Source organism: Acinetobacter junii CIP 64.5 (assembly GCF_000368765.1).
Lineage (GTDB): Bacteria > Pseudomonadota > Gammaproteobacteria > Pseudomonadales > Moraxellaceae > Acinetobacter > Acinetobacter junii.
Genome location: NZ_KB849655.1, coordinates 1,115,070 through 1,172,740 on the forward strand (window position 1 = coordinate 1,115,070; position 57,671 = coordinate 1,172,740).

Genomic DNA, 57,671 nt, shown 5'->3' on the forward strand with positions numbered 1-57,671 from the left:
TTGCAGATGGCTGAATATTTATATTCACGCCGACCCCTGTACCTACCCCATAGAGGTCAGTCCCCCACAAATAGAAATTTAATTGCCCAACATCAACTCCTTCAGGTGGACTGACAGTAATAGTTAAAGTCAGTGGGTCAAAGATGATCCATTCAGGAATATCTTGATAGTCACCACTGGCATCTTGAGTTTGTAGAGTCAGTTTAAAGCTGAGTTGGTCATCCGCATCTGGATCGGTAATAATATTACTAAAAGTATACTGGAGGACTTCTTCAATTTTTACATTTAGAGTTGAAGGATACTGTTGAATAACAGGTGCTTGGTTATTCTCAGCTCGAAGTAGAAGTGAGTCAATTTCACTTGTTGTCCATATCTCCCCTGAATCAAATACGATTTGATCAAATTTATTGCTAAATGTAGTATTTTCACTATCTTGATAATCAGCTAAGTTATAATTTGACAACCATATTTTATCAGTACTATTTCTAAATCCAATTAGAACACTTTCACCGAATTTTTGAGCATATAAGCTATTAGCCTCATGACCCTCAATTTTCAAAATATTTACAGCAGATAACTCATCCTCAAAACTAAAAGTATCCGTTCCTCCGCCCTTTTTGTAGATATAAGTATCATCTCCAGCAAGACCGTTAATAAAATTATCTTGCTCATTTCCTGTAATGATATTATCTAACTCGTTACCAAAAGCTACTTTGGCATCACCTTTTAAGATTACATTTTCTACATTAGATTGTAGGTTATGGTAATTCCCTGTATCGAACCAGTTTCCATTTGAATCTTGCGAATAAAATCTTTTATCATCCCATTGCTCAATAGTATCTATGCCACCACTATCACCAAAAACATAGCCAGCAGGGTTTAAAATACCTTCTACAACTTGATCACCTCGAATTAAAGTCGTAGTTCCATCAGAATTTGTTATGAGCTTGTCGTACTGGTTCACAACATAATAGTCGTCACCAGCGCCACCACTCATGATATCGGCACCACCTTTGCCATCTAGATAGTTATTTCCAGAATTTCCATAAAGCCCATTTTCTTTAGCATCACCGATAGCATTAAAGTCTCCACTTCCTTTTAAATGAATTTCCTCAAGATTAGTCCCCTCAAGATCAAAATTATTCTCGATGAAAATAGCATCATAACCCTCATCTTCATTTTCAATGATTGTGTCGGTTCCATTAACATCATAAGAGTCATCCCCTAATCCACCGATCAATATATTGGCTCCCTCATCACCTTGAAGCCAGTCTCTACCATTGCCACCAATAATTAGGTCATCACCCGCACCACCAAATAAAGTATCGTCGCCTTCACCACCATGTATTTCATCATTACCTGCTAAACCAAATATAAAATCATCGCCAAACCCGCCTTGTATATGATCTATTTCGTTCCCACCATGAAGTCGATCATCCCCTAAGCCGCCATCAATTAAATTTTGTGCGACTAGATTTCCACGAACTTCATCATTTCCATCGTAAGCATTAATAATATTTAGTCGATTATTTAATGTACCAACAATAACCTCACTGTTATCACTACCTTCAAAGGTAACTCTAGACATCAGATCACTATTGTTCCATATCGCTTGATCAGCAAACTGTATCTTTAAAGCTGAATTTTGAGAGTTCAGAATATAGTTTTTTAATACAATTGTGTCAGTTAAGCCATATTGAATAATGAGATCACTATCTTGGAAAGTAATATTGGAAATATCTGAAGTATATATATTTTGAAAAACTACTTTATTTTCTTCTAAAGAATAGTCAAGTTCATGAATCTCATCAATACCATCACCTAACTCAAAGTGATATGTATCGTTGCCACTGCCTCCATACAGTCGATCACTACCTTTTTTCCCAATTAATGTATCATTCCCATCAAAACCATAAATTTGGTTTCCTAAATCATTACCTGTAAGTAGATCTACACCTCTCCAGCCATTAATATATAACTCATCTGAAGAATCACTAATGTTTTGAAGGGGAGATTCAAGTATTGTAGTTAAAGAAAAAACTTGATCCTTGAACCTAAAAGAAATATTTTTTATTGAAGTAGAATCCAATGCCCCTAGCAGGGTTACTTCATCAGTTCCATATTTAATTACTAAATTATGACCTTGTTGAAAGAATGTAGCTTCAGTAGAAATAACATCAGTAAACGCAATTTTATCAGTACCAGTAGAGAGATTTTCATAATTGACAAAATCTTTACCTGCACCTTTAAATAGAATATAGGTATTGTTACCTTCACCACCATTTAAAAAGTCATTATTTTTTCCCGAAACTATAATATCATTACCACTGTCACCATTAACAGTTATACCAATATCGGTATCAATAATTACAATATCATCTCCACTTCCCGCATCGAAGATCGTATTTGCTGAATTACCAATTACACTAAAATCATTTCCATTCGTTCCATTAGTTGAAGGAGTATCTACATCAGCAAAAACTTGATCGATTAATAACTTTAAAGCTGGATCATTTGAAAAATCATCTCTCCACTGCTGGAGCAAAACAAAACCTTTCTCCCAACCAGCAATATCTAAAAAATTTCCATTAATTTCTAATAAATCTTTCAAATCTTCAATAGCGGCTAAAGGTGATAAGATAATTTTCTGCGAAAAAATTTGTTCTAAGTTAGAAAAATCAAAATAGACTTCATCCTCCTCTAACCCTAAGTACATATCTACAGAATCTAAATAAGGCTTTAGAATAGTTTGATTCAACAAGTCAGAAAATATAGATTCCTTAACAAAATCATAAATTTGCTCGACGCTAGATATTTGATCAGCAAGATATTGATTTAATTGGGTTGTAGGTTCCCTACCTAAAAATGCATCAACGAATCTAACCTTCGCTGTAAGATTAGCATCTGCAATTTCTAGTGGAGGTGGTGGTGTAGTTAAATAGGTTGGAACAGGATCACCTCTCCGTACATAAATTACATTTTCTGAGTTTGATGATTGATACCACTCTACATTTATTAACCGGATAATTTCAATAGGATCATTTGAATAAGCAGGATCAGACTTAGCCCAAGATTTAACTAAGCTGTCGAGTAACTCTTTTTGCTGAGATCTTGTAGTAGCATTAACATATTGTGATAATAAATTTTTAAATTCTGTAGATTGCATAGCAACCTGATGCAGATCTTGCAGTCGACCATAACCTTTTAATTGAGGGAGAACAGAGACATCTTGTGTAACCTCAACTTGGCTAGTAAATTTACTATAGATATCCTGATTTTCGAAATTAACATCAGCCATTTTCCCAAGGGAGCCATCTGCTTTAGTATATGAACCTGTTTCAGCTAAATAACCACCTTCTACTTGCTCATTTTTTATTTCATTAATATTTACGTTTAGACTCTGTATACCCACGTCATTTAAAGAAAAAAGCTCTGAAGCTTGACTGACACCATCTCCATTTATGTCTTTCCAAATTTTTAACTCATTAAAACTTGCGTCATTACTATCAACTTTTCCATCCCCATTACTATCTAAATCAGACAATGCTGCAAAACCATTTTTGGCATTTGTACCATTCGCTAATTTTGTACTGTCGCCAAATAGTTCAGCACCTGAGTTTATGGTTCCATCACTGTTTATATCTCTAACTAGAAGACCATCTTCAGGTGAAACCCACCCCGTAGCTGTTTTAATCCCATCATTATCCCCATCAAAAACAGCTCCTTGAAATTTATTTGCTGCAATTGTTCCTATCTCGCCATCCCCATTCAAATCTAGGATTAAAGGATCATAGTATTCAATACGATAATCCCTAGATGGGGGATTTCCATTGTTTGGATTTGATGAATTAGGATCAGGAAATAGAGGATCAAGCCATTGGGGATTCTCTTGTATTAAATCAATTATTTCATTCCAACCCTCCCCTGCATACCAAACAGCTCCAGCAACAGCTAATCCAGTAAGAATTACAGGCGATCCAGCAGCAATAGCGGTTGCGCCGACAGCACCAGCTGCTATACCCATAGCAGTTTGAAGTGCAGCGACACCAATATCTTGAGCAACATTTTCATATTCACCTGCCATTGCATGTTTTCCTGCTTGCAATGCTGTGGTCATATTCCCTAACTTTGCATATGCTGGTACTTCAGCAGCACCAACAGCTGCCCTTAGCGTATCCCTTGCTGTATCAAAACCATCAGCTATATTTCCTACTGCATCTGGAAAATCATTGTTCTGATCTGTCATTTTTATTTAATCCTATGTAGATAATGTTTGATCTCAAATGCCCAAACTATTAATATTGTAAAACTTAGAAAAACAGCATAAAAAAAAAGCGAATATATAATCGTAGTAAAAGTTCCAGACCCATATATCCAGTAATATTTTGGTGAATCTGATGCTGAAGTAAAAAACATTTTTATAAATAGCAAAAAATATATAAAACAAAGAAACCAAGACATATTTTTGAGATATACTCCTGTTTCTTTTTCTTTCTGCTTGAAACTAACAAAATTTATTGCTTTTAACATCCGATTATGAAGCTCTCTAGAAACCCCTATAAATCTATACTTTATAAAAATATATAGACTCATAAAAATTGTCATAAATAAAAATGTATCTGTTAAAATTTTAGCTTTTTCATCCAAAAATGAAGTTTGAGACTTTATACTGATTCCAGAGTAATCATCGTATGGGATAAAGACTGATATAGATATCATAAAAGGAACAAATATCAGAAAAAAATATTTTTGTTTAAAAGGAGACAACTCTTTTAGCAAATCTAAAGCATACTTATCATTACCCATTAAAAACTCCTAGGCACGAGGTACTAATAAAATCCCTTTTTTTAAAGGTTACTCAATTTTCTACTTTTAAATTCGTTCAATCTTCGACAATGCTACCTATTTATTCTCTGTCTAAAAAAATAGCAAAAATTGAGATATAAAATTTATGTAGGTTTTTCATCTTTTAGTATTACTTTATTTTTTTTATTAATCTATACAGACAAGTATATTTATTTTGACAAATTAAACAAATTCAATATATAATGTGATTCTCATCACTTTAAAATTACAAAAAAAAGAGAGTCGAAACTCTCTTTATCTTTGTACCATTTTAGATTCAATCCATTGATTTATTTCCCTCACTGACCAACAAATGCGATTTTGTGTCATTTTAATTTTCTTTGGAAAAGTAGGATCGTAGTATGGAGATTTTTCATTCATTATTTCATAAACAGTGGAACGATTAAGACCTGTATACTCTACAACTTGTTTAATGCTAATAAGTTTATGCATCTGAAAAGTTTGACCTGTGAACGCATTCATGATGTTTTTCTCCCAATCAATGATGCGAGCGCAATTTCGCTCAAATAATAGAGATCGCTGTAAGAAAAAACGTCCTGCTTCCACCCAATCAATTCAAAGCCTGAACTGACTGCTGCAACCCTTTCTGAATATCCTGAACATGAGTCAAATCAGGATTTTGTTGAGACTGTTCTGCTTTAGATTCATCGTTATAAAACTCCTCAACAATATCCAGCCCCTCTTCACCACCAACCTCAAAACTGGCATTTCCATAACCCTGCCGTGCCACATGATCCAACGCCTCCTGATAAAACCCTGCTGCCTTGCTCTGCTCATCAATCTGTTTGGCTGAAGTAATGGCTTCACTTAAGTTCACACCATCACGTAAGGTCAAGTCCACATAATAGATCGGAGTACGATAACTTTGAGTTGTGCTTTTACCTCTTAAGGTTAATTGCAATGGCAAACACGAAAGCAAATCACCTGATGCTGCATGATAGTAACGAAGTCGAGCGGCCAAAGTACGAATACTATTAAAGCCTGTGGTTCTAAAGATGAAGGTGCCAAACTCATCTGATTCATCTAGGTTGACGTAGAGCCGTCCATAAGGCTTGCACAGCCCACCTTGTGCCAGTGGGCATAGATCAGGTGATGGGCATGGATGTTGCTCAATACCATTCTGTCCGAGTCGCTGGCAGGTTTCGCCATTGCCTGAACAGATTAAACGTCCAGTCTGGCGGTCAAATAGACTGTACTCTGCCCGTAGGTTCAATTCAGGATCATTGAAGATCATACGGACAGGAATGCTTCTTAGCTTTTGGTTTTGATTCGGCGCTTTTGCTCGAAGCTGTTCATCCAGTGGATGTTTGACCCAGCCATCCTTATTTTGGATTTGGCTAGTAATGGTAAATTGGTCATCCTTTTCAGGCAGACGTTTACCGTTCTTTTCGACAATCTTGCCGATACTGATACGACCCAACACTGGTGGAGTGATTGCTAAACCTTTAATCATGGTGATGTCCTCTATATAGATGTTGAAATGGCGTTTAAATTTGGATAAATAAATTTTGGGCATAAAAAAACCCATACTTGTTTGGGGTATGGGATCATGGTAGTTGGATAATGAATTGTGGATGTCAGTAATATCCGTTTTATCCACCATTCGGATAAATCTGAAATCTTCGTGTGCCTGCTTTGGTCTGTGGAAATTGCTGTAGATATTCAGGGTGCTGTTTAAGCAAGGATTTACTGTCTAGACTGATGGAGTCCTGTGATTTCTTCCATGTCACTGAACCACCTGTAAATACCGCTCGCTCTGCTTCTTTCATCATCATTTGTAGTTGATGTTTGAGTTCATCAAAATACTGCTGATGTTGTTCAACCTTATGTCGCTCTTCTAACAATTGGTTAAATAAATAGTTGGCTTGTTCATTTTGAGTCAGGTCTTCTACCAATAATGGAATCTGTTCAGGATAAAGTTGTTGCAAAGCTTTAGCTGTTGAATCAGAGGCATCGACACTGGGCGGAATACCTGTTTCAACACATTGCCAAAAGTGACGTTCTGCATTGATGATGTGCTGGATCACCGTTTCATTACGTGTGACCTTATAGATTTTAGTTTCATGTCCACAGATCAAGGCACAGATATGCGCTGCCTGTTTGCCTGTCACCGCCAATTGATGCTGTACCTGACACAGCACATACAGCGGTACGCCATCTCGCCACAGTTTTGCTCCATATTCCCCTACGGTTTTACATTCAAGAATTTGCACCTCTTCATTACCTACCACGGCATAATCCAAATTGGCGAGCATAAAATGCTTGTCTTCATCAGGATGTTGTAGCACTGCATTGACTCGACGAACTTTATGATTGGTGTGCATGCTGTAGTACTCAGCGACTAAAGGTTCGAGTTGTTTACCCCAATACAAGGGCGCATAGCCTGCACTTTCATCCTCGATGTTTTGTTGCATTCGCCCTGTTTTGATCATCCATAGTTCCAGCATCGACATATACGGATTCAGTCCACAGGCGGTTGCGGCATCACTGCTACCAATACCCTGCTTTCGAACTTCAAGCCATTGCTGGTAATTCATCTGCTTGGTATTGGCGAGACGTTTCGCCACAGCGGTTTTGGTTTTTCGTGGTTGCGTATTCGATCGGTCTCGTTTGGTTCGGGTTCCTACCTCAACCTGTTGAGTCAATGAGTTCTGGATGGGTAGATTCAGGTTTGGTGAATACGGCTGTAATGGTGGATGATTTAAAGTGTTTTGAATTTGAGTATGGCTATTCATTAGAAATATTCCTGTATCGGTAAAAGTGTAAAAGCTGAATTTTGGGCATAAAAAAAGCAGCATCTGAGAGTGCGGCTAAAGATGTTGCTGTGCTTGTACGGTGTTACCGTATGCTTAGGCTAATGTAGAAGGTTTAACTGAAACTGAATTTAGGCAACCATTCGAAGTGCTTGTTCTAAGCCACGTTGCTTAATGGCTGCCCCTGCTCCAAACCATGCAGAATCGAGTCGGTGATCGGTACTCATGGCTCGGCGTTCATGATCGGTGAATTCGGTGATCGAACAGAGTAATCCATAAACGGTATCTTTGGCTGAACTCAGTTCTGCCCCACGCCCATGTCCGTTAAACATGGTCATGACTTTTGACATGGCACGTCCATTCTGTTCAGTTTTATTGTCTGATCGGGATGAGTTGGCTTGATTCGTCGTCGCTGCATTGCGGTAGAACTGAATGATGCTTTCATCCTGTTCGACACTGCTTAAATTAGTATTGTTAAATACTGCGTCAAAGTAGGCAGCAGCTTCCTGCTGAGTCACCTTACGCTGGCTCAGTTGCTTCATTTCATACATGTGTTCATCCCATGCACGGACTGAAATACCAAGTTGATGTTTGACTTTATCGGCATCGAATTTGGTACTGTGAGGGACTTTGACAATACCTGTATTGGTATTCTGTCCTTTGAGGGCAATCGCCAAAGTGTTATTACATACCACTCGGATACTGGTAAATTGGGCTGTCGTGGCAAGCGTGCCATCACAAGCGGTTGCCAATAAAATATAGCCATTACTGACATCCTTACCTTTTAAGGCGGAAGTTTGCCCTGTTCGTGCCAGTGCCCAGAATTTCTTACCGCCCTTGAGCACGCCTGCGGTTTCCAGTTCAAAGCCTGATTGTTCAGTCAGATCCCGATAAAATTCTAAAATCTCTTTGGGCTGAACTTCCTGAAATCTTTGGCTGACCACAGATAAAGGAGCATGGGTATCTGAACGATACAGTACTCGCTGTTCCTCAAAAGGCATGATGATGCTCTGCCCCCGATGATTCTGAGCCATGTAACTGACATCCGAGGATTCAATCCGCCAATCCATGCCTGCCTGCTGTGCCCAGACCTCAATCGGTTGGTTTGGGGTAAGTTGATTACCTAAGCCATGCCAAGGGGTTTGTCCAGTGAATGCCATTGTTTCAACTAAATGTGCCATAAGAATAATTCCTGTATCAATTTTAAATGGGTAAAAGGGTTTGGTTTGTGAATTTTGATAAATGCTTAATTGCGTAAATTTGGGCTAAAGCTGCGGTCACAGTTGTTGCAGTAATACTGCCTGCGAGAAATGGGTTGTTGCTGTTCATCTTCAGTGATCAACATCCAGATACCACCGATCAGCACTCCAACGAGTGCGCCTGCAATCGGAGGAATATTCAGACTTTTGGAAACACTGACACCTAATGTGGCAAGTGCCATTGGTGACATCACACTATTGGAGATAGAGTTATTTGTTGAGGTACTGGGTAAATGTTGGGTTGATTCAAGCATTACCGTCTCTCTAGACTGGCAATAAGGACATGGCAAACTCATCTGAATAATTCCTGTAATAAAAAATGAGCGAAATAAAAAAAACCTGCTGAGGGAAGCAGGCAAAATGATTGCGATGTAACTGAAGCATGTATTGGTGCGGTCTCAAATGGAGACGTACCGTTCTCATTTAGATGCTATGTATTTGTATTTTTTTAGAATGCGTTTTTTATCATCAGTTTTAGGTGATTTTTGAATGATGCTTAAACAGATCAATTGACCTGTTTTTTAGCAACGATTATGATGCAAGGGCTGACCTACATTGTCAGTCGGTTTTGACAGACCGCAGATCCAGCACGATATATGAAAGTAATTTTGTATGTTGTGGGAACCCTCGCGTCCCCCTTTTTTCTATGGTAGGGCGAGAGGGGGACGCCTCGTGCGTGCTGGTTCCTTGGATCCCAGTCTGTCAACCCCCTTTCGTTCTGCCACCATAATCAATTGACAGTGATTCGGCAGAACTTCTTGTAATTCCAAGGAGTCAACCATAATGCAATTTACTGTGCTTTATTCACCTGCACTTTCTCCGCCTCTTCGGCATTTCATTCCAATTCATTTATCACATGCTTTCACTGTGCCCTGATTGATTCAAGGCATTAATTAACTACTGCATCCTTTTTGGTCAGTGGTGTTTTGTGCTGGATAAAAATCATGGAACGTGCTGTACCGCTTATTCGGATTGTCCTTATTGTGCTCTGTAACAGCCTAGCTAGAGCCTATGACAGCCAAGCAGAATGTATTTGAAATTACAGTCAATTTCATAATTCATTTTAAAAAAATTTAAAAATATTGGATGGGGAAATAATAGGATGAAATACGTTTCAATTGCGCTGCTCACCAGCCTTGCGTTGGTCGGCTGCTCAAAACCACAACAAGATGATGTACAGAAAGAAGAGCTTTCTCAAAAGATCGAAAAAATGTCATTGAATGATGCTGCCCCTGGACAGGCTGTTTCTTCTCCTTTGATTATCGCTCGAAATCAAATTACACCTCCGCTAACAAAGACTGGAGAAAACTTTCAGGAACTCATCAAAGACGAGGGTTATTTTTCCTTTTATCCGCCGTATAAAACCATCTCTGGATTACAGATGTTTGCTGAAAATTCGGATGTGGCTGACTATTGTGCAAATTGCGTACATTTCCAGTCTGTTCTCAATGATTTAAGAAATGTGCTGGCTTTAAAAAACAATCAGGTTTTAGTGATCGGTCATCCAGGTCAACAGTTTCCTGCATTCACATTTGCTTTAGGTGACGACTATTCCATACGTGCAGCGCATGATACAGCCATCAATTATATAAGATCGACAATGCAGGTCATTCCACCAAAAAAAGATCAATTTGAAAGTACCGAACAATATCAACAACGTATTCAGACACTTCAAAAAGAATTGGATACAAAAAATACCCATCTAAATTATGACTTGAAGCTTTTAGAACTCAGTTTAAATGCGACTTCTTCACAAAGTCAGTTCATGCCGAGCAGCTATACACCCAATGATCGACCAAATGGTTCGATTGATAACTTTGTTTATTACGATGCTGACTCGAAACAATTACATTTTGAGAATATGAATTTCTCATCTGATCTTATTGTGAATTTCACTGCCCCATCTACGCCTGAGTTAGCACAAAATATCATTATGGCTGGTGGACAAAAGTATGTCGGTTATATTTTCAACTTCAATAACCATAAATTGGAATTAGATAGCTTAGTCATTTATCAAACCAATATTACTCAAGCTGATTCTGCAAATGAGCCGATCGCAATCCTTGAACCGAGTACCATGTCCTTTCAACGCAAACATTTCAACGGCATAGAAAATGCTCGATTAAAGCAATTTGATGTGTCGCTGAAAAAGCCAATTCCTTTTGATTTTAGCTTGGAAAACTACACGCCGATCGAAAAGGTATTTAAAAAGATCGATGAGTAATTCCCACTTTTATAAAAAGTAAAAAATTGATTGACCAAACCATTAAATACACAGAGTTGGGCTTTCGCCCAACCCTGTAGATCACAATATTCGATTAAATATAGGCATGTGTAATGAATTTTATTCCATCTATTGTTTTATCCAGTGTGTTGCTGCTGACTTTAACCGCATGTAATTCAGGCAATGATGCATCAAAACCTAAAGACACTCAAACAAGCGAGCATAGCAATGCTGATGCTACTGAAACGACTCATCAATCCGAAGATGATTTTCCACCCGTTGATAAATCCTTTTTGGAAGATGAGTCATATAATGCTGAGGAAGTGGCTGAACCCACTGTACAGGAACAGTTTGAAGTCCGTGTCCGTCGTGAAGAATCACAATACTCCATGACAGGCTATAGCGATTTGTTAAACATCATGTCCTTGAACGATGCTCCAACCACCATTACAGGTGTGTTAATCAACCGTGGCAATTGTAGAAGTAAAGGTACTTACGATTACCAGAATATGCGCTATGGTTCGGTAGCAAAAGTTTACTTAGGCTGTTCGGCTGAATATGTCCGTGAAGTGACCATCACGACCAGCAGTGGCTTGACCTATACCTATAATTTCTAGGCATTCGTCCATTCATGCTTCAGTGGATTAGTGGTCTAAGCGCATTGTTTTTCTTAGACCATTATTCGATGACAACTCGCTTGATTTTTCTGAACAAAATTAATTCAGCTTTAAAGGGATGCGTTCACAGTCAAAAGTTTTGCGACGAGTTCGCATCACCCTTAAATAATGATTTTTACTATTCGCATTGAAATCACTCTTGAGCAATTGCAAGGTACGTTGAATCTGCCTGTCATCCTGACAATTCACGAACCAGCCTTTCTTGGCTTGCTCCTCAATGTGGGCTTCACCATAACCATTACTGAGTTCTTCCCACTTCGCTGCCAATTTATTGGCATGGTCAGATAAAGTCGTGTCCTGTGCCTGTCCTGCATAAATGAAGTAGATCTGGAGGTAGTAACCCCGATCAGGATGATGTTTCATTTTCCAAATCACTGAATGGATGCAACGGAATAAATTGATCTCCCTTGCCCTAACCTCTCTCAACAAGGCATAGACATAACATTCAAATTCGTGAAATGCTAATGACGATACATCTTCCCTGATACCCAACCGCATTGGAAAGATCATTAAGCAGTCCTTGTTTTGTACTAAATCCAAGAAGAAACGTTCAACCTTTTTCATTTCAGATTTATTCTGCTTCTGATCGTATTGATGACCATGCTGTATCAATTCAGATTTTGACTGAATATCGGCAATCATCAACTGAATGACATGATCAGGTAGGTCTTTAATATTTTCATACAGCTTAAATTTATTGGCTTGAAACAAGGCTCGTTCAATCTGCTTAAAAATAATGATGGAATCAACATAGTCATAACCAGCAATAAAAAAACGTCTAGACTTGATGATTAAAGGAACAATTTGTTGCTTGAATTGTTCACAACTGATTTGGTCATCCACCACATCCTTGATAAATTTTTCAATTTCACAAAAGGTTTGAGCTTCGTTGTAGGTCGTCATGAGAAAACACATCCTAGGTTATTTGTTCATATCACTAGGATTGCCGTAGTTTTTTAATCGTTGTTTGATTTAAATCCACATCGCTGCAAGGTTTGGGCAACACCTCTACGCCAATGCACTTCAAATTGACCTGTCCCGAAACTACGCATATACGGTATCTTTGCTCGTAGATGCTGTGCATACTTTTCAGGATTGACCAGATACATAGCAGCATTCAAGGCATTCGTTACTTCCACGGGGTTATCGCATCGAATAGGTCCTACCCCTAAGCGATCATTCCGCATAAACTGCTGCTTATGTTCCGTAGTATTACAATTAAAGTGTATGCCGATATTACCCGTAATACTGTTCCACATTTGCCAAACCTGATCAGCAAGATACCAGTCATTTTGCCGTTTCGATGGATCATAAATCAGCAATAAGTGGCAATGGTAGCCTTTATCTACGCCTTGCTCTAATGCCCATGCATATCCTTGTAACCCCATGAAACAACCATCTTGATTGGCTATACGATTTCTCAAAATACTCATATGCTGTTGAACATTCTCGATACCAATATAAACCTGTTGCTCTTTGAGATAACCCAAATCGACACGTACAAATAACAGTTCAGAATAATGTGTCATGAGTTTAGTCAGATACTGATACAGTGACCTTCGATTCTGCTCTTCTTGCTGAATAAAACGAGCATGCTCATTCCAATAATCATTTCGATATCGGCCAAGTACAGAGTATAGGGTTTGAACCTGTTGAATATTAAAATTCAAGATATGTGTTGCAGATTGACCATTTAGAAAATGATCAATCCAATACTTACACTGAATAAAATATTGGATGGATTTCGTGTAGTGAATCTGTGCTGAATAGAAGTACTGAAAGGCTTCATATAATGTACTGAGTGTTTGTTTGAATTGTTGTTCACCCATCTGTTCAAAACAGACATCGTAAACAAAGTCTTCAATCGCAGTACAAACACTGGATTCATTCCAAATAACTGTAGTCAAATTCATGTCGTGATACTCATCATGTTAGGATTCATATCACTGACTGATCTGTAATTTATTAATTATGTCGCATATTTATGAGCAAATAATCATTTAAGATATTGATAAGTATATAATAACTTTAATAACCTGCTAAGAGTGATGAACCATTCGACAATAGTTTGAGATGCTGACCTTACCTTTACCCAATGAAAATACTGAATCAGGATAAGCTAAAGTTAGTTTTTAGCACTTTTTTCAATATTTACCTTTGACCCCTTGATTAATACCTTCCTAATAGGGACTACTGGTCTTGGTTGGAAAATCTCATTGTAGGCTAAATATTTGATGACTGTTTGTTTGAACAGGTTTTGCTTTTTTCTGTTCTTAGCATCAAATATTACGAATTTTGAATTAAATTCTGGTTGAGATAAAAATATCTCAATCGACTTCGAACTATTGATAATATCTTGAGGCTCACAATTAATTTTAGTTTGTATGTGTTTATAAAGAAATCTATCCCAATACTCTACTATAGATTCCCCTATTTTATCGGATTGCTTAATTTTTGTTCTGGGAAAGAAAAATAATACATCAGCAAATATCCTATTTTCATAACCGATATTCCAGCTTCCTAAATATCCTACGCCCATCGAAAGCGGCTTGGATCGTTTAGCAAAACGTACAAAACTGGTAAAAAGCTTGGAAAACTCCTCTTGAAGTAAGCCACTCCTGTATTTTTCCAATCTAAATTGCACCCTATACACCACTAGATCTTGCGTAAACAGATGATCGATATAATCAGTTGCTGTTACATAACGTCTCGCACAGACTTTGTGCTGAACAATATTTGCCTCAACTTTATTAAAATTTTGAGAAACTTGATTGGTCCGTATCTGAAGCCTACCATCATGAAAAGTTTGCACTTGATATCTTTTTTTCAATGCTAGACTTTTAATATTTAACTCATCGATTTTTTGTAAATCTAAATTAAACTTACCACCATCTTGTATTTTTGAAAAAAATGATCTGATTTGTATCGCAGTACTTGTAAGGAATAGGCTCGCCATACCATCAGATGAGTAGTCGAATAATCTCTTAATTTTTTCTTGCTCATCAAGTAGACTGAAATATTGTTGGCAGGATCTAGTGATCGAATAAGTCAGCTCATCCGTAGTTAACGGATTAAACTCATTCCATTGACGTGGAAAATCAAAAAGACCTCCATTAGAAACCAATAAGTTTTCAATAAAAATCTCTAGGCGTAACCCAACCTCAGCCAAGTCTGTAAATCTTGTATCCGATTTTGCGTATTCCTTATAAACAATTTCGGTAACTTTTATTCGTTCAATTGCATCCCGACTAAGATTTTGATACTGCCAGATTTTCTGAGGATTCTTACCTTCAATAAGTTTTTGCCAAAATTCAATGTGCTGACGATATGCTTCATGAGGATCAAGATGCTCAGACCGATCTTGCTTCCAAAAGATACCATTGATTGACAAAGATTCATTTTGGCTATCTTTATAGTCCAGCTTTATAATTCTATCGATATAAGCATAGTAACCCAAAATCCAAGTTTTGAACTGCTGGATAAGTTCTTGTTGATGGGATGAAATTTTTGAGAAATCCTGCTTAGTGATTTTCTTGGATTCTGCTAACCAGTCGCTAATCTCTACGCCTGTTTCAAACTTATCTTGTATAATTTTTTCTTTTAGTTGCTCGATTTTAGCCTTTGTGCTTAGCTTTCCTTTCCCATCAAAGAATAAGATGCAATGTAAATTCAAACCATGCTGATGATCATTTTCATATTTAAAAAACCCATGTAAAAAATCAGGGAAGTCATTCAAATAATGATGAATTTTACCCGTATACCCCCAATTAATACGTCTAAAATCTTCATCAAAGTTTTCGTAATTATCTGTATGATTGTTTTTAAGTCGAATATCTAGACATAAAATTCTTATATTTTGATGATATGCAATGATTTCATCAAAGCAACTACATAGCCTATATAACTCACTTACACATATTTTATCATCAGCAACTCCATTCCAAGAAATGCTTCTTTTACTCCCCTTAATCCAATTAATTAGTTTTCTTATTTGTCTAGGAGAGAAATTTTGCTTAGGCGATTTATCCAAAAAATACGAGCTTTCACTACCTTTTATTTTTACTAAAAACTCAAATAGCCCAGAGGGAAGAATATCCTGACCTAACTTATAACCCAATCTTGGAATGAACATTGGCAAGATCTTAAGCTGATCAAAATATTGATAAGCATCCTTACCAAAATCACCATCCTCATTTCTATGATTCAGTTCGAATTCTTTTAATACCGAACTTTTTTCACCTAAAACATCCTCTATGAATTTGGAGTAATTTTCCAAGACCTCAACAGACTCCTTAAAAAAGGTCGTTCTATCCTGCTCTTCTTGTGACAATTCTGCATATGAGTGATGGGTCCGCAGTCTGAATAGCTTAAACACATCCATTTTATTGATATACATATTAAATTCAGAAAAAATAACAATAAACTATTGAATATACAATTATTAAAAATAAAAAACAATGAATTAGAATCCTATTAATCACATCATATCATCTCAAAAAATATATATTTTATTCTTACTAATTACACTTATGTCTAGTTTTTCCTTGAGTTTAAAATTCAGCAAAAAGACAATAGCACTGAACTAAAGAAAGTTTGGATTGACAGATCAAGGAATGCGGGAATTAGGCTTATAATTAGTTTTCAGTTTGACTTTTGAAACAAATCGAAGAAAAGTTCAATTCATCTTTAAGCATTAGTTACTCCAAAGATAACCAGTCCATTTAAAAATTATTTTTTGTTATAATGATTTAAATCAAGCTAATAATTATTTACCAAATTAAGGCTCCGAGAAAAGACTAGTGGATGATCATATTATTTTTACGGTAAATAATGCGGTAACAGACCATTACCGCATAAATAATTATCAAATAATTCAAATAAATAAAATTATAGTTCGAGTCCCGCTGAGCGCACCATTTAGCTGTTGAAGTCAATATTTTTTAATATGGTCTACGCCAGTGAGATAGAAATTCATACCCTGCATAAAAAGATCAACTTGTATATTGAAGTAAAAGTTGATAAATCATTTAAGATTTTTAAAATCCAAAATCAAAATTAGATACGCATTTTTATGCCGTAAATTATTCACCAAGCAAACGCTAAAAAATACATTTCTTTTAAATCTCAATCACTAAATTAGCTAGCTAATAAAGCTCTCGCTTTTATCAATAAATCCTGCTGATCAATCTCAGATGGATGAAAACTTGCTTTATAAAATGCTAAATAGTCAGGTAGTAAACGCCACATCATGTGGACAAGACCCAAAAGTGTTTGTGTGTTCTTGAACAGCTGCTTCGGTGAATATAAAGTATTCTTTCGATCTTGCCAGACTAAATGACCTGTCATTATGATCGTGCTACTGATGAATCCCACCGTAATTGTTCGCATACTTCTACGGCGTTGAGCTAAGTTGGCAAAGACTTGCTGATATACATCAAATGCCACATGCTTATGTTCGATTTCTTCAACAGCATGCCAAAGCCAAAGATTCTTCATATTTTCAGATAAGCCTTTAAACATAATATTTGGATATTCAAGCATATAACCTGCCATCATCGCCGTAAAATGCTCAAGTGCAACTGTAGCAGCCAATTGACGGCGCTGACTTAAAGTTCTTAGGCGGATCATTTCCTGCTCATAAGCCTTTTCAAACTTTTTTAGATGATAATCATTGCTTTGCACCAGTTGATTAAACTGCTCATGTGCTCGCGCATGATGCGCCTCTTGCCCAATAAAACCTGAGATATCTTTTTGTAGCTGTTCATCATGGATTTGATCACGCACATTTCGGACGGTTTCTACAAAAAAGCGTTCACCCTGTGGGAAGCTCATGGACAGAGCTGTGAGAAAATGTGACATCAAAGTAGATTCAGTGTATTGTGTGGTAATTTTTTCGGCTTTGAATTGCGTTTGGCGTACTGTAATTGTATTCACATCATTTGACATCATCGCTCTCCTCACGCATAACTTTTCTGTAAGCAAACACTAAATCACATCAGCAAGTCTTATGACTTACATCTTTTATTGATCTACAACTTCAATCAAAACATTAGCTCATCTATTTGAAATTAAATAGAGGCTATACAAAGTTCCAAATAAGAACTAATGATTAAATTATAGCCTCTTCTGAATGCTGTCAATTTGTTTTTCATATATCAGTGTTATTTGTCCTATAAAGACTTGTTATGTCCTTCGATGCGCTTTGGCTTAAAATTCATAGAGTTTTGCGCCTAAATTTAACTCATTAAAAAGCTATGCCTAAATAAATGCTGTTCCAATTAAAGCATTTAGCAGTTTTTTTGAGTCCGACATCAATTATGTGATGACTTAAATATCCCAATTTTTTTCAATAGCAGTGATCTGACTCAAGACATGCTGATACTCTGCCTGTTTAACAGTACACCACAATGCAACAAAATCTTGATTTAAATATTCACTCATCCAATGATTAGCTTTAAATCTCTTCAATGCATCCATTTGTTCTGTCGGAAGAAAATAATGTTCACCAATCTGCTTAGATTGATTAACCGATTTAGGGATTGCTGATATGTGAGTTAAGCCATGCAGCGTTCCCATTAATATGATGGCGACTGCTAAATACGGATTGCAATCGGCTCCAGCTACTCGATATTCGATTCTTTGATTTTCAGAATCCGCACATGGGATGCGCAGTGCGACATTACGATTATTCCAACCCCAGTTTGCTTCCAAAGGAACATGCTGACCTAACTTAAATCGGCGATATGAATTGAAATTGGGGGCTAAGATCGCCATAGAATCTGGCATGAAATGAATTAATCCACTGATTACATTCAATAATGGCTTTGCAAAGTCACGCTCAGAACAGCTAAAAATATTATGTTTGTTAGCATCAAGTAAACTCATATGAAAATGCATTCCACTCCCTGCTTTATGCAAATCTGGTTTTGCTAAAAAATTAGCTTTAAAGCCATGTTTATTTGCAACTTGTTTAATACTCCGTTTTAACATCAAGATTTGGTCACAGAGCTTCAAAATATCAGTTCCATGCGGCAGATTAATTTCATACTGATCTGACGATGACTCAGAAACGATTCCAGTAATATGTATTCCCTGTATTTGAGCAATCATTTCTATTTCATCCAACACTGCTTGTATATCAGCATGTGGGTTTAAATCAAAACATTGTTTAGGGATGGCTGACTTTAGGCTCTCTTGGGATAAAGGCTGTAAGTAAAACTCAAGCTCAGCAGCGATACATGGAAAATAATCTAACTGATGTAATTGATTCAGCAATTTCTTTAAAATATTGCGCGGTTCATAACGACAAGCTTGTAAATTATTTTCTTTCATTGTTAAAAGTAACTGAGCATTGATATGTGGATCTATAGGATTGGGATGTAATGATCCCAACACAGGTACACATAAATAATCTGGTTCACCGACAAACTTGCCTAGTCCAGTTTCCTCAACAACATTTCCATCCAAACTCATGGCGTAAATAGACAGCGGTAGATAACAACCCTTATCTAAGCTTTTGAGACAACTGATATCTATCCTTTTGCCTCGTAAATGCCCATTGAGATCATAAAGGAAAATATCGATGTGCTTAGTATTAGGATAAGTATCTAAATAGCTATCCACTTCATTGAGGAAGCTGTAATTATGAATGGAGTGATTAACCCTAGTGCGTGCAACTAAGGGTTGAAGATTATTATTAATTTTAGTCGCAGAATTTATCTCAGCTAATGCTGCACTCATGGCTATAGACCTAAGTTATTTCGATCTAATCAGCTTAGTGAATGCAACAAAAGTTGTAACGTAAAGACTTTATAAATTATTTTACCTATCCAGTAAAAAAATCATAAATTCAAAAAGATAAAATGAATATTAAATCGCATTTTCAATTTAATCAAACAACTGCTGTAGCCTCATTCGTCTTATACGCAAGCTCATTTCTTTCAACATATAGTTGCTAAAAACAACCAGTAAAAAGCCGATTAAAAACGAACCAACCACATCAAATGGAAAATGAACACCGACATAAATTCTAGATAAACCAACAACCAGACTGACGAACAAGCCAATAATTCCAATTGTCTTAAATCCAGCAAGTAGATAAGCAAATGCAATAATGACAACGGTTAGCGTATGCTGACTAGGAAAAGATGAACTCAAGCCATGCCCTATCAGCTTATGTCCTAAATCCAACTGAAATGGACGTGGATGATGATAAAAATATTCGATTAAGTCACTTAATATCAAAGAGATAAGCACTATAAATAAGGTTTTAGCAAAGATTAGATGATGTGTTTTCCATTTTAGAACCAGCATCAAAACCAGCAAACTTATAAAAACAGTATTTAGATCATCCGCTAAAAAAACTGCGATCTTGTCTATGATAGGGAATTGGGTCGCAAGTGAATTGATACTATGAAACAAATAAATATTTGTTTCCTCAAAGATCATATTATGTTTATCCACGGTCTTGATATCTATCACAAAGAAACTCGTTTTAATCTAGGCAAGTAAGATGAAAGAATGATGAAATCATTATACTTTACTATTCACATTATTATTGATATCAAAAACTTACTTTTGTAACTGAGAATTATTCTTGCAAATAGAAACATTTAGAACTATTTGCAAGAATGTCTTATCGATTTAAAATTTAAATTCTAAGCCAGTACCCACAACAGGTTGCTTATCCTTAGCATCAGCCTGTTCAAAAGTTGAGTAACCTGTATATCCGTAGACTTTAACTTGTTTGTTGAAAGCATAGTCTAAACCCAACAACATTTGCTGAGCATCAAAATCTGCCTGTTCTGTTTTAAATGAAGTCGAATTCTGACTGTACTGAGCTTTGACTGTCCAATTGGCATAATTTGGTACTTTGTACTCAGCACCAATCAACCAACCATTAGAATTATCAATATTTGCAGCAGCTTCATCATTTCCAAGTTTATTTTCAACCTCAGAAGTTTGATAAAGAGCTTTGATCATCAATCCCTCAACAGGTGTGATTCGACCAATCAATCGTAATGTATTTGCCGCTGCAAAAACCTCATCTACATTGGTTTCTGTATCTTTTGCATTTAATAAACCGTGTCCCAAAAAATCACTTGGAATAGCTTTGTCATAACCAACGCCAAGTAAAAATAATGGATGGCTATAACTCAAAGAAGCAGACCATGCATCCCCTAATCCACGTCCAGCCGTATTTACACCACCGCGTTTATCATCTTCAATACCTCGACTCTCGCCAGTAGCCAACAAAACACTGGCTTCAATATTACCGCCTTGAAAAGCAAGCTCTGGAGAGTCGTACACCAGCACATTATTGACACGATTTTCTCCTGTCATAATGCCTGTGATATCGGCTTTATTACTTATGTAGTTATTAAAACTATCGACAGGACTAGATAACTCTTTGAGCGGAGTATTATGCTTACCGACTTTGATAGTTCCTAAATGCTGATCTTTTAAACCAATATAACGATTTCTTTGAGACCAATCAGTCTTGTCGCCATCAGCATAAAATGCCCACTCTGCTAAATAGACAGCGCTCAAACGATCAGATAATTTTTCTTCGCCTTTAATGCCTAAAAATGAACTATTGCTATTAATTTTCCATACATCGCGATCAGATGAGTTAGCATTATTTTCAGGTAAATAATCTAAACTTGCATCTATCTCACCATAGAGTTTTGGTGCTGCAAATGTTGAACTAGTGACAACACTTAAAATCGCTGCACATACAATTTTCATCTTCATTCTAGTCATCCTAACCATCTAAAAAATACAAAAAGAACCCATATTTCGCTGATATCAGCAAAATTATGATTTAAAAAAGAATTGTGAGTACTTGAGAAAACTCATGTATTTCAATCAACACATGAGTTTTCCGAGAATTTAATTACATATGATAAAAAGGGAAAACACCGAAAATCAAAGCACTACCCATCAATACGCAACAGGTAATAAATGCCCATTTCAAAGTGAATTTTTGATGATCTGCCAATTCCACAGCTGCCAAACCACACAACAAATAAGTTGAAGGAACAAGTGGTGATAATAAGTGTATCGGCTGACCAATAATCGATGCGCGCGCAATCTCAACAGGTGGAATACCATAATGCGAAGCCGCTTCAGCTAAAATCGGTAGCACACCGAAGTAAAAAGCATCATTCGACATAAAGAATGTGAGTGGCATACTCAATACACCTGTAATCGGTGCAAGATAAGGTCCCATACTTGGTGGAATAATCGCGACGAAGCCTTTCGACATCGCTTCAACCATACCTGTGCCCGATAAGATACCCGTAAATACACCCGCTGCAAAAATTACACCTACGACTGCAAGCACACTGTCTGCATGCATCGCGATACGCTTTTTCTGCATATTTACGCATGGATAATTCACAACCAAAGCAATACAGAAACCAAGCATGAATAAGATCGACATCGGTAAAATCCCTTTCACCAAAGATGCCATCAACAACAAGGTTAAAATACCGTTGAACCAGCGTAAATGTGGACGTTGCGCATCAGGGTCTTTTGAGATCGAGATATCATCAGCATGGCTAATATCTACCAGCTCAATAACACCTAAACGTTTACGTTCGTACATACCATACAGATAAGCCAAGAAAAATAGCCAAGCAGCCGCAACGATCATCGAGGGAATCATTGGAATGAATACTTCACTTGCATCCACTTGCAGCGCGCTTGCGGCACGTGCTGTTGGACCACCCCACGGCGTAAGATTCATAACTCCACTACACAACAACATCAAACAAGTCATAATGAGTGGATTCATACCGACACGTTTATATAGTGGCATCATGGCTGCAACACAGATCATGTAGGTCGTGGAACCATCACCATCTAAGGAAACCAATAAGGTTAGAAAAACAGTTCCTAGGGTAATTTTGAGTGGATCACCTTTGACTTTCTTCAGAATCCATCTAACCGATGGGTCAAACAACCCTGTATCAATCATCAATGCAAAATAAAGGATTGCAAAAAGAAGCATTACGCCCGTAGGTGCAAGTTTTTTAATACCATCTAACATGGTATTGCCGAGCTCGGCTAATTGAATATGACTAAGACTTTCAAAATAAAAACCCAATCCCCATGCAATAATTGCAAATAAGAATGGGATTAAAATTAATGCAACTAACGCACTAAGACGTTTTGACATGATCAAATACATAAAGCACATGATCATGCTAATACCTAAAAAAGTAAGCATTTTAAGCAATCCTTAGCATAATTAATATTGTGACTGGTTAACTCCTAACCCAGCCGAGATTCTATGCGATAGAAATCAAAATAATTCATTTAATTTTATTATAACAATCAACAAATACATTCACATGAAAAATAAACAAAAAACATATAATATCAACAATCAAAAACAAGTTATTGATTTTAATAATTTTATATAAAAACAAATACAACCAAATGATAAAAAATTAGTTAAAATAACATTTAAAAATACTATATATTTACCACATCTATGCAATATAATAGTGCAAATATTGGTTATTTTTTAACTATTTTATTAATATAACAATTAAAATAAATAAACCTAATTAGAAAAACACATATAATGAATAAATAACACCCAACCGAGACCAGATTAATATTCAAACAATTATTTTATTTAACACCCGAAAAAAGAATAAAAATCCAAAAAAGATTTATTTATTAAAAATCTATTTTTTATAATAAAAATATTATTTAAAACAATCCTCAAAAAACATTCTAACGAATAACATTACAATCAAAAAAAGAATACTGTCTAAAATCATAATTTTAATTATAATCATAGATAGTTTGATCCTAAACGATATAAAACAAAGACATAACGCATGGAAGGAACAAAAAATGAATCTTTATGAATCTCAGGGACACCGCGATACTGCTCATGAGCAACTTTTTAACATCTTCAACCAACAACGTTCCGCATTTAATGCTCTTCCATATCCCGATTTAGATTCAAGACGTAGCAAACTATTTAAGCTAAAAAAGCAAATTATTCGTTATCAAGATGTCATCGCCGAAGCCATTAATACCGACTTTAGTTCTCGATCAATCGATGAATCAAAACTGCTCGATTTACTTGGTTCTGTTCTAGAGGCTGAACATGCGATCCGCCATCTAAGAAAATGGATGCGTCCAAGCAAACGAAGTACTGAATTACTTTTTTTATCAAATCGACTAAGAGTCCAATACCAACCTAAAGGTGTGGTCGGTGTTGTTGTACCTTGGAATTTCCCTGTTTACTTGGCTTTAGGACCATTGGTGGCAGCCTTGGCTGCTGGCAATCGGGTCATGATTAAATTACCTGAAATCACACCTGCAACCAATGCTGTTATGAAACGCATGCTTGCTGAAGTTTTTAGTGAAGATGAAGTCGCTATTTTTGGCGAGGAAATTACCGATCCTTCGCTATTCACGACCCTGCCTTTCAATCATATCGTTTTCACAGGGTCACCCGCGATCGGTCGTGTGGTGATGCGTGCTGCGGCAGAGAATTTAACCCCAGTCACCTTAGAACTAGGCGGTAAATCACCAGCATTAGTGAGTCGTCATTATCCATTAGCTGATGCTGCCATGCGTATCCTGCATGGGAAAGCGACCAACTGTGGGCAAATTTGTGTAGCACCAGATTATGCACTTGTTCCAAAAGAAAAAGTAATTGCGTTTGCTGAACAATGTAAATCACATTTCACATCTATGTATGGCAACACAATTGATGAAAATAGCAATTACACCTCCATCGTCAATGATCGTCATTTAAAAAGACTGCTGGAGATACTTGAGGATGCAAAGGCTAAAGGTGCTGAGGTTATTGTATGTGGTGAATATCATCCAGAACGTGATGCTCGTCGTATGCCTGTACATCTCGTATTGAATTGCACAGCAGATATGCGCATTCTCAAGGAAGAATTATTTGGTCCCATCTTACCAGTCGTTGCATACGATACGATTGATGATGCGATTACCTACATCAAAGTGGGTGAACGCCCATTAGCACTGTATTGCTTTACCCATGATGCCAATGAACGTGACTATATTTTAAAACAAACTCATTCAGGTGGTGTGACGATCAATGATTGGGGTTGGCATGTAGTCAACCATGATGCTCCTTTTGGTGGTATCGGTAACTCAGGTATGGGAACTTATCATGGTGTTGAAGGTTTCCGAGAGCTTTCGCATGCAAAAACTATTTTTACCCGTCAGCGCTTTTTCCCAACCCAATTATTCTATCCACCCTACGGAACTTGGGTACAAAAACTCGCTTTGCATTTCTTTTTGAAAAAGGGCGATCCAAATCTCAAATAAAATTGAAAAAAAAAAGAGAGTTTTAAACTCTCTTTTTTTAACTGAATGAACAGGTTATTTCCTTAGTTTGGATCTAAAAAACGTAATCCAACGCCTGCAATTGTAAAAATATAAGATGGCGTGAGTGCTGAATCACCTATCTTAGTACGCAATTTTTTAACTAAAATTCGGAGGTAGTGAGTATCCTCTTCGTGGCTGACACCCCATAGCTCAGCCATGATTTGTTTTTGGGTAACAATCTTTCCTTGGTGGCGAATCAGTAATGCCAAAAGCTGTATTTCTTTTTTAGTTAGAATAACTTCTTCATTATCAACTCGAACTATATGTTCAGCAATATCAACAAACAGTTTCCCATCGTTAAACACCGTCTTCTGCTCTGATGTTGGCGCTTTATTACGAAACAAGACACGCATACGCGCGCAGAGTTCCTGAATACTGAAAGGCTTGGTAACGTAATCATTTGCCCCCGCATCCAGTAATTTAATTTTTTGGTTTTCATCAGGTCGAGCAGAAAGCACAATAACTGGAATATCAGACCACTGACGCAATTCTTTAAGTACGTCATGGCCATCCATATCAGGCAACCCCAAATCCAGAATCAAAAGATCAGCACCTCGTGTAGCTAAAATCTCTAAACCCTTCATACCATTTTCAGCAACGTGCACTCGATAACCTTGCGCCCGCAAAGCAATATCCAAAAATTTTCGAATTTGTGGTTCATCATCAATAATGAGAATCGCCATGTCTGAGTTGAGTAATTGCGGCATAAAAACTGTATTTAATCCTGATGTAGTGGTAATCGTATTCGAATAAGTGTGCCATGACCATGTCTGCCATTCTGAGCCTCTATACTTCCCATGTGCGCACCGATGATTGCTTTTACGATCGAAAGCCCAAGCCCTGTTCCTGTCTTACCCCGATCACCTCTTTGCATGGTATAGAACATATCAAAAATTTGTTCTCGTTCATCTTCAGGAATGCCGATACCTTGATCTTCTATCTCGATCTGTAAATAGCTCTCAACCTGCTGAATGTTCACCTCTATCGGCACATTATCTGGAGAGAATTTAGCTGCATTCTCTAAAACGTTAAAAATAGCTTGTTCAATTAAAGCGGGATGTACATATAACTGAGGAAGCTTTTCAGCACATGTGGTCTTAATGCTTACATAAGGTTGATATCGTCTTAAACGTTCAGTTGCAGAAGTAATTAACTCATTGACACCAATCCAAGCACGACTTAAAGTCAAACCTTGATGACCTAGACGAGTCATATCCAAAAGATTTTGAATATAGCGATCTAAGCGCTCACCTTCTATATGAATGGTATCTAATAATTCATGCCGATCTATCTCAGGCATTTGTTCGCCATAATATTTAAGAGTGTCTGCTGAGCCAATCATTGCCGCCAACGGCGAACGTAAATCGTGGGAAACTGAAGACAATAAAGCTGAACGAAGCTTTTCCGTTTCAGCTACAACTCTTGAATTTTCCAATTGCAAAGATAACTGTACACGAGACAAGGTTTGCGCAATATCTTCGATCATCAACTCAGTCAAACGCTGTAGTTCAAAACTGAGTGCCTGTGGATGGTCCCGAAAACGAATGGCAATAACGCCATGACTCTCAACAAGATTCAGTGGATTAAACCACCACTCTGTCTGAGTTAAAGTATTGGTAAAACGTCCACAAGGTTTTACATTTTTTTGAGCCCAATCTGCTGCGATTTGATCTTTCTCATTTAGAACCGAGATTTCACCAGAAACTTGAGTAGCAACTCTTAGCCATACATATGCGTTTAATGAGCTTTCTAAGTGTTGCTTAGCTATATTTAGAACCTGTTGAATATCGACACAGCTGGATAACTTTCTTTCTAACTCCTGTAATTGTAGTGAAGCTGAATTGGCAGCGCGTAAACTCAAAACCTGAGCACGCAATTGATTTGCTAAGCGTCCGACCAAAAGTGCTGAAATAATAAAAGTAATAATTGTAATCACACCGCGTTCAGCACTAATCATAAATGTGAAGCGTGGTTCAATAAAAAAGTAGTTATAGAGTAAAAAACAAATAAATACGCTAGCAAGCGTAATCAACATTTTTGCTCGAATTGCGACAAGCAAGACCGTGACAATAAAGATTAATGCTAAATCACTATATCCAATAAATCGGTCACTGATCGCAGCAATCATCAATCCCAATAAAATAATGAATGAACTTTCTAATAATTCTTTATGGTCAACACTAAATTTCTGCTCAGACTGAGCCATATCAAGTAGTGAGTTTTTTAACTCCTGTGACTTAGACTTTAAGGGCTGAACAAAAGTAATCTCAAAAGGATGTTGTTTTTCTAAAAGCTGATCAGCAATATGATCTGAAGACAAACGTTGCCATAAAGATTTTTTTGCACTCTTGCCCAATAAAATATTAGATGCACCATAATCATAAGCAGCCTGTAAAATCGTTGCTGCAATTTGATTGCTATACAATAAATAGGTATCTGCTCCTAACTTACGTGCCAAATTAAATGCTTTAGTGACAGCAAAGCTTTGCGTGTTTTCAATCTTGCTTTTTTGAATTGAAATCACACTCCAAGTTGCATTCCTCCTTTCGGCAATCCGATGTGCTCGTCTGACCAAATCTTCAGAAAATTCAGCTCCATCGATGGCTAACATGACATGATTTTGAATCGGAATAATTTGTCCCTGAGCTACAAATTTCTCCCGATAATCAATATCCACCTGCCCTGCAACCGTTTGAATTGCAAGGTCTCGTAAAGCGGTGAGATTGGCTGGCTTAAAAAAGCCTTGCAAAGCATGTGGAGCGACATCTGCTAAATAAATTTTGCCATGATTCATACGCTCCAATAGTTCAGGTACAGGAAGATCAACCAAGCGAATATCTTTTAATCTTTTTAATAGCGCATCAGGCACGGTTTCTGTTACCCGAATGCCCGTAATTTGATAGACCACATCATTCAAACTTTCAAGATGCTGAATATTCAATGTGCTATACACATCAATACCCGCATCTAATAGTTCATTCACATCTTGCCAACGATATTCATGACGACTATTGGGCACGTTTCGATGTGCGAGTTCATCGACCAAAACAATTTCAGGTTTTAACTTTAGAATTTGATCAAGATCCATTTCATCTAAAAATCGATCTTGATATTCAACAGTCTTTTTAGGAATAACATTCAGTCCTTGAATCAAAGCTTCGGTATCAGCTCGACCATGCGTTTCGACCACGCCCACCAGCACATGATGACCTTGTCCCATCAACTCATGTGCTCTCGACAACATGGCAAAGGTTTTGCCCACGCCTGGTGCCGCCCCCAAGAAAATGGTTAAACGTCCAGATTGTTCACGTTGGCTATGTGCCAACCATGCATCTGCTTTGTTATTTCGGTCGATCTGCATAGGCTCAGCTCTATCAACGTGAAGTTGATGACAATTGATCTAAAGCGATGTTGAGCTGAAGCACATTGACTCGTGCCTGCCCGTACAAGCCCAATTGAACAGGTTGAATTTGTTGTTGCACCAAATCTCTCACTTTCTGCTCGGGTAAAGCACGTTGCTGTGCCACACGTTTCACCTGTAATAGTGCACTTTCAGGTGAAATATCTGGATCAATCCCGCTACCCGATGCAGTGATCATCTCTGGTGGTACTTGTTGCTCAAGGATTTGATTGTTTTGAGCAAACTGCAAGGTTCTTTCTTTAATTTGCTTTTGCAATTCAGGATTAGATACAGCCAAGTTACTTCCAGCCATGCCATCCACATTATAATTCACAGCACTCGGACGACTATGGAAATATTGTTCACTCACAAAGTTCTGTCCCACCAAGCTTGACCCGACAATTTTTCCATTTAACTCGATGACACTACCATTGGCCTGTTTTGGAAATAACAATTGAGCCAAAGATACACTCACACTGCAATACAATACGCCTGCGATCAAGAACCCAACCAGCACTAAACCTAGACTAGATCGAAAAATGGATTGTGCTTCAGTAGATAAGGGAAGATTTTCTAATGTATTCATGATGTACTCCTAAATCCACAACGACACAACAAGGTCAATCAATTTGATCGCAATAAACGGAAAAACTACACCCCCTACGCCATAGATCAGCATATTACGACGCAATAGCTGTAAGGCACTGGCAGGTTTAAATTGCACCCCTTTCAGCGCTAAAGGAATCAACATCGGAATGATCAGTGCATTAAAAATCAATGCAGAAATCACCGCACTACTTGGACTACTCAACTGTAAAATATTCAAGACATCAAGCTGAGGAATCGCAACGGCGAACAATGCAGGTAAAATCACAAAGTATTTAGACACATCATTTGCTAAAGAAAATGTTGTTAAAGCACCACGGGTAATCAACTGCTGCTTACCAATTTCTACAACATCAAGCAATTTGGTTGGATCAGAATCTAGATCGACCATATTTCCAGCTTCTTTTGCAGCTTGCGTGCCTGAGTTCATGGCTAAACCAATATCTGCTTGTGCCAAAGCGGGTGCATCATTGGTTCCATCACCGACCATCGCGACTAATTTTCCTGCGGCTTGCTCTTTACGAATACAGGCTAACTTATCTTCTGGTCGAGCTTCAGCAATATAATCATCTACACCTGCTTCAGCGGCTATTGCAGCTGCGGTCAAAGGATTATCCCCTGTTACCATAATGGTTTTAATCCCCATTTCTCGTAACAATGCAAAGCGCTCTTTAATCCCTTGTTTAATCACATCTGAAAGTTCAATCACACCTAAAATTGTATGATTCGATGCAACAACCAATGGTGTTGCGCCTTTTGACGCGACTTGTTCTACACGGGTTTTCAGCTCAATATTGTCTTTAATCTCTTGCTGGGTAAATTTTAGAATCGCATCCACTGCGCCTTTGCGAATCTTTTGCCCTGTCGCTAAATCAACACCAGATAACCGTGTTGAAGCGCTAAACTGAATAAATTCTGCGTCTTTAGGTTCACGGATACTTTCACCCATTTCTTTAGCTAAACTCACGACAGATTTACCTTCAGGCGTTGGGTCGGCAAAAGACGTGAGCATTGCTGCTTGGCGTAATTCACTTGGGCTCACACCTACCAATGGGTAAAAAGCGGTTGCTTGGCGATCACCATAGGTGATCGTGCCTGTTTTATCCAACAGCAATACATCAATATCACCTGCAACCTCAACCGCTTTACCTGACTTCGCCAACACATTGGCTTTTAAGGCTCTGTTCATCCCTGCAATCCCAATCGCAGGCAACAAACCACCAATTGTTGTTGGAATGAGACAGACCAATAATGCAATCAACATCACTAGACTGATTTTGATTCCCACCATAGAGCCAATAAATGGTAATGTGGCAACCACAACGATAAAAGTAATGGTCATGATATTGAGTAAGATACTCAGCGCAATTTCATTCGGTGTTTTTTGACGATTTGCACCTTCAACCAAAGCAATCATGCGATCTAAGAAACTATTGCCTGCCTCATTACTGACACGAACAATAATTTGATCTGATAAAACTTTGGTACCACCAATCACACCTGACCGATCTGTATTGGCTTCACGTAAGACAGGTGCAGACTCACCTGTCACCGCCGACTCATTAATGGTGGCAAAACCTTGAATGATTTCACCATCTGCAGGCACGATTTCACCAGCTTTGATGATCACCAAATCATCTTTTTTTAATAAATTTGCAGAAATCACCATTGGAGTAGCATTTAGATCAGCAATTTTATTTGCCGTTAAGTTTTCACGAGCTTGGCGTAAAGAAGATGCCTGTCCACGTCCTTTGGCTTCTGCTACTGCTTCGGCGTAATTGGCAAACAAAACGGTTACCAGTAAGATCAAGCTCAGTAAAATACCAAATCCAAAACTGGTGCTACCCATTAACGTTGCCACGATGGTCAACACAGTTCCAATCCATACACATGCCATCACAGGATTTTTAAAGGCATGCTGTGGTAATAATTTATAAAAGGTTTGCTGAATAATTTCTTTATTCAAAATATCCATTTGTGTCGCATTTGAGTGATTCATGGTACTTGCTCCACTAGATCTTTAAAGATAAATAATCAGCAATTGGTCCAATCACCAACACTGGCATAAATTGCAATAGCGTTAAAATCAGCACAATTCCGATTAAAGTCAGCGCAAATGTAGGCGACTCAATCTGTAAAGAACCCTTGGTCTCATCTGCTTTAGGTTTGGTTGCTAGGCTGACTGCAATTAAAACTGGAATGATCAACACGCTATAACGACCTGCTAATAACGCAACACTGGTACTTAGATTCCACCATACAGTGTTGTCGGCTAAGCCTTCAAAACCAGAACCATTATTGGCAAATGCAGAAACATATTCATAAAAGACTTGGCTAATACCATGCGATGCAGGGTTTGAATTTCCTGTTAAAGATGGGAAAGCGATGGCGATTGCAGTCAAACCAAGAATCACCACAGGTTGTATAAGAATGACCAATGCCAATAACTTAATTTCAGTGACTTCAATTTTTCGTCCAAATAATTCGGGCGTGCGACCTGTCATCAAACCCGCGATAAATACGGCTAAAAATAGATAGATAAAGAACTGTAATAAACCACAACCAATCCCACCCCAAATGGCATTGATTAGCATATTGGATAACTCAACCAAACCCGTTAATGGTGAAGCTGAGTCATGCATCATATTGACCGAACCATTATTCACCTGTGTGGTTAAACTTCCCCACAATGCAGAGGCTTCAGCTCCAAAACGGACTTCTTTACCTTCCATTAACGCCGTATGTGGGATTAAAGATGATTTTTCAGCCCATAATGTGAATACAGTGGAAACCAATGACATCAACAACATTGTGCCCAAAATCATCCACATTAATTTTTTGCGTTGGACAAAGCGACCAAGCATAAATACAACCGACATTGGGATCAGTAAGATCGCAAGCATCTCCAGCACATTGGATAATGGCGTTGGATTTTCTAAAGGGACACTACTGTTTGGACCATACCAACCACCACCATTACTGCCTAATTGCTTGATCGCCACCATTGGTGCAACAGGTCCAAGAGGAATATGCTGGGTCTGAACTTCAGTACTTCGATCTAAAACTTGCGCAGTTGGACCAGCAGAAAGTGTTGATGGCACACCTTGAAAAGTCAGTAATAGAGAAAAAACTAAACCCAAAGGAATAAAGAATCGGAACAGTGGTCGGATCATATCCATCCAATAATTTCCAAGATTAATTTGTGACGCATTTTTGGGTTCAATATTTTCCAAAGCTTGATCTTTGGGCTGTAAAAATAAAGCTCTTAACATGGCTGTTAGTAAAGCCAAACCCATAATTGGAGATAAATATTGCAAACCAACAATCACTGTCATTTGCGACAGATAAGACAATTGAGCTTGTCCTGAATAATGCTGCTGATTGGTATTGGTTAGAAATGAAATCGTTGTGTGTACTGCTAAATCCCAATTCATATTTGGAATACGATCTGGATTCAACGGTAACCAAGCTTGCGTCATCAAGATCGCTATACTTATACCCAACAACAAAAGATTACTGAGGATAAATGCAGCAAGATATTGTCGCCAATTCATACCCACTTGTTTCACGTTCAAAATGGAATAAATTGGTTGTTCGATCCATTTAAAGAAACGATCGCTTTTCATTGGTTGAGCTTGCATCACATCTGCAAGATAGCGTCCTAATGGATAGGCTAAAATCAATGCAAGGATAAATACGGAAATAAATTCCCACATAGCACATGCCATTTAAAAAATAAGTCAGCACTAGTATGGAAATTGACTGCGTAAATTCTCTATGTTAGAAAAAGTGAACCGCGTAAATTTTCTGTAAAATTTATATGAAAAATTATTTGATCAGAGAAATTGCACATATATGACAAATTATGTAGATAGAATCTAATTTTTTACAAAAAATCTTTGACCTAATAAAAATTTTTTTTGCAAAAATGCAATTATTTGAGTACGAAAATTCAAACTAATATTTTATATATTTCATCATATTATCAATAAAAACACATATGTATATAATTATTTATAGCATTTTTTTATCCATTTTCATGCAATCATTCGTACTGGATAGTTCATTTAGAACATTTACTCTTATTCTAATTATGGTATTTTTGTTACATGAAGTTATAGCCAAATACATTTAATAATCAGTTTGGCGTGCCAATCATAGCTTCTTTACTTAAAAAATCTTGAAATTCAAGGAAAGATTTAAAATGAAATTAAAATATCTTAGCACTGCCATGGTCTTAGCGACGCTACCTGCAACTGGAGCTTTTGCAGCAGCACTGGATCGTTCAGGTCAGTCAATGTCTGCTTTTTTCCAACCAGGTAACTATTTTGAAGCTGGTCTTTCGGTTCTAGATGCAGATGTTTCAGGAACAACTAAAGCCAATTACCCGAATGCTGCGCTACCATTACTCTCCAATACTAGTGTTGGTGAAATGGCTGATTCTTATCAGTTTGCTCATGCAGCACTAAAATTACAACTTGCTGACCAACTTTCATTTGGTTTGATTTATGATCAACCATTTGGAGCAAAAGCAACCTATTCAACTGATACAGCAAAATTACCTGCTGCGCTTCCTGGTGCCGCTGCTGCACTTCAAGGACAAGGTGCATTTCATAATGGCACTCAAGGAACTTCTGTAGAAGTTGAAACTCAGAACCTTTCTATGATTCTTGGTTTTCAACCAAATAAAAATTTAAACTTTTATGCTGGTCCAGTCTACCAAACTTTAAAAGGTAATATTCAACTCCGTGGTACTGCTTACGGTGGTTCTGCAACTTTCGGTGGATATAACGCAGATATCAAAGAAACTGGAGATATCGGTTGGTTAGCTGGTGCTGCATATCAAATTCCAGAAATTGCATTAAAAGCATCTGTAACCTATCGTTCTGAAATTAAACACTCAACTGATGCAAAAGAAAGTTTTAGCTCTCTTGGATTATTTGCTGGCTTAAATGCAATTCCAGCCAAAGAAACAGATATTACAACACCTCAATCTGTTAACCTTGATTTACAAACAGGGATCATGGCGGATACTGTTGCATTCGCAAACGTACGCTGGGTGAACTGGAAAGACTTCGCTGTACGCCCTTATAAATTCGGTGTGGCATCAACACAAGCAGCTGTTGTGGCATCAACTGGGAAAAAAGATGGTTTTGATCTCGTAGCTTATACTGATGATCAATGGTCAGTAACTACTGGTGTTGGACGTAAGCTTAATGAACATTGGGCTGGTAACGTCTCTGTAGGTTGGGACTCAGGTGCAGGTAACCCTGTGACCACATTAGGACCAACAGAAGGATATTGGAATGTTGGTTTAGGTATCCAATATAGCCCTGCTCCCAACTACTTTATTGCTGGTGGGGTAAAATATTTTTGGTTGGGTGATGCCAAAGCACAATCAGGCTCTCAGTTTAATACACCGAATTATGTTGCTGAATTTGAGAATAATGATGCCATCGCTTATGGTATGAAAATTGGTTATAAGTTTTAATTATTTATTCAAGATAAAAGGCGCTATTTAAGCGCCTTTTATCTTTTAATTTTCCACAACATATTCAAAAGATAGTTGAGGGAAATCGATTATTCAGGGATATTACGTTGTGATACAGAACGAATCGCCTGTTTCAATGCTTCATAACCATGAAGTGGTGGAAATTGCGGGAATTCAGCAATCACATTTGCTGGTGCATCGAACAGGAAACCGTGATCAGCTTCGCCCAGCATTGTCGTATCATTATAAGAATCACCAGCTGCAATCACACGGAAATTCAAACCATGTAATGCTTTTACTGCCTGACGCTTTTGATCAGGTTGACGTAATTTATAAGCCGTAATCATGCCATTTTCATCTGTCTCAAGCTTATGACAGAAAATTGTCGGCCAACCTAACTGCTTCATCAATGGATGTGCAAACTCATAGAATGTATCTGACAGAATAATCAATTGAAAGTGTGTGCGTACCCATTCAACGAACTCTTTTGCACCTTCAAAAGGTCCCATGTCTGCGATCACTTCTTGAATATCATTTAATCCTAAACCGTGCTCTCTTAGGATGTTTAAACGTTGAGTCATTAAGACATCGTAATCTGGAATATCACGTGTGGTCGCCTCGAGCTCTTTAATCCCTGTTTTTTTTGCAAAATTAATCCAGATTTCCGGAACTAACACCCCTTCAAGATCTAGGCATACGATTTCCATGAATGCTTCCAATGTTGGTTAAAAATTGCTGTATCATACCATTAACATTTTCACTTTTGCGCTGTTGTTGAAGAAAACGATTTTATTCTGCAAGATTAAAGTCGAAAGCAAGCAAACGGTTTTGCTTATAATGATTTACAATTGTGCCCAAGCCTATCGCCAGGAACATTCATGACTGTTATTCCGACTATTGACCATGTAGATGCGCTCGCTGCTGAATATGCAGATAAATCACCAAGAGAAATTTTAGAATTAGCCTTGAGTCAAGAAGGTGAAATTGCTATTTCATTTTCAGGTGCAGAAGATGTGGTTCTCATTGACATCGCATCTCGAATTGGCAAACCTTTTCGTGTTTTCAGTTTAGATACGGGCCGTTTGCACGCAGAGACCTACCAATTCATCGAAACAGTCCGTAAACACTATAATATCAATATTGAAATTTGTTTTCCCGAATCTGCTGCAGTGCAACAATTGGTCAATGAAAAAGGGCTATTTAGTTTTTTTGAAGATGGTCATCAAGAATGCTGCGGTGTACGCAAGGTACAACCTCTACGCAAAAAATTAGCGACTTTAGATGGTTGGATTACAGGGCAGCGTAAAGATCAAAGCCCGACACGTAGTGATGTACCTGTAGTTCAAGCTGACGTTGGGTTCTCAGGTGAAGGTAAACAACTTATCAAATATAACCCACTTGCAAACTGGTCAAGTGCCGATGTGTGGAGTTATATCCGCATGATGGAAATTCCATACAACCCACTACATGAACGTGGTTTTATTTCCATCGGTTGTGAGCCATGCACACGCGCAGTTCTCCCGAACCAACACGAACGTGAAGGTCGTTGGTGGTGGGAAGAAGCGACCCACAAAGAATGCGGGCTTCATGCTGGCAATCTTAAAAAATAAAAAATCACGAGATTAATAACTAAAACCACTGATTCATCAGTGGTTTTATTTTTATTGACTACTGTGTACAAAGTCATATTTTAACCAGAACAAACCGTATATACTTAGTTTGGCGGTTCAATAATTCTAATTAAGAGCTCCAAGAGTATCTTAGAAAAAATGCAATGAGAGGCTATATCTGCTATGCGCCCATTACACCCTATTGATTTCATTTTTCTATCTCTAGAAAAACGACAACAGCCAATGCATGTTGGCGGTCTTTTTCTATTTGAGATTCCAGAAAATGCGTCACCCACTTTTGTACATGACTTAGTTCAAGATATTCGTCAATCCAAAAGCATTCCTGTGCCACCGTTCAATAATCAGCTCAATGGTCTTTTTTGGGGAGAAGATCCAGAGTTTGATATTGACCACCATTTCCGCCATATCGCCCTACCCAACCCTGGCCGTATTCGTGAATTACTAGTTTATATTTCACAACAGCATAGCTCATTGATTGATCGCGCTAAGCCACTTTGGACATGTGATATTATTGAAGGCATTGAAGGCAATCGCTTTGCAATGTATTTCAAAATCCACCATGCGATGGTCGATGGCGTAGCGGGTATGCGTCTAATTGAAAAATCATTATCTAAAGATCCAAATGAAAAGCATGTAGTGCCTTTGTGGTGTGTTGAGGGTAAACGTGCAAAACGTTTAAAAGCACCAAAACCACCATCTGTTAGTAAAATTAAAGGCATTATGGATGGTATCAAGTCACAACTTGAAGTAACGCCGAAAGTCATGCAAGAGCTTTCACAAACCATCTTCAAAGAAATTGGTAAAAATCCAGATTACGTTTCAACATTCCAAGCACCACCTTCGATTTTAAACCAACGTGTCAGTTCTTCACGTCGTTTTGCAGCTCAATCTTTTGAGCTTGATCGTTTCCGTAATATTGCTAAATCATTGGGTGTGACGATCAATGACGTAGTATTAGCAGTCTGTGCTGGAGCTTTACGTGAATATCTGATTAGCCATGAAAGCTTACCGAAGAAACCGCTTATCGCAATGGTTCCTGCCTCACTGCGTACAGATGATTCTGATATAAGTAACCGCATCACCATGATTTTGGCAAACCTAGCTACACACATTGAAGATCCAATCGAGCGTCTACAAATCATTCGTCGTAGCGTGCAAAACTCTAAACAACGTTTTAGCCGTATGACTGCTAATGAAATTTTGAATTATAGTGCACTGGTATATGGTCCTGCAGGACTCAATATTGTTTCGGGTATGTTGCCAAAACGCCAAGCATTTAACCTTGTGATTTCCAATGTACCTGGTCCACGTGAACCATTGTATTGGAATGGAGCGAAACTTGATGCACTTTATCCAGCATCAATTGTGATGGATGGTCAGGCGTTAAATATCACAATGACCAGTTATTTAGATAAATTAGAAGTAGGGTTGACCGCTTGTCGTAATGCGTTACCAAAAATGCAAAATCTACTCACGCATTTAGAAGATGAAATTCAACGCTTTGAAGCTGCAATTTTGAGTTTGCCTAAACAGGCAGCTGAAGGATAAACCTGAAAAAAATTAAGGGGCTTTAAATTGCCCCTTATTTTTTAATCGTTCTGCAACGCTGTAAAAGCTGATGGCAGGCTGATCGAATCATCGCAGTTGTGATCTGCACTTCTTTACCTTGGCTATCCACCATGTAACATGTATTAACTGGGTTACTGTCCAAAACATGTTTAAAACCGTGGTTCACTAATCTTTCACTTACATTCATAATTATAGACCTCATTATTGTTGGCTAAGACATCCGAAGATGCCTATGGCTAATCTTATGGTTCTAGTATTTAAAATTCGTGATAGAAAGTAAAATTTCAGTTGTAACAAGGATTAAGCGAAATCTTGTTACAACTTTAGCTTAAAATGATATCGTATTGCTCTTGCGTATATAAATTTTCAACTTGGAATTTTATGACGCGGTTCACAAAATGCTCTAAATCCGCGACGGCTGGGGCTTCTGCTGTTAAAAGTCGGTCAATTACTGCTGGATGCGCAACAACAGTAAAGCCACTCTTCGAATCAAAAGCACGTGCATAGCGCAGAATTTCTCGAAATATTTCGTAACACACTGTCTCTGCTGTTTTCACATATCCACGCCCCTGACAAGTTGGGCAGGATTCACAAAGCAAATGTTCTAAAGACTCGCGTGTTCTTTTACGCGTCATTTCAACCAAACCAAGCTCAGAAACCTGAGTAATTTTGGTTTTAGCATGGTCGCGCTCTAGCATTTTCTCAAACTGTCGCATGACTTCGGCACGATGCTCGGCTTCTTGCATGTCAATAAAATCAATAATGATGATACCACCCAGATTACGCAAACGAAGTTGGCGTGCGATTACCTGTGTTGCTTCCATATTGGTTTTAAATACAGTGTCTTCTAAACTACGACCACCCACATACGACCCAGTATTTACATCGATCGTGGTCATCGCTTCCGTCTGGTCAATCATCAAATAACCACCAGACTTCAATGCGACGCGCGTCTGTAATGCTTTTTGGATGTCTTCTTCAACGTTATATAAATCAAATAACGGTTTTTCACCAGGATAATGGATTAAGCGGTTTTCAATAGAAGGCACAAACTCATGGACAAATTCACTCAATTTGCCATGAATTTCCCGTGAATCGACATATATCTTGGCAGTTTCATCGCTAGCTAAATCACGAACAATACGTTGAGGTAGAGGTAGTTCTTCGAATATCAGCTCTGGTGTAGAAACTTCTTTTTGTTTGCGTTGAATAAATTCCCATAATTTACTCAGATAACACATATCTTGAGCAATCGAAGCTTCATCCACGCCTTCAGCTGCAGTTCGTACAATCACGCTACCAGGTAGTTTATGTTCAGTCTGAATATGCTCAATAATACCGCGTAAACGATCACGCTCTTCTTCTTGTTCAATACGTTGCGATACACCAATATGATTCCCATATGGCATCAAAACCAAATAACGAGAAGGTATTGAAAGATCAGTGCTCAGGCGCGCGCCTTTAGTCCCCAACATATCTTTCATTACTTGAACAGTAAGAGTCTGTCCAGGATGCAATAGCTCGAAAACATTTGGCGTAGGCTGTGAACGCGGCCAAACCATGTCGTTGATATGTAGAAATGCTGTACGAGATAAACCAATATCCACAAAAGCAGCTTGCATGCCTGGTAACACACGCACAACTTTACCTTTATAGATATTCCCCACGAGACCACGTTTCACAGTACGTTCGACAAATAACTCGTTTACTGTACCGTTTTCAATTAAAGCTACACGACATTCCATCGGCGTAACATTAATCAGCAATTCTTCTGCCATAACCAACTCAAAACTTTTATAAAAATTCTTATACCCGAAAGTGTATTAGCCAAATGCCTTAACGCTTTCTAATAACTGTGCTGTCTCATGTAAAGGCAAACCCACAACATTGCTATAACTTCCTCTTATTTGAGGAATAAATCGCGCAGCAATACCTTGAATAGCATATGCCCCTGCTTTACCTATAGGTTCACCCGTGTCCCAATACGCTTCCATTGCGCTTGAGCTAAGCTGCATAAACTCAACCTGAGTACGTACCACATCACTTAACATTTTAGATCGAGATGCAACACATATGCCTGAATATACGTCATGCCATTGACCTGATAACTGAGTCCAAATCTCAAAAGCATGCTGTTTTGAATCAGGCTTACCAATAATTTTACCTGCAAAACTCAAACTGGTATCAGCAGCGATCACAATTGCATCAGGATACAGAGTTAAAACAGCTTGGGCTTTTTCACGAGCCAAGCGTTCAACATAACACTTAACGCTTTCATCAGGATAAACCGTCTCATCCACATCAGGACTATGAACCTTAAAGTCCAAGCCCAGTTGTGTTAACAGCTCCTGCCGTCGAGGCGAGCTTGACGCAAGAATTATATTCGCCATTTATGTAAACAGTAATATACAACAGGCCATGTCAAAGTTGTCGTCAAAATAGGTTGCCAATGACGAGCAATTGAGAAATGAGTACCTGAAATAGTCTGACTAATCCATAAAAACAACAAATGCGCGATAATCGCAAGTATCGCAATTACCCATGAATTGCCAAAAGTGAGAATACGTCTTTCGCGAATAAAATAACGTGTTCCAAACGTAATGAACACAAAACTAAGTGCGTTCAATCCCAGTGGTGCATCGAGCAATAGATCAGTAAAAATCCCCATTGCAAACGCAAACCACACTCCACACCATACAGGCTGATAAAGAATCCAAAACAACATGATCATCATCATGATTGGCGGGCGCCAACCCGCTGCTTCATATGAAATTGGATAGATGAGCAGTACTGAACCAATCAAAATCGAAATAATGATCATCCAAAGAGGATCTTTACGTTTCTCATAATTTAGTCTAGCGATCGGCATAAGGTTGCTCCTTCGCTAAAGACTCTGAAAACAGAATCACGACGTGATGACCACTGGCCAATTGTGCTGCTGGTTGAACCCCAATCTCAGCGAATTCACCCGATGTATGCCGACTCACTTTAGACACTGTTCCAACTAAATAACCTGCAGGAAAGTGTTCACCTAAACCTGAACTAAAGACCTTATCCCCGATTTTAATATTGGCACTGGTTGGGACATAATCCATTTTGAGTTGCCCTAAATCGCCTTTACCAGAAACGATCGCTCGCATCCCCGTACGCTCTAAGCGAACAGACAATGAATGTTCCTTATCAGAAAGCAACATGACGCGTGAACTATGCGGATAGACATCAACCAACTGCCCCATAATCCCTTTATCATCCAAAACTGTTTGTCCAACTTTTAGATGATCAACAGAACCACGGTTGATAATAATAATGTGACGTAATGGATCAGCATCTGTTCCAATCACTTCTGCGATCTGCATACGCCCATCAATAATTAATGGCGTATCCAAAAGCCCTCTTAAACGGTTATTTTCCGCAGAGAGTTCAGAAAGTTTCTGTAATCGAACTTGAGCTTGTAAAAGTTCAGCTTGCATTGCGGTGTTTTCACGTCGCAATTGGGCTTCTGATTTGGTTTGTTGGTTAAGCCATTCTCTCGACAGTACAGGATAGCTTGCCAGCGCATAAATTGGATTATACGCGGCATACAAGACATCCCTTGCAGGTTGAATCACATAAGGCATGCGCCAGTCAAAGAACAGCACAACCAAGCATGTAATTACCGCAATGACAAATGAGCGAAAAGATGGCGGTTGTCTTGAAAAAAGATTCGGTTGCACCACCTAGTCCTTATGATTTAGCCAACAAAAAGCATGTCATGGTTTGGATTATCAAAGAATTCTAAAACTTTACCGCCACCACGTGTCACGCAAGTTAAAGGATCTTCTGCAACAACAACAGGAAGACCAGTTTCTTGAGCAAGAAGCTTGTCTAAGTTGCGAAGCAATGCACCACCACCAGTCAACACGATACCACGCTCTGCGATATCCGAAGAAAGTTCAGGAGGTGTCTGTTCAAGAGCTGATTTAACTGCACTTACAATGCTTTGTAATGGATCAGCAATCGCTTGGGTAATTTCATCAGAAGTTACAGTGATAGCACGAGGTACACCTTCAGCCAAGTTACGACCACGTACTTCGATTTCAAGTGTTTTGCCATCTGTTACAGCCATGCCGACTTCTTTCTTGATGACTTCAGCCGTTGTTTCCCCAATCACGCAACCATGTGCTTTACGAACATAATTAATGATTTGTTCATCAAATACATCGCCACCAATACGAAGTGAATCTGCGTAGACGCAACCTTGTAGCGAGATAATTGCGATTTCAGTGGTACCACCACCTACATCTACAACCATCGAACCACATGCTTGCTCAACTGGCATACCTGCACCGATCGCTGCCGCCATTGGCTCTTCGATCAAACGTACATCGCGAGCACCAGCATTAAATACTGCTTCACGGATCGCACGACGCTCAACCAAAGTTGATTTGCATGGCACACACACCACAACACGTGGCGCAGGTGGGAACAAACGCTTTTCATGTACTTTGCCGATGAACTGATTCAACATGGTTTCAGTTACTTCGAAATCAGCAATTACACCGTCTTTCATAGGACGAATTGCTGATATATTCGCTGGTGTACGACCTAACATTTGTTTAGCATCAAGACCAACAGCAGCAACAATTTTTTGCGAACCGCTATGGCGAATTGCCACCACAGTTGGTTCATTTAATATAATGCCACGGCCTGGTGCATAAATAAGTGTATTTGCAGTACCTAAATCAATGGCTAAATCCGGCGAAAACAGGCCAATTAGTCGTTTTAGAATCACGGGGGCGTTCTCAATTAAACTTTGTATGGATGCAAGGTGGCAACTTTAACGAAATGTGATGCTTTGAACAAGTCAATCGCTTATTATAACGCACGATATTTTGCAATTTTTTGATACTGAATTAGGTAAAGTTATGTCTACATCATCTGATGCTCAGCAGACAACGGACTTAAATGCACAGACCGTTTCAGCAATCGCGCACCTTGCTCGCTTATCACTAAGCGACTCGCAATCTACTGAATATGCTGAAAGTTTAAATAAAATCCTTGGTATGATGGAAAGCTTAAAAGGCATTAATACCGATAATGTTGAGCCTTTAAAGAGCCCATTTGACAATCCTCAGCCTTTACGTGCCGATGTGGTCACCGAAACGAATCATCGTGATGAATATCAGGCTGTAGCCCCTGCTACAGAAGCAGGTCTATACCTTGTCCCTCGCGTAATTGAATAATTTCTATTCAATTAACTCATATTTTATATTTAGAATGTAAAGAAATTTTTCATATGACAGATTTACATCGCTTATCCATCCGTGAACTCTCTGAAGGCTTAAAACAAGCCCAATTTTCGTCACGTGAATTGACTGAACATTATTTAAAACGTATTGCCAAAATTGACGCAAAAGTAAAGAGTTATGTGACGGTTACAGCAGAACAAGCCTTAGCAGAAGCGGATGCCGCAGATGCTGCCTTGAAAGCAGGTCATGCACATGCACTCGCAGGCATTCCACTTGCTCATAAAGATATTTTTTGTACTCAAGGGATCAAAACCACTGCGGGTTCAAAAATGCTCGATAACTTCATTTCACCTTATGACGCAACTGTGGTTGCTAAAGCTAAGGCTGCAGGTCTTGTGACTTTAGGTAAGGTGAATATGGATGAATTCGCTATGGGTTCAACGTCTGAAAGCTCGTACTTTGGTGCGACAGGTAACCCTTGGGCATTAGATCATGTTCCAGGTGGTTCATCAGGCGGTTCTGCAGCAGCTGTGGCAGCCGATTTAGCGCCTATTGCGACGGGTACTGATACAGGTGGTTCTATTCGCCAACCTGCTTCATTCTGCGGCTTAACTGGTTTAAAACCGACTTATGGCCGTGTATCTCGCTTTGGTATGATTGCGTATGCATCATCATTGGATCAAGGTGGCCCAATGGCACGCTCAGCAGAAGACTGTGCATATTTGATGAATGTGATTGCTGGTCATGATGCTAAAGACTCAACTTCTGTAGACAAAGAAGTCGATGACTACGTTGCTAACCTAAATGGTACAGCGGTGAAAGGTTTACGCATCGGTATTCCAAAGCAATACTTCAATGTCGCTGGTTTGGATGCAGACGTGAAAGCCCGCGTTGAAGAGTCATTGAAAAAGCTTGAGGAAATGGGTGCAACTTTGGTTGAGATTGATCTCAATATGACTGAAGCCTACGTTCCGACTTACTATTTGATCGCACCTGCGGAAGCGTCATCAAACTTGTCACGTTACGATGGTGTTCGTTATGGCTACCGTTGTGAAAATCCAAAAGACATTTTAGACCTCTACAAACGTTCACGTTCAGAAGGTTTTGGTGCTGAAGTACAACGCCGTATTTTGATCGGTACTTATGCTCTGTCTGCAGGTTACTACGATGCTTACTATGTGAAAGCACAGAAAGTACGTCGTTTAATCCAACAAGACTTCCTCAAAGCATTTGAAAATGTCGATGTGATTGCAGCGCCATCTGCACCAACGACTGCGTACAAAATCGGTGCGAACCTCAGTCCAACTGAAATGTACTTGGGCGATATTTATACTCTTGCTGTGAACTTGGCGGGTTTACCAGCCATCAATGCTCCTGTTGGTTTCGATAAAGACAACTTACCTGTTGGTTTACAGTTAATTGGTAACTATTGGTCTGAATCACAATTGCTTTCGATTGTGCATCAATATCAACAAAACACAGACTGGCATACCAAACGTGCGGCAATTGCTGAGGAGAATGCATAATGGCTGAAGCTCAAAAGTTGAAATTAATTGACGGTTGGGAAGTCGTTATCGGGATTGAGATCCACACGCAGTTGGCGACCAAGTCTAAAATCTTCTCTGGTTCATCAACTGAATTTGGTCAAGACCCAAATACACAAGCCAGCCTTGTTGATTTAGCGATGCCGGGTGTATTACCTGTATTGAATGCCGAAGTCGTTGATCTTGCGATTCGCTTTGGCTTGGGGATCGATGCGTATATCGATCAAGCATCAGTATTTGCACGTAAGAACTACTTTTATCCAGATTCTCCAAAAGGCTATCAAATCAGCCAAATGGACAACCCAATCGTAGGCTTGGGGCATATCGACATCCAACTTGAGGATGGCACTGTAAAACGCATTGGTGTGACTCGTGCCCATCTTGAAGAAGATGCAGGTAAATCAATTCATGACCAATTCGAAGGGATGTCAGGAATTGACTTAAACCGTGCAGGTACACCATTACTTGAAATCGTGTCTGAACCTGATATGCGTTCGGTTGAAGAAGCAGTTGCTTATATCAAAGCCATTCACACCCTTGTGCGTTGGTTAGGTATTTCTGACGGGAACATGGCAGAAGGTTCATTCCGTGCCGACTGTAACGTATCATTGCGTCGTCCAGGTCAACCTTTTGGCACACGCTGTGAGTTGAAAAACCTCAACTCATTCCGTTTTATTGAGCAAGCGATCAATGTTGAAATTGAACGCCAAATGGAAATCTTGGAATACGGCGGCGAGATTGATCAAGAGACTCGTTTGTTCGATCCGAACAAGATGGAAACTCGCTCAATGCGTTCAAAAGAAGAAGCGAACGACTATCGCTACTTCCCTGATCCTGACTTGTTACCAGTGATCATTTCAAATGAGCAAATCGAAGCGGCACGTGCTGCCCTGCCAGAATTGCCTGCTGCTCGTCGTGAGCGTTTTATTGCTGACTTCGGCGTGACTGAATACGATGCGCATGTATTGACGCTGTCACGCGAAATGGCGGACTTTTACGAAGCAGTTGTGGCTGCTGCTGGTGGTGCAAAGCAAGGTAAGGTGTCTGCAAACTGGGTAATGGGTGAATTCTCAGGTGCTTTAAACAAAGCAGGTCTAGATTTAGCAGACTCTCCTGTTTCTGCTGAGCAATTAGGTGGCATGATCGCACGTATCGTGGATAACACCATTAACGGCAAAATTGCGAAGCAAGTATTTGGCTTTATGTGGGAAGCAGAAGGAAAATCTGCAGATGACATTATTACTGAGAAAGGCTTAAAACAAGAAACTGATACAGGTGCAATTGAAGCGATTATCAAAGAAGTACTTGCAGCCAATGAAAAAATGGTTGAAGAGTACAAGTCTGGTAAAGAAAAAGCCTTTAACGGTCTCGTTGGTCAAGTTATGAAAGCTGCAAAAGGTAAAGCTAACCCAGCTCAAGTGAATGAATTAATGAAGAAATTGATTGGTTAACTTATTAGCCAATTTATTGATTTCATGTTATAAAACCTCACTTTATGTGGGGTTTTTTTTGAGATTAAATTTAAAATGAGTTACTTTAATATATTACAAGTTAGTACTGAAAACCAAATCAAAGAACATGAGTCTGGTTATCAAATTATTATCGATACTAATCGCTTTTTAGAATATACGAATGAAGATATTCGAATCTTTTACAAGCAAATAAATCAAGAAAAGTTAGATTTACTTAAGAAGTACCCCACCTTTATTACTTATGAAAGATTTGAAAAAGAAATTTCCCTAGCACAAATTAAAAATATTATCTACCAAGCTACCGAACAAAATATAATAATTAATTATAATCAATTAGATGCTATTTATATTACTCAAAAAGAAGATATTGAGTTCACAGACACTGATTCTAGGGAAACTATTCGAGAAAAATATAAAAATTATGATATCTATCTAAAAAGCATTAAAGAAACTCTAAAATTTGAAAGATTAGAAGAATACCGAAATCACTGGGCATTAAAAACAGGAGATATTTTTAATTTATTAAATAACAATCAGCATCTTCACCAATTCAATAATCCTACTTATATAAGCTTATTCCCTCATTATCAAGATCAATTACCTTTACCTCAATATATTGACCTTCAAGCTACAACATCTGTTGGAGTTGAAGTACAAGCAACATTAGAAATTGATAAGCCCCAAGAGCCCCAAGAGCAATATATTTCAAATCTTTCAGAATATATGCAAATCATTAATCAAATAAGTGATACAAGTTCAATAGATTCCCGAGAAGTATTTTTTCGTGGTCATAGCAATGCTGACAGATACTTCTTACAACCTAGTTTATTCAGACAGTATAAAGATAAAGGTTTAATTTATTTAAACTCTGAACGAAATTCATATATGGATTTACTTACGACAGAACCCAAGTCATTTGGTAATGAAAGTAGATGTTTTGATATCCTCACTCATATGCAACATTATTCATTCCCTACTCGACTACTAGATATTTCAAGCAATCCTTTAGCTGCTCTCTATTTTGCTTGTGAAATTAAAAAAGATGATAAAGGTAATGAGCTAGATATTGTGGGTGAAGTCATTTTGTTCTCTATCAAAAAATCAGAGATAAAATATTTTGATTCAGATTCTGTTTCCTGTTTGACCAATTTAGCAAAACTTACCCAAGAACAAAAAGATGAATTACGATTACTTATAGAGGAGTGTATCGTAAATACACCTAATAAAGATGAATTAGATCAAAATGACTTTGATAATAATTTGACTTTTGCTAGATATATTCATTTTCTTCGACAAGAAAAACCTTATTTTGAGCCAAAAATTAAGATAGATGATCTAAAAAAGGTACTCTGTGTTAAGGGACGCTTAACTCAAGATAGAATTATTGCTCAAGCAGGTTCATTTCTACTCTTTGGGTTAGATAGCAAATTACCTGAGGAAGGTAATGATATCTTTAAGATTAATAGAATTAAGATTAAATCCAAAGATAAAAATAATTTACTAAATGAGTTAGATTTATTAAAAGTAAATTTTCGAACTATTTATCCAAGTTTAGAGAATACTTCAAAATATTTAAAAGAAAAATTAGAAAGAGAGGCTGATTCAAAATAAAGCTATCACTAAGGCTCTTTAGAAATCAAAGAGTCTTAGTAATTTTAATAAGAATAAAGTTAGTATAATTAAGCATTAAAACGTAAAAAAGATACAACTACCTCGCCACACCCAACTTATTCCATATATCAGGTGTTAAAAAAGTCGTGACCAATTTATTTAAATCGATATAGCGCAACGTCCCTTGTAACTGCTGTCTGACCGCTGGGTCTTTCACAATATCCTCACCCGCACTTTGCCCTAACTGCTGAAAAGCCTCTCCAACCGCTTGAATCCCCTCAGCCTGAATCACCGCCTTAGTCTGTGTCGAACACTGCTCAACAATCACACGCTGTAACACCTGCGCCAATTTCTGATCTAACTGATTCTTTTGCTCAGGTGTAACGCTACTAAAACCCTTTAAATCAGGGTGTGCTGCTAAAGCCGTAAACGTCCATTGCAACACCGTGGTTTTATCTGCTGCTGTCGTGGCTTTCACCAAACAATCACTGAGCTGATCAACTGTTGGTCCTGCTATAGCTACTTGCGTTGTCCCCAACACAGCCGCAGCCATGATCACAGAACGACTCAAATGAGAAAATTTAGGGCGAGATGAGGTATAAATAGGAGACATGAGCAAAGTTCCAAAAAGCAGTCAGTCTCTTTGTACCACGCACTATACAAATCATCTGTTATGGCGCTGTAAATTGCGTAAGCTCAAAGCCTAAAAAATTAGGCAAAATGTAAAACCCGAACTTAACCTTGTCCTTGATAATCCCAATGTGCAGGAATATTTGGCTACTGTGGTACTTTGTTTAGATCAATATTGAGATTGCGACTACCCTTAAATGATTTTTCACCTGAATCTGATGCTGGTGATACTTCTAAACTATAACGATAACGGAATTGCCACAACATCGGCTTAAGCGGACGAATATCTAGACTCAAACTATCTTCATCGTGACATTTACCTTTTGAAGTTTCATAATCCCGCTCAGAGAAACACGCACGAATCATGCGATTAAAACTAAAAGGATAATTTTCAATAAAGCGATGTGTCTGCCCTAAATCCTTTAACTCATAAAAATTAGCACGCTCAATCCCTGCGCCACCACCTGAATACATTTCTGAAAAGGTATCAATCTGAGCAATCGCATAACGGTTTTCAGTCATTGGAAATAGTTTAGGAAAAATATATTGGCTAGTCCGTGCCATTTCCTCAGAGGGTGCTAATTGTATACGCCACTGATGGGTTAATTTAAGTCCAGTTGTCGATAGACGAAATTGCGCAATATCACTTCCTGACAATAGCCATAGATTTTGATCTACTGTTTTTAAACTGCGCCATTGCGCTTGCTGTTGGCAGAGATCTTTAAGTTGTTCACAAATTTGCGTCTGCTCAACCTGACTGAGTTGTCCTTTTTTAAGCTCTAATATCTGTAATGGCGCAGCAAAAATTGAAGAACTAAAACAACTAAATGAAACCGTTAAAATCAACCTACTTAAATGAATTTTATTATTCAGCATGATATTTCCTTAGGCTATTTTTATTGATGTAACGCTTTATTTTACAACAGCTTCGATTTTATCTAGTTCCCATACCCCGCCCGCAGCAAGCCCTTTACACATGCCTGTCCACATATCTTTAGTGTGTACAAATTTCTGACCATCCCATACCCACTCATCACTTGACCAACAATCCCCGATGCCACGACCTTTCTGAGCACTCTGAATTATACCTTCATAAAAATCCGAGGCATGTTCCGTCACAAAAGTTGCTTTACCCGTGAGTGATTCATCTAACACCCAAGCACCATATCCTTCGTTATACGCTCCACGCCAACAGATCGTCATCGCCAAAACTTTATGATTTGTGAGTTTGTAGAATTGAATTGCTTGGGGTTTCGATCCATCAGAATCGTAATCATAAAGTCCATTACAGAAATCATCTTCTTTGGGTGATGGTTGAGCAGCCATTAAGATTTGGTGAATGGCGGCATAACGTTTATGTGTTGGTTCTAAAGTTAAATATGGCTGATCTGAGGTTTTTACTTGTTTCAATGTGAGTTTGGGTTGAGCAGATAACACTTTTGATTCATCAGCTTTGCCTTGTTTAATTAGCGCCCCAACCGTACCGACTCGCTTTTGAAAATCATCCATTTTCAATAATGCAGCAGTCATACCTGTATCAGAGATACGCCATTGGACATTGGCATTTTTAAATACAATATCTGTCTTTTGTTTGGCTTGCTGCAGTAAGGCATTGACCTGAGCAGCAGTGAGTTTTCCCATGATTGGGAAGTTCGCACTATCAACAGTCACTTGCCCTAAATCTTTTCCATTCACATAAAAACGTAAATTTTTAAGTTTAGCTGGAGATAGAGATTCTTGCTCCAAATTACCTAACGCAAATTCAGCACTGACGGCTTGCTTTGCTCCAGCCTTACGTGTCAGTAAGAGTGATGCTGGCTCTATAGACTCATGACTATATTCATCCGAATAGCCTGCTGCTCGGCATGTTCCGGTATTGGTACAATATATTTCCCAATCCTGATGTGAAAATGAAATTCCTTTGATTTCCTGCGCAAAAGCAGGAGAACTTAGCGCCACAAAACAGCAAACAGAAAGTATATTTTTCATCGGATTCATTTTTTATCACTCGTATTTTTATAAAGTAAGGTAAAGCGTTTAAATGGCTACGGCACCCTTGTGTTAAATCATATTATTGCAGAAGATAGAAGATTCAAACCATGTTGATTTGACCAAATTTTAAAAATGAAAAGAACAGTTTTATTTTCTACAATTTTAATGAGTCTATTCTCATCAGCCATTCATGCTGAAATTACGACTTTTAAGGCAACTTTTCCTCAATTTTCCAAGACCACTAAAGAACGTAACGCAGAAAATCAAATTTATCCTCTCGGTGAAGCTTCCTTCGCCAATGGTGTTCGAGTTCCTTTTTATGGTGTAACCGTACTTCACCCTGTGGACGATGGCTTATTAAAAGATTTTAAATCATGTAGCGCAAAAAGCTGTCATTTTAATTTTAAGTTGAAAGCTGAACATGCATCACAACTCAAACTGGTTGCTTTACCTGAGCTTGGTGTCATTCTCGTTCCTAAAGATTGGCAAGATGTTCAGGCAAGTGCAGGAGCCAATGGAACTGGCTCAGCTTTACTGATGAGTCCAAACCAAAAACAAGCGATTGAACTTTATGATTCTTCAGTTTGTGTGGGTTGCGGTATGCCTTATGCCACGCTTTATTTTCCGAATTTGCTCAAACAAAGTCTGGAATACGAATATGGTGGCTATCAAGATCACCACAAATTAATCAATATCGTACATTCATCTAAACAAGTTGCTTTCTTTAGTTATCAAGTGCCTAACTTGAGCTATAAAACGCACGGCGTAGCCAAATATATTGATGATGGCGATTTTAATTTTAGAGAAATCAAAGTCACTTTGGATAAATCACAACAACATTTGGTTGGACCAATTTTAAACTTCTATCACTTTACGCATTAGTAGTAGACGCATTTTTTAATACTTGGCTCGCTTTGAGTAAATGTAAAAAATGTTCGATACGAATGTTGTTGCCTCTCCTTCGATAAATTGCATAGATCGGTGCAATACAAGGTTTCTTGGCTTCCAAAGGACGGTAAATAATTTGTTTATTCCAAAAGTCTTGGATAGAGGCTGGCACTATTGAAAGCCCAATCCCTGCTGCGATCAGGTTGAGACTTGACGTCAAACGTGGGGCTTCTTGGACAATATTCGGGCTAAAACCTGCCTGATAGCAATTTGCCAAAATATTATCGAATAAGTCTTGCCCTGCTAAACGGCGGTAAAGTACAAATTCATATGGTTCTAGATCAAGTAAGCGAATCGCACCGTTTTTTTCTACCAATGGATGATTGCTTGGTAAAGCCACGATTAGCGGTTCATCTAACACATGGAGGCTTTGCACATCTTTATGAATGGGTGCTGGCTTGCGTAGAAATACGATATCCAGTTTTTCATTGATCACGGCATCTGTTAATGCACTACTGCTGTCTTCTTCTAAATGAATGGCCACAGTAGGAAACTCTTCGCGAAACTGGCGTAACAACGCAGGTAAAAATGGATGTAATCCTGCTGAATTGGTAAAGCCAATATTGATCTGACCTTCTAAACCCTGTGCAATATTTCTGACTCTTTTAGGAATTGACTGGGCATGTGCCAAAATTGTAATCGCTTCTTGATATAAGACCTTTCCTGCTTCTGTAACTTCTACACCACGAGGTAAACGTTTTAATAAAGCGGTATCGAGTTCTTCTTCTAAACTTTTGATTAAACGAGTTAATGGTGGTTGTTGCATATGCAGACGAACAGCGGCTTTTGAAATATTACTTTCTTCAACCACAGCAACGAATGCTTGGAGCTTATGAATATCCATTAAACATACCCTAAAAGTATAGATGATGTAAAAAATAGCATTTGTAAATATACCACTATTCCACCATCCTATCATGAGTAAAAGAGATGAGGAGGTGTCCCGATGAAAGCCGAAGCAATATCAATAGAGCGTGAACCAGTATCAGAAGCGCCTGATTGCAAGGCATTATTTACGGGATTTATGCAGTTAGGATTAATGGGATTCGGTGGGGTACTACCCTTAGCCCATCGCATTATTGTTGAAGATAAAAAATGGATAGATGAAGGAAAATTTACCGATTTACTTGGCGTATGTCAGTTACTTCCTGGCGGTAATATTATTAATATGTCAGTTGCGATTGGCATGGAATTTCAAGGTATTAAAGGTGCAGTCAGTTCTGTACTGGGCTTAATTTCAGCCCCTACTGCAATTGTATTGATCATTTACCAAGTCTATGAGCATTTCCAATATTTAACTGCAGTACAACACATGATCCAAGGACTAGCGGCAGCTGCCGCAGGCTTATTGTTTGCCACAGGATTTAAAATGTTACGTCCCATTTTAAAAAGCTATCTTACTGTTTTGACGATTGCATTGACCTTGGTATTTATGCTGCTGATCAAACTTCCTTTAGCACTAACGTTATTTGTTTTACTTGCGATTAATTTATTGGTACTTGGAGTGAAAAAATCATGATCTTATGGACATTAGTGATCGTCTTTACACAACTCTCTGTACTGGCTTTTGGTGGTGGTAATGCCATCCTTCCTGAAATGCAGCATCAAGTTGTAACCGTACATCAATGGATGACTGCGGAACAATTTAGTTCGCTTTTTGCAATGGCACAGGCTGCACCCGGCCCCAATATGATGATCGTGCCGCTAGTTGGTTGGCATGTCGCTGGTCCAGCGGGTCTATTGGTTACATCCTTAGCGAAGTTTGGTCCATCATCTATTATCACAGTGTATGTGCTCAAATTTTGGCAACGCTTTAAGGACCATCCTTTACGAGCAAGATTTGAAAAAGCTTTAAAGCCAATTACAGTCGGTTTAGTCTTAGTCAGTGCATGGCTAATTGCAGATGCTTCTGCACAAAATGCCTTACTGATCTTAATTGTGATCTTGACTGCAATTCTTGGGATGTTTAAAAAAGTTCATCCTTTGTGGGTCATGGCATTAGGTGCTAGATTAGGAATTTGCCTACTTTAAGCAATAAAAAAACCTGCACGAAGCAGGTTTTTCCTTTGTAGGGTTTAGTCCTTATCAAGAATCGATTCAAAAGCTTTTAGACGCTTATGAATCGATAATAGTTCAATAATGGTTTTCCATGAACTGATCAAATATTGGAATGATTCACGGACTTTATCAAAAATATTACTGATTTGGTTAATCAAACCAAGCGTCATTTTTCCAGATGCGATTGCAGGGAATAATACGACAAGGCTATATAAAATATCGAGTTGCTTGTACCAAATTGCCACTAAGTTAAAGTAAGCATAATGAAAGTAAAGTCTAAAGTAATTGACTCGTACCTTACTAAATAACTCTTTTAACGTAACAGGATCAGCACGATTCTCATGGTCTTCACCATAGACTAACTCTTTACGATAAGCAGCTTCAACCTTTTGATTATTGAATTGCAAACCAGGAAGTTTCTGCCCGACTAACATTAGAATAACTGTACCAGCAATCGCCCATACAACAGCCGCCCACACCAAAGAGTGTTCAATTTCCCCCACGATCGGTAAGACTGGAACTTTCTGCGAGATTTGGAACAACAAAGGTAAGAAGGCAATCAGTACCATCACTGACTTAATTAACTCCACCCCTAAGTCTTCCATGATGGTCGCAAAGCGCATGGTATCTTCTTGTATACGCTGTGACGCACCTTCTACATGTCGCAGCTTATCCCAGTTGGCGGTGTAGTATTCATTCATTGCTGTGCGCCAACGGAATACGTAGTGACTGGTAAAAAATGCATTAATGACTGCAAATGTGACTGCCACCATCGCGATATAAAGAAAGGTCAAAGTGCCTTTGTAAAGATCATTGATGTCACCACCACCATCGCTGAGCATTTTTTGGATCATGTCCCAGAATGGACCATACCATGCGTTAATCGCAACACTCACCTGAACACCAAACCAGATATTAAACAGAATGAATGCCGATCCCCAAATCGACCACTTTTGCCATTTATTATCAGATAAAAATCGCCAAAAGGCAGCGAATAATGCTGTTGATACTAAAAACCAAATATAGAACCAAATAAAGGCTGCGGACCAAAAGCGACTCACACCAATTGGTAATTCAGCTTCAGCATAACCTTTCGGAAAACCCAAGTACTCTCCCCATCCATGCCCACCTGTGTACCAAAGCAGCATGTTGAGCGCTAACCATACAATCACCGATATAAAAAAAAGGCGTGGGTTAGGAAAAAATGATTTAAACATCGTGTTTAACAATCCTTGTGGTGTTACTGATGACGTCGATGCGTCATCCTATAATGCAAAACTTAAATTTGTTTAATAAAAAGTTTAATGAATTGTAGTTATTTACCTGTTTTCTTGATTTTTTCATAGCTTTTTATAGAGGATTTACAAATTGTTTTATTAAAAAACATCTGCCAGCAAACCACGCCTTATCTTGTATTGATTTACTGGCAGAAAAATAGCCGATTAGGGTGCTACAGGATTTATTTTCAATGCAAAATCTTGCTGCGCTTGAGTGGCTGAATTTTGCTTACTTTGAATTGTCGATTGAATATCCGCAAGTTTAGCCTGTGCTGCATCAATCCCAGCCTGCATAGTCATTTCACGTCCTTTTACATCAAAGATATGTGCCTTTTCACGTAGATCAGGTTGAATCACGACATCCGCATCTTTCAATTCTTCTTCGGCTAATCGCCCTTGCATGATATTAATATTTTGATTGAACAAGCCCCATACATTGGTGGTTTCGGTATGAATTGGCTGCGCCAAAATATCTACAGCAATCACAATATCCGCACCTAGTTCCCGTGCTACTTCAACTGGGACAGGACTCACTAGCCCACCATCAACATACTCGACATTACGAATCTTAGTCGGCACAAACATACTTGGAATAGAAGTCGATGCACGCACGGCTTGCCCTGTATTGCCATAGTTAAATACGGTTTTCGTCCCATTTTTGAGTTCAGTTGCAACCACATACATTGGAATTTTTAACTTTTGTAGCGGTGTGTTAAGCACTTGTTGATTGACATAGTCTTCAACTTTTTTACCATCAAAGAAACCTTTGAGGCTCACATTTACATCACGTACATCATTGGCTTTAAGTTTGAATGCAATATCTCTTAATTCAGCTGCGCTTTTACCACTGGCATATATTGAACCCACGATACTGCCTGCGCTTGTACCTACGATCAAATCAGGTCGGATGCCTTGCTGTTCAAGTACTTCGATCACTCCGATATGAGCATATCCTCTCGCACCACCACTTCCTAATACCAGCGCAATGACAGGACGTTTCTGTTGTTTTTTGATCGCAGCAAAAGGTTGACTCATGGTTTGTACCTGAGCATCTTCTACAACAGGTCGTAGTTGTGATGTGGTTTGGCAACCCGCCACAAACATCATCGATAGTCCTAGAGTCAATAATTTAAGCTGTTTCATCTGCATTTGATGCCATATTCACTTTATATCACTCTCAAATTTTACTCCGAGCGATTTTTAAAAGCTGTATCAATTCTTTGCTGACTGATTTCTATGCCACAAAAAAAAGCTCCTTTACAGGAGCTTTTTATCAATTTACCAAATATCGGAATCGACTTTTTTCTTCAATTCAGGATAGTTATCAATCTTAAACTCAGGTTCTTTAATCCCTTTTTTAAGCTGAGAGGTATAATCTTTCAATAAAATCAATGCTATCGGAGTCAGCAATAGAATTGCGATCAGGTTAATAGTTGCCATCAATCCCATCGATAAGTCTGCCATAGACCAAACCAATGGAACACTAGTGATTGCACCGAAGTACACCATAACTAATACTAAAATACGGAAAATCAGCATGATTTTAGGATTGTTATTGATGAACTGCACATTACTTTCCGCATATGCATAGTTACCAATAATCGACGTAAAGGCAAATAAGAACAGAATAATAGCGAGGAAACCACCGCCCCAACTGCCAATCTGACTCTCAAGCGCTTTTTGCGTTAACGTTACGCCCTCAAAACCAGCTTCGTGATACATGCCTGACACCATAATGATAATCGCAGTACATGAACACACAACGAAGGTATCTACAAAGACACCTAGCATTTGCACTAAACCTTGGTTTACTGGATGTTTTACATCTGATGCAGCAGCAGCATTTGGTGCTGAACCCATACCTGCTTCATTTGAGAACAAACCACGTTTAATCCCCATCATCATTGCCATAGAAATCATAGCACCGAAGAAACCACCAGCTGCTGCTTCAAACTCAAAAGCTTTTGTGAAAATAAGTTTAAAGATTTCTGGCAACATTGGCAGATTGATGATGGCAATGTACAAAGCCACGATAATGTAAAGCAATGCCATGAATGGCACGATACCTTCAGCAACTTTTGCGATACGTTTAATACCACCAAAAATAATCAATGCTGTCATTGTCACTAGTCCAATGCCAACCCATGAGATTTCTAGGTCTAAACCACCCAAACCTAAAGTTAGATTGGCTTTATCCCATCCCCAAGCATGAGAAGTTGCACCAATAATCGCATTCGCCTGAACAGCATTAAACACAAATCCATAAGCTAAAATGAGAGAAAGTGCGAAAACAATCCCTAACCATTTTTGCTTTAAACCTTGAGTAATGTAATACGCAGGTCCACCACGGAATTGTTTGTTTTGATGGTCTCGTACCTTAAATAACTGTGCGAGCGATGATTCCACAAATGCAGAACTCATACCTAAGAATGCAGTAAACCACATCCAAAACACTGCACCTGGTCCACCAATCGCAATCGCAATCGCAACGCCAGCAACGTTACCCACCCCTACACGACTTGCCAGTCCTGTAACGAATGCCTGAAACGGTGTGATCCCGTGCTCATCCACACATTCTTTACGGCTGCCTTTCATGACACGAATACTGTGTAAAAATAAGCGAAGCTGTACCGCACCTGTGATTAATGTGTAAAACACACCCACTGCAACCAACAAGACAACCAAGAAATTCCAGAGCGGATCATTAAAGAATTGCACCCACGACATCAGCGTGGCATTTAATTGTTCATTCATCACTTATTCGCTTTAATAAATTATATGTATATCAAACACATATACGATAAAAATGGATGAATCAAAAAAGCCCCATATGGGGCTTTTGATCCGACTTAGGCAAAGAATTTCAAGATAACTTGAATTACTGTTGCGTTAATTAAATCAACAAAGAATGCACCACATAACGGAACAATTAAGAACGCTTTATGGGAAGGTCCATACATATTCGTAATGGCTTGCATGTTTGCAACCGCAGTCGGTGTTGCCCCCATACCAAAACCACAATGACCCGCAGCAAGAACAGCAG

At 38.5% G+C, this 57,671-nt stretch carries 48 protein-coding genes (2 of these 48 cut by a window edge); 13 read left to right on the forward strand and 35 right to left on the reverse strand.

Annotation, left to right across the window (positions count from 1 at the left end; all coding sequences use genetic code 11):
- The 7 genes from F948_RS10920 to F948_RS10950 form a co-directional block, all read right to left on the reverse strand.
- Positions 1 to 4,246: the 5' portion of a calcium-binding protein gene (locus F948_RS10920; protein WP_004963739.1), read on the reverse strand. The gene continues 1,730 nt to the left of window position 1, outside the view; the window shows 4,246 of its 5,976 coding nt (coding positions 1-4,246); the start codon lies at positions 4,244 to 4,246; its stop codon lies off the left edge, out of view.
- Between the two features lie 2 nt (positions 4,247 to 4,248).
- Positions 4,249 to 4,806: a hypothetical protein gene (locus F948_RS10925; protein WP_004963743.1), complete on the reverse strand. Its 558-nt coding sequence runs from the start codon at positions 4,804 to 4,806 to the stop codon at positions 4,249 to 4,251.
- A 294-nt stretch (positions 4,807 to 5,100) separates the two neighbouring features.
- Positions 5,101 to 5,328, reverse strand: coding sequence for a helix-turn-helix transcriptional regulator (locus tag F948_RS10930; RefSeq protein WP_004963746.1), 228 nt, complete (start codon positions 5,326 to 5,328; stop codon positions 5,101 to 5,103).
- An 88-nt stretch (positions 5,329 to 5,416) separates the two neighbouring features.
- Positions 5,417 to 6,319: a recombination directionality factor gene (locus tag F948_RS10935; RefSeq protein WP_004963748.1), complete on the reverse strand. Its 903-nt coding sequence runs from the start codon at positions 6,317 to 6,319 to the stop codon at positions 5,417 to 5,419.
- 139 nt (positions 6,320 to 6,458) lie between these two features.
- Complete coding sequence (locus tag F948_RS10940; protein WP_004963751.1) at positions 6,459 to 7,601, reverse strand: YqaJ viral recombinase family nuclease; 1,143 nt, start codon at positions 7,599 to 7,601, stop codon at positions 6,459 to 6,461.
- Positions 7,602 to 7,750: 149 nt separating this feature from the next.
- The gene (locus F948_RS10945; protein ID WP_004963754.1) at positions 7,751 to 8,800 is read right to left on the reverse strand and encodes a DUF932 domain-containing protein; all 1,050 of its coding nucleotides are present in this window, start codon (positions 8,798 to 8,800) and stop codon (positions 7,751 to 7,753) included.
- A gap of 65 nt (positions 8,801 to 8,865) precedes the next feature.
- The gene (locus tag F948_RS10950) at positions 8,866 to 9,174 is read right to left on the reverse strand and encodes a hypothetical protein (RefSeq protein ID WP_004963757.1); all 309 of its coding nucleotides are present in this window, start codon (positions 9,172 to 9,174) and stop codon (positions 8,866 to 8,868) included.
- A gap of 806 nt (positions 9,175 to 9,980) precedes the next feature.
- Here F948_RS10950 and F948_RS10955 point away from each other — a divergent pair.
- Together F948_RS10955 and F948_RS10960 are read left to right on the forward strand one after the other, a co-directional pair.
- Positions 9,981 to 11,102: a hypothetical protein gene (locus tag F948_RS10955; RefSeq protein ID WP_004963760.1), complete on the forward strand. Its 1,122-nt coding sequence runs from the start codon at positions 9,981 to 9,983 to the stop codon at positions 11,100 to 11,102.
- A gap of 113 nt (positions 11,103 to 11,215) precedes the next feature.
- Positions 11,216 to 11,719: a hypothetical protein gene (locus tag F948_RS10960; RefSeq protein WP_004963762.1), complete on the forward strand. Its 504-nt coding sequence runs from the start codon at positions 11,216 to 11,218 to the stop codon at positions 11,717 to 11,719.
- A 99-nt stretch (positions 11,720 to 11,818) separates the two neighbouring features.
- Here the strand turns inward: F948_RS10960 and F948_RS10965 are convergent, their stop codons facing one another.
- The 8 genes from F948_RS10965 to F948_RS11000 form a co-directional block, all read right to left on the reverse strand.
- On the reverse strand, positions 11,819 to 12,682 hold the full coding sequence (locus F948_RS10965) for a hypothetical protein (RefSeq protein ID WP_004963767.1): 864 nt from the start codon (positions 12,680 to 12,682) through the stop codon (positions 11,819 to 11,821).
- A gap of 53 nt (positions 12,683 to 12,735) precedes the next feature.
- Positions 12,736 to 13,692, reverse strand: coding sequence for a YagK/YfjJ domain-containing protein (locus F948_RS10970; RefSeq protein ID WP_004963769.1), 957 nt, complete (start codon positions 13,690 to 13,692; stop codon positions 12,736 to 12,738).
- A 212-nt stretch (positions 13,693 to 13,904) separates the two neighbouring features.
- Positions 13,905 to 16,175 carry a hypothetical protein gene (locus F948_RS10975; protein ID WP_004963774.1) on the reverse strand — a complete coding sequence of 757 codons (2,271 nt, stop codon included), beginning with the start codon at positions 16,173 to 16,175 and terminating at the stop codon, positions 13,905 to 13,907.
- Positions 16,176 to 16,915: 740 nt separating this feature from the next.
- Entirely contained in the window at positions 16,916 to 17,725 is an 810-nt protein-coding gene (locus F948_RS10980; protein WP_004963778.1) for a metal-dependent hydrolase, read from the reverse strand.
- Between the two features lie 381 nt (positions 17,726 to 18,106).
- Positions 18,107 to 19,519 carry a glutamine synthetase family protein gene (locus F948_RS10985; protein WP_004963779.1) on the reverse strand — a complete coding sequence of 471 codons (1,413 nt, stop codon included), beginning with the start codon at positions 19,517 to 19,519 and terminating at the stop codon, positions 18,107 to 18,109.
- Between the two features lie 147 nt (positions 19,520 to 19,666).
- Positions 19,667 to 20,227 carry a phosphatase PAP2 family protein gene (locus F948_RS10990; protein WP_004963780.1) on the reverse strand — a complete coding sequence of 187 codons (561 nt, stop codon included), beginning with the start codon at positions 20,225 to 20,227 and terminating at the stop codon, positions 19,667 to 19,669.
- A gap of 195 nt (positions 20,228 to 20,422) precedes the next feature.
- Positions 20,423 to 21,532: a porin gene (locus F948_RS10995; RefSeq protein WP_004963784.1), complete on the reverse strand. Its 1,110-nt coding sequence runs from the start codon at positions 21,530 to 21,532 to the stop codon at positions 20,423 to 20,425.
- 142 nt (positions 21,533 to 21,674) lie between these two features.
- Entirely contained in the window at positions 21,675 to 23,012 is a 1,338-nt protein-coding gene (locus F948_RS11000) for a CitMHS family transporter (protein WP_004908617.1), read from the reverse strand.
- A gap of 638 nt (positions 23,013 to 23,650) precedes the next feature.
- Between F948_RS11000 and F948_RS11005 the strand changes: the two genes are divergently transcribed.
- Positions 23,651 to 25,111 (forward strand): coniferyl aldehyde dehydrogenase, encoded by a 1,461-nt coding sequence (locus F948_RS11005; RefSeq protein WP_004963787.1) that lies wholly within the window; start codon positions 23,651 to 23,653, stop codon positions 25,109 to 25,111.
- 62 nt (positions 25,112 to 25,173) lie between these two features.
- Here F948_RS11005 and F948_RS11010 read toward each other — a convergent pair whose 3' ends face one another.
- The 5 genes from F948_RS11010 to kdpA are packed head-to-tail and all read right to left on the reverse strand — an operon-like array spanning position 25,174 to position 32,893.
- Positions 25,174 to 25,878: a response regulator gene (locus F948_RS11010; RefSeq protein WP_004963791.1), complete on the reverse strand. Its 705-nt coding sequence runs from the start codon at positions 25,876 to 25,878 to the stop codon at positions 25,174 to 25,176.
- Between the two features lie 11 nt (positions 25,879 to 25,889).
- On the reverse strand, positions 25,890 to 28,532 hold the full coding sequence (locus F948_RS11015) for a sensor histidine kinase (protein WP_004963794.1): 2,643 nt from the start codon (positions 28,530 to 28,532) through the stop codon (positions 25,890 to 25,892).
- Positions 28,533 to 28,545: 13 nt separating this feature from the next.
- Complete coding sequence (gene kdpC, locus F948_RS11020) at positions 28,546 to 29,157, reverse strand: potassium-transporting ATPase subunit KdpC (protein ID WP_004963798.1); 612 nt, start codon at positions 29,155 to 29,157, stop codon at positions 28,546 to 28,548.
- A gap of 9 nt (positions 29,158 to 29,166) precedes the next feature.
- Positions 29,167 to 31,176, reverse strand: coding sequence for a potassium-transporting ATPase subunit KdpB (gene kdpB / locus F948_RS11025; RefSeq protein WP_004963801.1), 2,010 nt, complete (start codon positions 31,174 to 31,176; stop codon positions 29,167 to 29,169).
- A 13-nt stretch (positions 31,177 to 31,189) separates the two neighbouring features.
- On the reverse strand, positions 31,190 to 32,893 hold the full coding sequence (gene kdpA / locus F948_RS11030; RefSeq protein WP_004963803.1) for a potassium-transporting ATPase subunit KdpA: 1,704 nt from the start codon (positions 32,891 to 32,893) through the stop codon (positions 31,190 to 31,192).
- A gap of 488 nt (positions 32,894 to 33,381) precedes the next feature.
- Here kdpA and F948_RS11035 point away from each other — a divergent pair, with 488 nt between their 5' ends.
- Complete coding sequence (locus F948_RS11035; protein WP_004963805.1) at positions 33,382 to 34,668, forward strand: OmpP1/FadL family transporter; 1,287 nt, start codon at positions 33,382 to 33,384, stop codon at positions 34,666 to 34,668.
- A gap of 89 nt (positions 34,669 to 34,757) precedes the next feature.
- On the opposite strand, the gene thrH is transcribed toward F948_RS11035, so the two are convergent.
- Positions 34,758 to 35,375 (reverse strand): bifunctional phosphoserine phosphatase/homoserine phosphotransferase ThrH, encoded by a 618-nt coding sequence (gene thrH, locus F948_RS11040; RefSeq protein WP_004963809.1) that lies wholly within the window; start codon positions 35,373 to 35,375, stop codon positions 34,758 to 34,760.
- A gap of 171 nt (positions 35,376 to 35,546) precedes the next feature.
- Between thrH and F948_RS11045 the strand changes: the two genes are divergently transcribed.
- Together F948_RS11045 and F948_RS11050 are read left to right on the forward strand one after the other, a co-directional pair.
- Positions 35,547 to 36,278, forward strand: coding sequence for a phosphoadenylyl-sulfate reductase (locus tag F948_RS11045; protein ID WP_004950650.1), 732 nt, complete (start codon positions 35,547 to 35,549; stop codon positions 36,276 to 36,278).
- 183 nt (positions 36,279 to 36,461) lie between these two features.
- Entirely contained in the window at positions 36,462 to 37,847 is a 1,386-nt protein-coding gene (locus F948_RS11050) for a WS/DGAT/MGAT family O-acyltransferase (RefSeq protein WP_004963813.1), read from the forward strand.
- Positions 37,848 to 37,881: 34 nt separating this feature from the next.
- Here F948_RS11050 and F948_RS16735 read toward each other — a convergent pair whose 3' ends face one another.
- The 6 genes from F948_RS16735 to F948_RS11075 all read right to left on the reverse strand — a co-directional run bounded on the left by F948_RS16735 (position 37,882) and on the right by F948_RS11075 (position 42,639).
- On the reverse strand, positions 37,882 to 38,055 hold the full coding sequence (locus tag F948_RS16735) for a PA1571 family protein (RefSeq protein WP_004775299.1): 174 nt from the start codon (positions 38,053 to 38,055) through the stop codon (positions 37,882 to 37,884).
- 136 nt (positions 38,056 to 38,191) lie between these two features.
- A complete protein-coding gene (rng, locus tag F948_RS11055; protein WP_004908637.1) occupies positions 38,192 to 39,646 on the reverse strand; it encodes a ribonuclease G in 1,455 nt (484 codons plus the stop codon).
- A 45-nt stretch (positions 39,647 to 39,691) separates the two neighbouring features.
- Entirely contained in the window at positions 39,692 to 40,258 is a 567-nt protein-coding gene (locus tag F948_RS11060; RefSeq protein WP_004963819.1) for a Maf family nucleotide pyrophosphatase, read from the reverse strand.
- Entirely contained in the window at positions 40,246 to 40,737 is a 492-nt protein-coding gene (gene mreD, locus F948_RS11065; RefSeq protein WP_004963822.1) for a rod shape-determining protein MreD, read from the reverse strand. The genes F948_RS11060 and mreD overlap by 13 nt, the downstream gene beginning before the upstream one ends.
- Positions 40,724 to 41,581, reverse strand: coding sequence for a rod shape-determining protein MreC (gene mreC / locus F948_RS11070; RefSeq protein ID WP_004908644.1), 858 nt, complete (start codon positions 41,579 to 41,581; stop codon positions 40,724 to 40,726). The genes mreD and mreC overlap by 14 nt, the downstream gene beginning before the upstream one ends.
- 17 nt (positions 41,582 to 41,598) lie before the next feature.
- Positions 41,599 to 42,639, reverse strand: coding sequence for a rod shape-determining protein (locus F948_RS11075; protein WP_004908648.1), 1,041 nt, complete (start codon positions 42,637 to 42,639; stop codon positions 41,599 to 41,601).
- A gap of 133 nt (positions 42,640 to 42,772) precedes the next feature.
- Here F948_RS11075 and gatC point away from each other — a divergent pair, with 133 nt between their 5' ends.
- From gatC to F948_RS11095, 4 genes are all read left to right on the forward strand, one after another.
- Positions 42,773 to 43,090: an Asp-tRNA(Asn)/Glu-tRNA(Gln) amidotransferase subunit GatC gene (gatC, locus tag F948_RS11080; RefSeq protein WP_004908649.1), complete on the forward strand. Its 318-nt coding sequence runs from the start codon at positions 42,773 to 42,775 to the stop codon at positions 43,088 to 43,090.
- Positions 43,091 to 43,143: 53 nt separating this feature from the next.
- Positions 43,144 to 44,622, forward strand: a complete 1,479-nt coding sequence (gatA, locus tag F948_RS11085; protein ID WP_004963826.1) for an Asp-tRNA(Asn)/Glu-tRNA(Gln) amidotransferase subunit GatA — start codon at positions 43,144 to 43,146, stop codon at positions 44,620 to 44,622.
- Complete coding sequence (gene gatB, locus F948_RS11090; RefSeq protein ID WP_004963829.1) at positions 44,622 to 46,091, forward strand: Asp-tRNA(Asn)/Glu-tRNA(Gln) amidotransferase subunit GatB; 1,470 nt, start codon at positions 44,622 to 44,624, stop codon at positions 46,089 to 46,091. The genes gatA and gatB overlap by 1 nt, the downstream gene beginning before the upstream one ends.
- A gap of 75 nt (positions 46,092 to 46,166) precedes the next feature.
- Positions 46,167 to 47,723 (forward strand): FRG domain-containing protein, encoded by a 1,557-nt coding sequence (locus tag F948_RS11095; protein WP_004963832.1) that lies wholly within the window; start codon positions 46,167 to 46,169, stop codon positions 47,721 to 47,723.
- A 97-nt stretch (positions 47,724 to 47,820) separates the two neighbouring features.
- On the opposite strand, the gene F948_RS11100 is transcribed toward F948_RS11095, so the two are convergent.
- The 3 genes from F948_RS11100 to F948_RS11110 form a co-directional block, all read right to left on the reverse strand.
- Positions 47,821 to 48,336 (reverse strand): hypothetical protein, encoded by a 516-nt coding sequence (locus F948_RS11100; RefSeq protein ID WP_004963835.1) that lies wholly within the window; start codon positions 48,334 to 48,336, stop codon positions 47,821 to 47,823.
- A 164-nt stretch (positions 48,337 to 48,500) separates the two neighbouring features.
- Positions 48,501 to 49,229: a hypothetical protein gene (locus F948_RS11105; RefSeq protein WP_004963837.1), complete on the reverse strand. Its 729-nt coding sequence runs from the start codon at positions 49,227 to 49,229 to the stop codon at positions 48,501 to 48,503.
- Between the two features lie 36 nt (positions 49,230 to 49,265).
- Positions 49,266 to 50,342 carry a DUF1176 domain-containing protein gene (locus tag F948_RS11110; protein ID WP_017397437.1) on the reverse strand — a complete coding sequence of 359 codons (1,077 nt, stop codon included), beginning with the start codon at positions 50,340 to 50,342 and terminating at the stop codon, positions 49,266 to 49,268.
- A gap of 135 nt (positions 50,343 to 50,477) precedes the next feature.
- Here F948_RS11110 and F948_RS11115 point away from each other — a divergent pair, with 135 nt between their 5' ends.
- The gene (locus F948_RS11115; RefSeq protein ID WP_004963844.1) at positions 50,478 to 51,227 is read left to right on the forward strand and encodes a DUF4850 domain-containing protein; all 750 of its coding nucleotides are present in this window, start codon (positions 50,478 to 50,480) and stop codon (positions 51,225 to 51,227) included.
- Here F948_RS11115 and F948_RS11120 read toward each other — a convergent pair.
- Positions 51,217 to 52,137 (reverse strand): LysR family transcriptional regulator, encoded by a 921-nt coding sequence (locus F948_RS11120; protein ID WP_004963845.1) that lies wholly within the window; start codon positions 52,135 to 52,137, stop codon positions 51,217 to 51,219. The genes F948_RS11115 and F948_RS11120 overlap by 11 nt on opposite strands.
- Before the next feature lie 102 nt (positions 52,138 to 52,239).
- On the opposite strand from F948_RS11120, the gene F948_RS11125 reads away from it, so the two are divergent.
- Together F948_RS11125 and F948_RS11130 are read left to right on the forward strand one after the other, a co-directional pair.
- Positions 52,240 to 52,812: a chromate transporter gene (locus F948_RS11125; protein WP_004963848.1), complete on the forward strand. Its 573-nt coding sequence runs from the start codon at positions 52,240 to 52,242 to the stop codon at positions 52,810 to 52,812.
- Complete coding sequence (locus F948_RS11130; protein ID WP_004963849.1) at positions 52,809 to 53,324, forward strand: chromate transporter; 516 nt, start codon at positions 52,809 to 52,811, stop codon at positions 53,322 to 53,324. Before F948_RS11125 ends, F948_RS11130 begins: the two co-directional genes overlap by 4 nt.
- Positions 53,325 to 53,368: 44 nt before the next feature.
- Here the strand turns inward: F948_RS11130 and sbmA are convergent, their stop codons facing one another.
- From sbmA to gltS, 4 genes are all read right to left on the reverse strand, one after another.
- The gene (gene sbmA, locus F948_RS11135; protein ID WP_004908683.1) at positions 53,369 to 54,568 is read right to left on the reverse strand and encodes a peptide antibiotic transporter SbmA; all 1,200 of its coding nucleotides are present in this window, start codon (positions 54,566 to 54,568) and stop codon (positions 53,369 to 53,371) included.
- Positions 54,569 to 54,793: 225 nt separating this feature from the next.
- The gene (locus tag F948_RS11140) at positions 54,794 to 55,771 is read right to left on the reverse strand and encodes a patatin-like phospholipase family protein (RefSeq protein WP_026057399.1); all 978 of its coding nucleotides are present in this window, start codon (positions 55,769 to 55,771) and stop codon (positions 54,794 to 54,796) included.
- 135 nt (positions 55,772 to 55,906) lie between these two features.
- The gene (locus F948_RS11145; protein WP_004950597.1) at positions 55,907 to 57,382 is read right to left on the reverse strand and encodes an alanine/glycine:cation symporter family protein; all 1,476 of its coding nucleotides are present in this window, start codon (positions 57,380 to 57,382) and stop codon (positions 55,907 to 55,909) included.
- Between the two features lie 95 nt (positions 57,383 to 57,477).
- Positions 57,478 to 57,671, reverse strand: partial view of a sodium/glutamate symporter gene (gene gltS, locus F948_RS11150; protein WP_004950593.1) — the 3' end only. 1,042 nt of this gene lie beyond the right edge of the window; only the last 194 of its 1,236 coding nucleotides appear in the window; its start codon lies off the right edge, out of view; its stop codon occupies positions 57,478 to 57,480.

What these genes read in the sequence shown, in the direction of transcription:
- F948_RS10925 (WP_004963743.1), bottom strand. Translation starts at nt 4,806, where the DNA reads ATGGGTAATGATAAGTATGCTTTAGATTTGCTAAAAGAGTTGTCTCCT.
- F948_RS10930 (WP_004963746.1), bottom strand. Translation starts at nt 5,328, where the DNA reads ATGAATGCGTTCACAGGTCAAACTTTTCAGATGCATAAACTTATTAGC.
- F948_RS10935 (WP_004963748.1), bottom strand. Translation starts at nt 6,319, where the DNA reads ATGATTAAAGGTTTAGCAATCACTCCACCAGTGTTGGGTCGTATCAGT.
- F948_RS10940 (WP_004963751.1), bottom strand. Translation starts at nt 7,601, where the DNA reads ATGAATAGCCATACTCAAATTCAAAACACTTTAAATCATCCACCATTA.
- F948_RS10945 (WP_004963754.1), bottom strand. Translation starts at nt 8,800, where the DNA reads ATGGCACATTTAGTTGAAACAATGGCATTCACTGGACAAACCCCTTGG.
- F948_RS10950 (WP_004963757.1), bottom strand. Translation starts at nt 9,174, where the DNA reads ATGAGTTTGCCATGTCCTTATTGCCAGTCTAGAGAGACGGTAATGCTT.
- F948_RS10955 (WP_004963760.1), top strand. Translation starts at nt 9,981, where the DNA reads ATGAAATACGTTTCAATTGCGCTGCTCACCAGCCTTGCGTTGGTCGGC.
- F948_RS10960 (WP_004963762.1), top strand. Translation starts at nt 11,216, where the DNA reads ATGAATTTTATTCCATCTATTGTTTTATCCAGTGTGTTGCTGCTGACT.
- F948_RS10965 (WP_004963767.1), bottom strand. Translation starts at nt 12,682, where the DNA reads ATGACGACCTACAACGAAGCTCAAACCTTTTGTGAAATTGAAAAATTT.
- F948_RS10970 (WP_004963769.1), bottom strand. Translation starts at nt 13,692, where the DNA reads ATGAATTTGACTACAGTTATTTGGAATGAATCCAGTGTTTGTACTGCG.
- F948_RS10975 (WP_004963774.1), bottom strand. Translation starts at nt 16,175, where the DNA reads ATGTATATCAATAAAATGGATGTGTTTAAGCTATTCAGACTGCGGACC.
- F948_RS10980 (WP_004963778.1), bottom strand. Translation starts at nt 17,725, where the DNA reads ATGTCAAATGATGTGAATACAATTACAGTACGCCAAACGCAATTCAAA.
- F948_RS10985 (WP_004963779.1), bottom strand. Translation starts at nt 19,519, where the DNA reads ATGAGTGCAGCATTAGCTGAGATAAATTCTGCGACTAAAATTAATAAT.
- F948_RS10990 (WP_004963780.1), bottom strand. Translation starts at nt 20,227, where the DNA reads ATGATCTTTGAGGAAACAAATATTTATTTGTTTCATAGTATCAATTCA.
- F948_RS10995 (WP_004963784.1), bottom strand. Translation starts at nt 21,532, where the DNA reads ATGAAGATGAAAATTGTATGTGCAGCGATTTTAAGTGTTGTCACTAGT.
- F948_RS11000 (WP_004908617.1), bottom strand. Translation starts at nt 23,012, where the DNA reads ATGCTTACTTTTTTAGGTATTAGCATGATCATGTGCTTTATGTATTTG.
- F948_RS11005 (WP_004963787.1), top strand. Translation starts at nt 23,651, where the DNA reads ATGAATCTTTATGAATCTCAGGGACACCGCGATACTGCTCATGAGCAA.
- F948_RS11010 (WP_004963791.1), bottom strand. Translation starts at nt 25,878, where the DNA reads ATGCCGCAATTACTCAACTCAGACATGGCGATTCTCATTATTGATGAT.
- F948_RS11015 (WP_004963794.1), bottom strand. Translation starts at nt 28,532, where the DNA reads ATGCAGATCGACCGAAATAACAAAGCAGATGCATGGTTGGCACATAGC.
- kdpC (WP_004963798.1), bottom strand. Translation starts at nt 29,157, where the DNA reads ATGAATACATTAGAAAATCTTCCCTTATCTACTGAAGCACAATCCATT.
- kdpB (WP_004963801.1), bottom strand. Translation starts at nt 31,176, where the DNA reads ATGAATCACTCAAATGCGACACAAATGGATATTTTGAATAAAGAAATT.
- kdpA (WP_004963803.1), bottom strand. Translation starts at nt 32,893, where the DNA reads ATGTGGGAATTTATTTCCGTATTTATCCTTGCATTGATTTTAGCCTAT.
- F948_RS11035 (WP_004963805.1), top strand. Translation starts at nt 33,382, where the DNA reads ATGAAATTAAAATATCTTAGCACTGCCATGGTCTTAGCGACGCTACCT.
- thrH (WP_004963809.1), bottom strand. Translation starts at nt 35,375, where the DNA reads ATGGAAATCGTATGCCTAGATCTTGAAGGGGTGTTAGTTCCGGAAATC.
- F948_RS11045 (WP_004950650.1), top strand. Translation starts at nt 35,547, where the DNA reads ATGACTGTTATTCCGACTATTGACCATGTAGATGCGCTCGCTGCTGAA.
- F948_RS11050 (WP_004963813.1), top strand. Translation starts at nt 36,462, where the DNA reads ATGCGCCCATTACACCCTATTGATTTCATTTTTCTATCTCTAGAAAAA.
- F948_RS16735 (WP_004775299.1), bottom strand. Translation starts at nt 38,055, where the DNA reads ATGAATGTAAGTGAAAGATTAGTGAACCACGGTTTTAAACATGTTTTG.
- rng (WP_004908637.1), bottom strand. Translation starts at nt 39,646, where the DNA reads ATGGCAGAAGAATTGCTGATTAATGTTACGCCGATGGAATGTCGTGTA.
- F948_RS11060 (WP_004963819.1), bottom strand. Translation starts at nt 40,258, where the DNA reads ATGGCGAATATAATTCTTGCGTCAAGCTCGCCTCGACGGCAGGAGCTG.
- mreD (WP_004963822.1), bottom strand. Translation starts at nt 40,737, where the DNA reads ATGCCGATCGCTAGACTAAATTATGAGAAACGTAAAGATCCTCTTTGG.
- gatC (WP_004908649.1), top strand. Translation starts at nt 42,773, where the DNA reads ATGTCTACATCATCTGATGCTCAGCAGACAACGGACTTAAATGCACAG.
- gatA (WP_004963826.1), top strand. Translation starts at nt 43,144, where the DNA reads ATGACAGATTTACATCGCTTATCCATCCGTGAACTCTCTGAAGGCTTA.
- gatB (WP_004963829.1), top strand. Translation starts at nt 44,622, where the DNA reads ATGGCTGAAGCTCAAAAGTTGAAATTAATTGACGGTTGGGAAGTCGTT.
- F948_RS11095 (WP_004963832.1), top strand. Translation starts at nt 46,167, where the DNA reads ATGAGTTACTTTAATATATTACAAGTTAGTACTGAAAACCAAATCAAA.
- F948_RS11100 (WP_004963835.1), bottom strand. Translation starts at nt 48,336, where the DNA reads ATGTCTCCTATTTATACCTCATCTCGCCCTAAATTTTCTCATTTGAGT.
- F948_RS11105 (WP_004963837.1), bottom strand. Translation starts at nt 49,229, where the DNA reads ATGCTGAATAATAAAATTCATTTAAGTAGGTTGATTTTAACGGTTTCA.
- F948_RS11110 (WP_017397437.1), bottom strand. Translation starts at nt 50,342, where the DNA reads ATGAAAAATATACTTTCTGTTTGCTGTTTTGTGGCGCTAAGTTCTCCT.
- F948_RS11115 (WP_004963844.1), top strand. Translation starts at nt 50,478, where the DNA reads ATGAAAAGAACAGTTTTATTTTCTACAATTTTAATGAGTCTATTCTCA.
- F948_RS11120 (WP_004963845.1), bottom strand. Translation starts at nt 52,137, where the DNA reads ATGGATATTCATAAGCTCCAAGCATTCGTTGCTGTGGTTGAAGAAAGT.
- F948_RS11125 (WP_004963848.1), top strand. Translation starts at nt 52,240, where the DNA reads ATGAAAGCCGAAGCAATATCAATAGAGCGTGAACCAGTATCAGAAGCG.
- F948_RS11130 (WP_004963849.1), top strand. Translation starts at nt 52,809, where the DNA reads ATGATCTTATGGACATTAGTGATCGTCTTTACACAACTCTCTGTACTG.
- sbmA (WP_004908683.1), bottom strand. Translation starts at nt 54,568, where the DNA reads ATGTTTAAATCATTTTTTCCTAACCCACGCCTTTTTTTTATATCGGTG.
- F948_RS11140 (WP_026057399.1), bottom strand. Translation starts at nt 55,771, where the DNA reads ATGAAACAGCTTAAATTATTGACTCTAGGACTATCGATGATGTTTGTG.
- F948_RS11145 (WP_004950597.1), bottom strand. Translation starts at nt 57,382, where the DNA reads ATGAATGAACAATTAAATGCCACGCTGATGTCGTGGGTGCAATTCTTT.